Origin of the sequence: Enterobacter quasimori (assembly GCF_018597345.1) — a bacterium.
GTDB lineage: Bacteria > Pseudomonadota > Gammaproteobacteria > Enterobacterales > Enterobacteriaceae > Enterobacter > Enterobacter mori.
The window spans coordinates 344,870-402,540 of sequence record NZ_JAHEVU010000002.1; the positions used below are offsets into that span (position 1 = coordinate 344,870).

General features: G+C 56.1%; 49 protein-coding genes and 2 pseudogenes (2 of these 51 running past the window's edge). 27 read left to right on the plus strand and 24 right to left on the minus strand.

Going from position 1 to position 57,671, the window contains the following annotated elements; genetic code table 11:
* Positions 1–472, minus strand: the start of a protein-coding gene (radD, locus tag KK102_RS10025) for a DNA repair helicase RadD (protein ID WP_216357488.1). It extends 1,289 nt beyond the left edge of the window; only the first 472 of its 1,761 coding nucleotides appear in the window; it begins with the start codon at positions 470–472; the stop codon falls past the left edge of the window.
* A gap of 348 nt (positions 473–820) precedes the next feature.
* On the opposite strand from radD, the gene rsuA reads away from it, so the two are divergent.
* The 3 genes from rsuA (at position 821) to KK102_RS10040 (ending at position 3,365) form a co-directional block, all read left to right on the plus strand.
* The gene (rsuA, locus tag KK102_RS10030) at positions 821–1,528 is read left to right on the plus strand and encodes a 16S rRNA pseudouridine(516) synthase RsuA (RefSeq protein WP_216357489.1); all 708 of its coding nucleotides are present in this window, start codon (positions 821–823) and stop codon (positions 1,526–1,528) included.
* Positions 1,529–1,544: 16 nt separating this feature from the next.
* Complete coding sequence (locus KK102_RS10035; RefSeq protein WP_126544405.1) at positions 1,545–2,741, plus strand: Bcr/CflA family multidrug efflux MFS transporter; 1,197 nt, start codon at positions 1,545–1,547, stop codon at positions 2,739–2,741.
* A gap of 279 nt (positions 2,742–3,020) precedes the next feature.
* Positions 3,021–3,365: a YejG family protein gene (locus KK102_RS10040; protein WP_010433471.1), complete on the plus strand. Its 345-nt coding sequence runs from the start codon at positions 3,021–3,023 to the stop codon at positions 3,363–3,365.
* Between the two features lie 3 nt (positions 3,366–3,368).
* Here the strand turns inward: KK102_RS10040 and yejF are convergent, their stop codons facing one another.
* The 9 genes from yejF to KK102_RS10085 all read right to left on the minus strand — a co-directional run bounded on the left by yejF (position 3,369) and on the right by KK102_RS10085 (position 14,948).
* Positions 3,369–4,958: a microcin C ABC transporter ATP-binding protein YejF gene (gene yejF / locus KK102_RS10045; protein WP_216357490.1), complete on the minus strand. Its 1,590-nt coding sequence runs from the start codon at positions 4,956–4,958 to the stop codon at positions 3,369–3,371.
* Positions 4,959–5,984: an ABC transporter permease gene (locus KK102_RS10050; RefSeq protein WP_126544407.1), complete on the minus strand. Its 1,026-nt coding sequence runs from the start codon at positions 5,982–5,984 to the stop codon at positions 4,959–4,961.
* Positions 5,984–7,078, minus strand: coding sequence for a microcin C ABC transporter permease YejB (locus KK102_RS10055; protein WP_216357491.1), 1,095 nt, complete (start codon positions 7,076–7,078; stop codon positions 5,984–5,986). The genes KK102_RS10050 and KK102_RS10055 overlap by 1 nt, the downstream gene beginning before the upstream one ends.
* Positions 7,079–7,087: 9 nt before the next feature.
* Complete coding sequence (locus tag KK102_RS10060; protein ID WP_126544409.1) at positions 7,088–8,893, minus strand: extracellular solute-binding protein; 1,806 nt, start codon at positions 8,891–8,893, stop codon at positions 7,088–7,090.
* Positions 8,894–8,957: 64 nt separating this feature from the next.
* A complete protein-coding gene (locus KK102_RS10065) occupies positions 8,958–10,511 on the minus strand; it encodes a cyclic di-GMP phosphodiesterase (protein ID WP_126544410.1) in 1,554 nt (517 codons plus the stop codon).
* 127 nt (positions 10,512–10,638) lie between these two features.
* Positions 10,639–11,208: a bifunctional murein DD-endopeptidase/murein LD-carboxypeptidase gene (mepS, locus tag KK102_RS10070; protein ID WP_126544411.1), complete on the minus strand. Its 570-nt coding sequence runs from the start codon at positions 11,206–11,208 to the stop codon at positions 10,639–10,641.
* 430 nt (positions 11,209–11,638) lie between these two features.
* Complete coding sequence (locus KK102_RS10075) at positions 11,639–12,337, minus strand: phosphatase PAP2 family protein (RefSeq protein ID WP_148102928.1); 699 nt, start codon at positions 12,335–12,337, stop codon at positions 11,639–11,641.
* Between the two features lie 33 nt (positions 12,338–12,370).
* Positions 12,371–13,357: a CobW family GTP-binding protein gene (locus KK102_RS10080; protein WP_216357492.1), complete on the minus strand. Its 987-nt coding sequence runs from the start codon at positions 13,355–13,357 to the stop codon at positions 12,371–12,373.
* 124 nt (positions 13,358–13,481) lie between these two features.
* On the minus strand, positions 13,482–14,948 hold the full coding sequence (locus tag KK102_RS10085; protein ID WP_216357493.1) for a mannitol dehydrogenase family protein: 1,467 nt from the start codon (positions 14,946–14,948) through the stop codon (positions 13,482–13,484).
* Positions 14,949–15,153: 205 nt separating this feature from the next.
* Between KK102_RS10085 and uxuA the strand changes: the two genes are divergently transcribed.
* Positions 15,154–16,344 (plus strand): mannonate dehydratase, encoded by a 1,191-nt coding sequence (gene uxuA, locus KK102_RS10090; RefSeq protein WP_216357494.1) that lies wholly within the window; start codon positions 15,154–15,156, stop codon positions 16,342–16,344.
* A gap of 117 nt (positions 16,345–16,461) precedes the next feature.
* Here the strand turns inward: uxuA and yeiP are convergent, their stop codons facing one another.
* Positions 16,462–17,034, minus strand: a complete 573-nt coding sequence (gene yeiP / locus KK102_RS10095) for an elongation factor P-like protein YeiP (protein WP_008500940.1) — start codon at positions 17,032–17,034, stop codon at positions 16,462–16,464.
* Between the two features lie 164 nt (positions 17,035–17,198).
* On the opposite strand from yeiP, the gene KK102_RS10100 reads away from it, so the two are divergent.
* Positions 17,199–17,453: a YkgJ family cysteine cluster protein gene (locus KK102_RS10100; protein ID WP_126544416.1), complete on the plus strand. Its 255-nt coding sequence runs from the start codon at positions 17,199–17,201 to the stop codon at positions 17,451–17,453.
* On the opposite strand, the gene setB is transcribed toward KK102_RS10100, so the two are convergent.
* Complete coding sequence (gene setB, locus KK102_RS10105) at positions 17,450–18,631, minus strand: sugar efflux transporter SetB (RefSeq protein ID WP_216357495.1); 1,182 nt, start codon at positions 18,629–18,631, stop codon at positions 17,450–17,452. The two genes, KK102_RS10100 and setB, sit on opposite strands and share 4 nt — an antisense overlap.
* Before the next feature lie 365 nt (positions 18,632–18,996).
* Between setB and fruB the strand changes: the two genes are divergently transcribed.
* Genes fruB through fruA form a run of 3 tightly spaced genes read left to right on the plus strand, consistent with a single transcriptional unit; the run spans position 18,997 to position 22,767 of the window.
* On the plus strand, positions 18,997–20,127 hold the full coding sequence (gene fruB / locus KK102_RS10110) for a fused PTS fructose transporter subunit IIA/HPr protein (RefSeq protein WP_216357496.1): 1,131 nt from the start codon (positions 18,997–18,999) through the stop codon (positions 20,125–20,127).
* A complete protein-coding gene (gene fruK, locus KK102_RS10115; protein ID WP_126544419.1) occupies positions 20,127–21,065 on the plus strand; it encodes a 1-phosphofructokinase in 939 nt (312 codons plus the stop codon). Before fruB ends, fruK begins: the two co-directional genes overlap by 1 nt.
* 16 nt (positions 21,066–21,081) lie before the next feature.
* A complete protein-coding gene (gene fruA, locus KK102_RS10120) occupies positions 21,082–22,767 on the plus strand; it encodes a PTS fructose transporter subunit IIBC (RefSeq protein ID WP_216357497.1) in 1,686 nt (561 codons plus the stop codon).
* A gap of 47 nt (positions 22,768–22,814) precedes the next feature.
* On the opposite strand, the gene nfo is transcribed toward fruA, so the two are convergent.
* On the minus strand, positions 22,815–23,672 hold the full coding sequence (gene nfo / locus KK102_RS10125; RefSeq protein ID WP_126544421.1) for a deoxyribonuclease IV: 858 nt from the start codon (positions 23,670–23,672) through the stop codon (positions 22,815–22,817).
* Positions 23,673–23,736: 64 nt separating this feature from the next.
* A complete protein-coding gene (locus tag KK102_RS10130; RefSeq protein WP_089597957.1) occupies positions 23,737–24,783 on the minus strand; it encodes a YeiH family protein in 1,047 nt (348 codons plus the stop codon).
* A 98-nt stretch (positions 24,784–24,881) separates the two neighbouring features.
* On the opposite strand from KK102_RS10130, the gene yieE reads away from it, so the two are divergent.
* The 3 genes from yieE (at position 24,882) to cirA (ending at position 29,637) form a co-directional block, all read left to right on the plus strand.
* The gene (gene yieE / locus KK102_RS10135; protein WP_126544422.1) at positions 24,882–25,748 is read left to right on the plus strand and encodes a DNA-binding transcriptional regulator YeiE; all 867 of its coding nucleotides are present in this window, start codon (positions 24,882–24,884) and stop codon (positions 25,746–25,748) included.
* A gap of 223 nt (positions 25,749–25,971) precedes the next feature.
* Positions 25,972–27,441 carry an amino acid permease gene (locus KK102_RS10140; RefSeq protein ID WP_126544423.1) on the plus strand — a complete coding sequence of 490 codons (1,470 nt, stop codon included), beginning with the start codon at positions 25,972–25,974 and terminating at the stop codon, positions 27,439–27,441.
* Positions 27,442–27,666: 225 nt separating this feature from the next.
* Positions 27,667–29,637, plus strand: a complete 1,971-nt coding sequence (gene cirA / locus KK102_RS10145; protein WP_216357498.1) for a catecholate siderophore receptor CirA — start codon at positions 27,667–27,669, stop codon at positions 29,635–29,637.
* 98 nt (positions 29,638–29,735) lie between these two features.
* Here the strand turns inward: cirA and fghA are convergent, their stop codons facing one another.
* Positions 29,736–30,563 (minus strand): S-formylglutathione hydrolase, encoded by an 828-nt coding sequence (gene fghA / locus KK102_RS10150; protein WP_126544425.1) that lies wholly within the window; start codon positions 30,561–30,563, stop codon positions 29,736–29,738.
* A 138-nt stretch (positions 30,564–30,701) separates the two neighbouring features.
* On the opposite strand from fghA, the gene KK102_RS10155 reads away from it, so the two are divergent.
* From KK102_RS10155 to mglC, 7 genes are all read left to right on the plus strand, one after another.
* A complete protein-coding gene (locus KK102_RS10155) occupies positions 30,702–31,850 on the plus strand; it encodes a YbfB/YjiJ family MFS transporter (RefSeq protein WP_126544426.1) in 1,149 nt (382 codons plus the stop codon).
* Between the two features lie 102 nt (positions 31,851–31,952).
* Positions 31,953–32,621, plus strand: a complete 669-nt coding sequence (gene folE, locus KK102_RS10160) for a GTP cyclohydrolase I FolE (RefSeq protein ID WP_108416598.1) — start codon at positions 31,953–31,955, stop codon at positions 32,619–32,621.
* Positions 32,622–32,639: 18 nt separating this feature from the next.
* Positions 32,640–33,797 carry a DUF418 domain-containing protein YeiB gene (yeiB, locus tag KK102_RS10165; protein WP_010433536.1) on the plus strand — a complete coding sequence of 386 codons (1,158 nt, stop codon included), beginning with the start codon at positions 32,640–32,642 and terminating at the stop codon, positions 33,795–33,797.
* A 155-nt stretch (positions 33,798–33,952) separates the two neighbouring features.
* Complete coding sequence (gene galS, locus KK102_RS10170; protein WP_216357499.1) at positions 33,953–34,975, plus strand: HTH-type transcriptional regulator GalS; 1,023 nt, start codon at positions 33,953–33,955, stop codon at positions 34,973–34,975.
* A gap of 295 nt (positions 34,976–35,270) precedes the next feature.
* The gene (gene mglB, locus KK102_RS10175; RefSeq protein WP_216357500.1) at positions 35,271–36,269 is read left to right on the plus strand and encodes a galactose/glucose ABC transporter substrate-binding protein MglB; all 999 of its coding nucleotides are present in this window, start codon (positions 35,271–35,273) and stop codon (positions 36,267–36,269) included.
* Positions 36,270–36,348: 79 nt separating this feature from the next.
* Positions 36,349–37,869: a galactose/methyl galactoside ABC transporter ATP-binding protein MglA gene (gene mglA / locus KK102_RS10180; RefSeq protein WP_010433543.1), complete on the plus strand. Its 1,521-nt coding sequence runs from the start codon at positions 36,349–36,351 to the stop codon at positions 37,867–37,869.
* A 15-nt stretch (positions 37,870–37,884) separates the two neighbouring features.
* On the plus strand, positions 37,885–38,895 hold the full coding sequence (gene mglC, locus KK102_RS10185; protein WP_010433547.1) for a galactose/methyl galactoside ABC transporter permease MglC: 1,011 nt from the start codon (positions 37,885–37,887) through the stop codon (positions 38,893–38,895).
* 50 nt (positions 38,896–38,945) lie between these two features.
* Here mglC and KK102_RS10190 read toward each other — a convergent pair.
* The 5 genes and pseudogenes from KK102_RS10190 to KK102_RS10210 all read right to left on the minus strand — a co-directional run bounded on the left by KK102_RS10190 (position 38,946) and on the right by KK102_RS10210 (position 43,403).
* Positions 38,946–40,334, minus strand: a pseudogene (locus tag KK102_RS10190) (glutamine synthetase family protein).
* Positions 40,335–40,458: 124 nt separating this feature from the next.
* Entirely contained in the window at positions 40,459–41,175 is a 717-nt protein-coding gene (sanA, locus tag KK102_RS10195) for an outer membrane permeability protein SanA (RefSeq protein WP_008500918.1), read from the minus strand.
* 126 nt (positions 41,176–41,301) lie between these two features.
* Positions 41,302–42,186: a cytidine deaminase gene (gene cdd / locus KK102_RS10200; RefSeq protein WP_216357501.1), complete on the minus strand. Its 885-nt coding sequence runs from the start codon at positions 42,184–42,186 to the stop codon at positions 41,302–41,304.
* Positions 42,187–42,315: 129 nt separating this feature from the next.
* Entirely contained in the window at positions 42,316–43,011 is a 696-nt protein-coding gene (locus KK102_RS10205) for a CidB/LrgB family autolysis modulator (protein ID WP_042715955.1), read from the minus strand.
* Positions 43,008–43,403, minus strand: coding sequence for a CidA/LrgA family protein (locus KK102_RS10210; RefSeq protein WP_042715956.1), 396 nt, complete (start codon positions 43,401–43,403; stop codon positions 43,008–43,010). Before KK102_RS10210 ends, KK102_RS10205 begins: the two co-directional genes overlap by 4 nt.
* Positions 43,404–43,570: 167 nt before the next feature.
* On the opposite strand from KK102_RS10210, the gene dusC reads away from it, so the two are divergent.
* From dusC to KK102_RS10235, 5 genes and pseudogenes are all read left to right on the plus strand, one after another.
* Entirely contained in the window at positions 43,571–44,503 is a 933-nt protein-coding gene (gene dusC / locus KK102_RS10215) for a tRNA dihydrouridine(16) synthase DusC (protein ID WP_216357502.1), read from the plus strand.
* A gap of 341 nt (positions 44,504–44,844) precedes the next feature.
* Positions 44,845–46,152: a carbohydrate porin gene (locus tag KK102_RS10220; protein ID WP_420842093.1), complete on the plus strand. Its 1,308-nt coding sequence runs from the start codon at positions 44,845–44,847 to the stop codon at positions 46,150–46,152.
* Positions 46,153–46,307: 155 nt separating this feature from the next.
* On the plus strand, positions 46,308–47,141 hold the full coding sequence (bglG, locus tag KK102_RS10225; RefSeq protein ID WP_042715959.1) for a transcriptional antiterminator BglG: 834 nt from the start codon (positions 46,308–46,310) through the stop codon (positions 47,139–47,141).
* Positions 47,142–47,165: 24 nt separating this feature from the next.
* A pseudogene (gene bglF, locus KK102_RS10230) lies at positions 47,166–49,132 on the plus strand (PTS beta-glucoside transporter subunit IIABC).
* A gap of 12 nt (positions 49,133–49,144) precedes the next feature.
* Positions 49,145–50,539, plus strand: coding sequence for a glycoside hydrolase family 1 protein (locus KK102_RS10235; protein WP_216357505.1), 1,395 nt, complete (start codon positions 49,145–49,147; stop codon positions 50,537–50,539).
* Between the two features lie 39 nt (positions 50,540–50,578).
* Here the strand turns inward: KK102_RS10235 and yohP are convergent, their stop codons facing one another.
* Positions 50,579–50,662: a small membrane protein YohP gene (gene yohP, locus KK102_RS22445; protein ID WP_015572324.1), complete on the minus strand. Its 84-nt coding sequence runs from the start codon at positions 50,660–50,662 to the stop codon at positions 50,579–50,581.
* Positions 50,663–50,866: 204 nt separating this feature from the next.
* Between yohP and mdtQ the strand changes: the two genes are divergently transcribed.
* Both mdtQ and KK102_RS10245 read left to right on the plus strand, forming a co-directional pair.
* The gene (mdtQ, locus tag KK102_RS10240; RefSeq protein WP_126544434.1) at positions 50,867–52,285 is read left to right on the plus strand and encodes a multidrug resistance outer membrane protein MdtQ; all 1,419 of its coding nucleotides are present in this window, start codon (positions 50,867–50,869) and stop codon (positions 52,283–52,285) included.
* A gap of 50 nt (positions 52,286–52,335) precedes the next feature.
* Positions 52,336–53,100 (plus strand): SDR family oxidoreductase, encoded by a 765-nt coding sequence (locus KK102_RS10245; protein ID WP_089597971.1) that lies wholly within the window; start codon positions 52,336–52,338, stop codon positions 53,098–53,100.
* Between the two features lie 56 nt (positions 53,101–53,156).
* On the opposite strand, the gene KK102_RS10250 is transcribed toward KK102_RS10245, so the two are convergent.
* Positions 53,157–53,729 (minus strand): DedA family protein, encoded by a 573-nt coding sequence (locus KK102_RS10250; RefSeq protein WP_126544435.1) that lies wholly within the window; start codon positions 53,727–53,729, stop codon positions 53,157–53,159.
* A gap of 157 nt (positions 53,730–53,886) precedes the next feature.
* Here KK102_RS10250 and KK102_RS10255 point away from each other — a divergent pair, with 157 nt between their 5' ends.
* Together KK102_RS10255 and pbpG are read left to right on the plus strand one after the other, a co-directional pair.
* Positions 53,887–54,474, plus strand: coding sequence for a Yip1 family protein (locus tag KK102_RS10255; RefSeq protein WP_010433589.1), 588 nt, complete (start codon positions 53,887–53,889; stop codon positions 54,472–54,474).
* Between the two features lie 167 nt (positions 54,475–54,641).
* Positions 54,642–55,565, plus strand: coding sequence for a D-alanyl-D-alanine endopeptidase (gene pbpG, locus KK102_RS10260; RefSeq protein ID WP_216357506.1), 924 nt, complete (start codon positions 54,642–54,644; stop codon positions 55,563–55,565).
* A gap of 94 nt (positions 55,566–55,659) precedes the next feature.
* Here pbpG and KK102_RS10265 read toward each other — a convergent pair whose 3' ends face one another.
* Both KK102_RS10265 and dld read right to left on the minus strand, forming a co-directional pair.
* Entirely contained in the window at positions 55,660–56,214 is a 555-nt protein-coding gene (locus KK102_RS10265; protein WP_216357507.1) for a GNAT family N-acetyltransferase, read from the minus strand.
* A 112-nt stretch (positions 56,215–56,326) separates the two neighbouring features.
* A protein-coding gene (dld, locus tag KK102_RS10270; protein ID WP_126544437.1) for a D-lactate dehydrogenase crosses the window boundary here: on the minus strand, positions 56,327–57,671 show its 3' portion. Its footprint extends 404 nt past the window's final position; 1,345 of the gene's 1,749 nt are visible here — the last part of the coding sequence; its start codon lies off the right edge, out of view; the stop codon is at positions 56,327–56,329.

A 57,671-nucleotide genomic window follows, 5' to 3' on the forward strand; every position in this document is an offset into this window, starting at 1 on the left:
TCCCCAGACGAAACGGCGTGGCCGTCAGGCCAAGAAGCCGTATGTGAGGGTTCACCTCTTTGAGATGCGTCAGGATTTGCTGATACTGGCTGTCGTCGTCATCGCTGATGCGGTGACACTCATCGACAATCAGCAGGGAAAACTCGCTGCGAAACAGATCCAGATTACGGGCAACCGACTGCACGCTGCCAAACACCACTTTGCCGTGACTCTCTTTGCGTTTTAGCCCGGCGGCGAAAATATCGGCCTCGAGTCCAAGCGCACAATATTTTTCATGGTTTTGCGCCACCAGCTCCTTAACGTGCGCCAGCACCAGCACGCGCCCGCGAGCCAGACGCGCCAGCTCGGCGATGACAAGGCTTTTGCCTGCACCTGTCGGGAGCACGATGGCTGCCGGTTCCCGATGTTTGCGGAACCAGGCGAGGGTGGCGTCGACGGCTTCTTGCTGATAGGGGCGAAGTGTAAAAGTCATAGGGTCTCGGTTTCGTTATTCCGCACATATACCCGTCATACTTCAAGTTGCCTGTGCGTTGGCTGCACTCGTTCACCCCGGTCACTTACTTATGTAAGCTCCCGGGGATTCACTCCTTTGCCACGTGACTCGGCCTGTGGCCTCGCCCCTACGGGGCCAGCGCAAGCGCTGTTCAAAACGCTATAGGCGTTTTGTCATGCAACCCGAATTATTTAGGGTATAGATAGTATGCCACGAAACTTTTTCCCTTGAGTGGCGCAACCAGACCATTATACTGAACCGTTCTTGACTGCTTCTTTTTCGGGCGCGTTGTCCGACTTCCAGCACCATTAAGGCTAAAAAGATTTCATGCGACTTGATAAGTTTATCGCTCAGCAACTCGGCGTAAGCCGCGCTATTGCCGGGCGCGAAATTCGCGCCAGCCGCGTTACCGTGGATGGCGACATTGTGAAAGACACCGCTTTCAAACTCCAGCCTGAACATCAGGTGGAGTATGACGGCAATCCGCTGACCCAGCAGCACGGTCCGCGCTATTTCATGCTCAACAAACCGGAAGGCTACGTCTGTTCAACGGACGATCCGGATCACCCGACGGTGCTCTATTTCCTCGATGAGCCAGTGGCGCACAAGCTGCATGCCGCGGGCCGTCTGGATATCGATACTACCGGTCTGGTGCTGATGACCGATGACGGTCAGTGGTCTCACCGCATCACCTCTCCGCGCCATCACTGCGAGAAAACCTATCTGGTCACGCTGGAGTCGCCGGTATCGGATGACACGGCAGAGCAATTCACCAAAGGCGTTCAGCTGCATAATGAAAAAGATCTGACCAAACCGGCGGTGCTTGAAGTCATCACTCCGACGGAAGTGCGTCTGACTATCAGCGAAGGTCGCTATCACCAGGTGAAACGGATGTTCGCCGCAGTGGGCAACCACGTTGTGGGCCTGCACCGTGAACGTATTGGTGCGATTGAGCTTGACCCGGATCTCGAGCCAGGCGAATACCGCCCGTTAACGGAAGAAGAGATCGCCAGCGTCGGTCTGCCTTCACGCTAAATTTCAGGAGAACTCTGTGACCACCAGGCCACACTCGTCTTTCAAGATCGTTTTCATCCTTGGCCTGCTGGCGATGCTGATGCCGCTCTCCATCGATATGTATCTGCCCGCGCTGCCGGTGATTTCCGCGCAGTTTGGCGTACCGGCGGGCAGCGCGCAGATGACGCTCAGTACCTATATTCTCGGTTTTGCTATCGGTCAGCTTCTTTATGGGCCGATGGCGGATAGCCTCGGGCGCAAGCCTGTTATCCTGGGGGGAACGCTGGTCTTTGCGGGCGCAGCCGTCGCCTGTGCGCTGGCGCAGAGTATCGATCAGCTGATCATCATGCGCTTTTTCCACGGTCTGGCCGCCGCCGCCGCGAGCGTGGTGATCAACGCCCTGATGCGCGATGTCTACCCGAAAGAAGAGTTCTCCCGCATGATGTCGTTCGTCATGCTGGTCACCACCATTGCGCCGCTGGTGGCCCCGATGGTTGGTGGTGCCGTGCTGGTGTGGTTCAGCTGGCACGCCATTTTCTGGATCCTGGCGGTTGCCGCGCTGCTGGCCTCGGCGATGATTTTCTTCTTCATTGATGAAACGCTGCCCGTCGAGCGTCGGCAGAAGTTCCACATTCGTACCACAATGGGGAATTTCGCCTCGCTGTTTCGCCATAAGCGCGTGCTGAGCTACATGCTGGCGAGCGGCTTCAGCTTTGCCGGAATGTTCTCCTTCCTGAGCGCCGGGCCGTTTGTTTATATCGAGCTGAACCACGTTTCACCGCAGCACTTTGGCTATTACTTTGCGCTGAACATCGTGTTCCTGTTTGTCATGACCATCATCAACAGCCGCTTTGTAAGGCGCGTAGGGGCGATCAATATGTTCCGCGCCGGGCTGTGGATCCAGTTCGTTATGGCTATCTGGATGGTGGTGAGCGCGTTCCTGGGGATTGGCTTCTGGGCGCTGGTGGTGGGCGTGGCGGCGTTTGTCGGCTGCGTGTCGATGGTCTCTTCCAACGCGATGGCGGTTATCCTTGACGAATTCCCGCATATGGCAGGCACGGCGTCGTCACTGGCGGGGACGTTCCGCTTTGGGATCGGCGCTGTCGTTGGGGCGCTGCTCTCGATGGCCACGTTTAACACCGCATGGCCGATGCTGTGGGCAATCGCTTTCTGCGCAACCAGCTCCATTCTCTTCTATCTGTATGCCAGTCGGCCGCGTAAAGCCGTTCACTAAAGCACGCTGAGGGCCCGAATCGGGCCTTTTTGTTGATGCATATCAACCAAAGCGCTGTTCGTTTACCCCGTGTTTGTTTCTTTTATGTAAAATCTATTTGTGTAAAAAGTCACATCATTGTATTTAAAAAGGTTGAGTTAGATCGCAGAAACGGGTACATATAGCGCCCACGCGAGCCTGCAATGCCTATAAAAACCGCTAATTAGTGCAGGTTTGCAATCATGTGATACTATAAATGTAAATAAATTGTGAAGTAATTTTTGCTTCCGGGGAACGAACGTGAATACATTACAACTCTCCATTGTCCATCGCTTGCCCCAGAGCTATCGCTGGTCGGCGGGCTTTGCAGGTTCGAAAGTTGAACCGATTCCGCAAAGCGGCGCAGGGTGCGAGAATTGTCTGGTTGCGCTCAAACTGCTGAGTCCGAGCGACGAAAATGCATGGCCGGTCATGGAGCGCCTCAGTCAGGCGCTGACGGATATCGAAGTGGATAGCTCGGTGCTGGAATGCGAAGGCGAGCCTTGCCTGTTTGTGAACAGCCAGGATGAATTCGCTGCCACCTGCCGTCTGAAAAACTTCGGCGTGGCGATTGCCGAGCCTTTCTCTGGCCAATATCCTTTCTGAGCGCTAGTCTGCTGACAGCAGCTGGCGCGTGTAGCTCTGCGTCGGTGCAGTGAATACGCGCTGGCACTCTCCCTGTTCGACGACTTCTCCCTGCCGCAACACAATCACCTGATGGCACAACGCCCGCACCACCTGTAAATCGTGGCTGATGAAGATATAGGCCAGCCGATGCTTCTCCTGTAACCCTTTTAACAGCGTCAGGATCTGCGCCTGTACGGTTCTGTCGAGTGAAGAGGTGGGTTCATCAAGAATGATCAACTCAGGTTTCAGGATCAGCGCGCGGGCAATGGCGATGCGCTGGCGCTGGCCGCCGGAAAATTCCGCGGGATAGCGGTGGCGCGTGGCGGGATCTAATCCCACTTCAGCCATGACGAGCATCACCTCTTCTTCACGTTGCTGAGCGCTCAGCGTGGGACGATGGACGCGTAACCCCTCTTCAACAATCTGCAAAATACTCAGTCTTGGGTTAAGCGAGGAGTTGGGATCCTGAAAAACAACCTGCATGCGTGGACGCACGGGCAACATCTGGTGAAGGTTCCGGGCGTGCAGCGGAATGCCGTCAAAGAGGATCTCACCCTGCGAGGCGATCAAGCGCAGCAGCGCCAGACCGGTTGTGCTTTTGCCAGAACCCGACTCACCAACCAGCCCCAGCGATTCACCGGGACGCAGAGAAAAGCGGATATCTTTCAGAACCGGGTTCCGATCGACAACGCGCCGTAAAATGCCTTTACGAACGGGAAATGAAACGCCCAGCCCCTCAACGCGCAGCAGCGGCTCGCTGTCGGCATCCAGGGGAACGGGGTCGCCGGAGGGTTCGCTGTTGAGCAGGCGCTGCGTATAGGGGTGTTGAGGCGCCGTCAGCAGCGAGGTTGCCGTATTTTGCTCGACGCATCGCCCGTTTTGCATCACCGCCACGCTGTCAGCGAGCTTTCTCACTATGCCCAGGTTGTGCGTAATAAACAGCAGGCTCATGTTCAGCTCGTCACGCAGTTCCCGCAGCAGCGTCAATATTTGCGCCTGAACCGTCACGTCCAGTGCCGTCGTCGGTTCATCGGCGATCAGCAGTTCAGGACGCGTCAGCAGCGCCATGGCGATCATCACGCGCTGACGCTCTCCGCCGGAGAGCTGGTGCGGAAAATCGGTCAGCCGTTTGGCGGCATTGCGAATGCCCGTGCGTTCAAGGCAATCGAGAATTTCACCCCGCGCCGCCTCTTTGCGCATGCCCCGGTGAAGTGACAGCACTTCGTAGAGCTGTTTTTCCAGCGTATGCAGCGGGTTGAGCGAGACCATCGGCTCCTGAAAAATCATGGCAATCTTATTGCCGCGGATCCCGCGCAGGGTTTGCTCATCCGCGTGCAGCAGCGAACTGCCATGGAACAGAATGTCACCCTGCGGATAGCTAACCGGCGGGGAAGGGAGCAGACGCAGGATGGAGAGGGCCGAGACGCTCTTACCGGAACCCGATTCCCCCACCAGCGCCAGCGTTTCGCCTCGCTGGATCTTCAGTGACAGGTCATCCACCACCGTGCGGGTCTCGCCCTGCTTCGAAAAGGCAATAGACAGGTTTTCAATGCTCAGAAGAGGTTGCGTCATCTATACCGCCTTGTCGGGATCAAAGGCATCGCGCACGGCTTCGCCAATAAAGATCAGCAGCGAAAGCAGCACGGCCACTGAGAGAAACGCAGTGATGCCAAGCCACGGCGCCTGAAGATTGTTCTTGCCTTGCAGCAACAGTTCGCCGAGCGATGGCGAGCCGAGCGGCAGCCCAAAACCAAGGAAATCAAGCGAGGTGAGGGTGGTGATGGAACTGCACAAAATAAAGGGCAGAAACGTCAGGGTTGCGACCACGGCGTTGGGGAGCATATGGCGGAAAATAATCGCCCGATCGCTGACGCCCAGCGCCTGTGCGGCGCGGATATAGTCAAAGTTTCGCGTGCGCAGGAATTCCGCGCGCACTACGCCCACCAGCGCCATCCAGCCAAACAGGACGGTGATCCCCAGCAGCCACCAGAAGCCAGGCTGCACTACGCTGGAAAGGAGGATGATCAGAAACAGCGTTGGCATACCCGACCAGACTTCTATGATGCGTTGCCCCCAGAGATCGAGCCTACCGCCGTAATAGCCCTGAACGGCCCCCGCGACGACGCCCATCACGCTGGAAAAGAGCGTCAGCATCAGCCCGAAGAGCAGGGAGATCCGCGTGCCGTAGAGAATGCGCGCCAGCACGTCACCGCCGTTCGCGTCGGTTCCCAGCCAGTTCTGCGCGGAGGGAGGCGAAGGGAAGGGGGTTGAGGTAGCAAAGTTGATGCTGTTTGCGCCAAAGCGAATGGGGGCCCAGAGCGCCCAGCCGTGCCTGTCGATTTGATCGCGAAGCCACGGATCCTGATATTCAGCCGGGGTCGCAAACGGGCCGCCAAAATCACTCTCGCTGTAGTTGTTCAACACAGGCACATACCAGCGGTCGTTAAAATGCACCAGCAGCGGCTTATCGTTCGCAATCAGCTCGGCGCACATGCTTAAGATAAACAGCACGGCGAAGATCCACAGCGACCAGTAGCCGCGGCGGTTATGGCGAAAGCGTGCCCAGCGGGCCTGGTTGACGGGGCTTAAACGCGGCATCAGCGGCCCTCAAAATCGATTCGGGGATCGACCAGCGTATGGCTGATATCACTGATGATATTCAGCAGCAGGCCAATCAGGGTGAAAATATAGAGTGTGCCAAACATGACCGGGTAATCGCGCGAGACGGTGGCCTCATAGCCCAGCAGTCCCAGGCCGTTCAGGGAGAACATCACCTCAATCAGCAGCGAGCCGGTAAAAAACATGCTGATGAAGGTGGCCGGGAATCCGGCAATCACCAGCAGCATCGCGTTGCGGAAAACGTGCTTCCACATGATCTGTTTTTCACCCACACCCTTTGCGCGCGCGGTGACGACATACTGTTTGCGGATTTCATCAAGGAAGGCATTTTTGGTCAGCATCGTCAGGGCGGCAAAACCGCCAATGACCGTCGCGAGGACCGGCAGCGTGATGTGCCAGAAATAATCGGTGATTTTTTGATACCACGGCAGGGTGCTGAAATCAGCTGACACCAATCCCCTGAGCGGGAAAATATCGAAATAACTCCCCCCGGCGAAAAAGACGATAAGCAGAACCGCAAACAGAAACGCCGGAATCGCATAGCCGATGATGATGAAGGTACTGCTCCAGATATCAAAGCGGCTGCCGTTGTGGACCGCTTTTCGAATGCCCAACGGAATGGAGACCAGATAGATAATCAGCGTCCCCCACAGGCCAAGCGTGACGGAAACCGGCAGGCTTTGCTTAATTAACGTCAGCACGGACGCGCTGCGAAACAGGCTATCGCCAAAATCAAAGCGCACGTAATCCCAGAGCATCTTGAAATAACGTTCATGCAGCGGTTTATCAAAGCCGTAGCGATGGGTGATCTCGGCGATCACCTCGGGATCCAACCCGCGCCCGCCGCGGTAGTGGCTCTCGCTGATATTGCCCACGCCGGTCCTTGCGTGACTCGCGCCCATCCCTTCACCCCCGCCGCCGGGCATCCCCCCGCTGTGGCCAAATTCCACGGCGGCGATAGCCTGATCCACCGGCCCGCCAGGGGCAATCTGGACGATGAAAAAGTTAATCGTGATGATGGCCCACAGCGTCGGGATAACCAGCAGCAAGCGGCGGATCAGATAAGCACCCATTGTTATTCCTTAACGCCGCTCTGCGGGCAGTTTGGCGGCTTTGTTCACGTCATACCACCAGGTATCGAAACCCAGCGTATAGACAGGGCGCACAGCGGGCAGCGAGAATTTGTCCCAACGGGCAAGGCGATCTTCGCCCATGTACCACATTGGCAGCATGTAGTAGTTCCAGGTTAACACCCTGTCGAGCGCGCGGCCAAGCGGAAGCAATTTATCTTTATCGCCCTGCGCGGCCACGATTTTCTCAATCAGCGCGTCGATTGCCGGGCTCTTAACGCCGGGGGCATTGTAGGAGGAGTTGATATAGCTGGAGGCCCATGAAATTTGCAAATCGCCGCTGGGCCACGGCTGAGCGGCCCACAGGCTCTGCATCATATCGTAATCCCGGCTGCGCTTGCGGTTGGTGAGCTGAGCGATATCCACCTGGCGGATATTCAGAGTAATCCCCAGCCGGGCGAGATTCTGCTTAAACGGCAGTACCCACTGGTCATTTGCCCCTGAAGCGAGCAGGAGCTCGAAACTCAGCGGTTTGCCCGTTTGCACGTTCACCCGTTTTTGATTTTTCAGGTGCCATCCCGCCTCATCCAGCAGCGCGCTGGCTTTCAGAAGGTTGTCACGGTCAAAGCCCTTACCGTCGGATTTAGGCGGTTCAAACACGCTCGTAAAGACCTCTGGCGGGAGTTCCGCCTTCAGCGGAGCCAGCAAGACCAGCTCATCGGCATCAGGATAGTCGCGAGCGGCATACTCAGTGTTCTGGAAATAGCTGTTAGCGCGGCTGTAGGCACCGTAAAACAGCGCCTTGTTCATCCACTCGAAATCGAACGCCAGGGTAATCGCCTCGCGCACCCGACGGTCGCTGAATACCGGGCGCTGGATGTTAAACGCCAGCCAGCGGGTATCCTGGGCAGATTCATTTTTATGCTCGTCTTTAACGATGTAACCGTTGGCAAAGTTTTTCCCGATATAGCGCGTAGCCCAGTTTTTGGCACTGCTCTCCACGCGCAAATCAAACGCACCCGCTTTAAACGCCTCAAACGCCACGTTATCGTCAAGGTAATAATCATAGCGAAGGGTGTCAAAGTTCCAGCGGCCACGGTTTACCGGAAGATTAGCAGCCCAGTAATCTTTGACGCGGGAATAGACCACATACTGCCCCATTCGCCAGTCGGTAATGCGATACGGGCCACCCGCCAGCGGCGGCGTGGAGAGCGGGTCGCTCAGCTTGTGGTTTTTCCAGAAGGACTCGGGCATGACGGGCAAGGAGAACAGGCTCAGCATATTCTCCTTGTTTGGTTCGCTCAGTTCGATACGCACGGTCAGCGGGGCGATAGCTTTCACGGTGGTGCCTTTGTACACCAGACGGAACTGCGGAACCCCTTCGGTCATAAACTTGTGAAACGTGAAGGCCACGTCGCGGGCGCTAACCGGCGTGCCATCATGAAAACGCGCCTGCGGGTTAAGTGAAATGTCGGCCCACGCGAAGTTATCCGCGTAACGTACGTTTTCCGCCACCAGCGGGTAGTAGCTGCCCGGCTCATCGTCTGACGTCACAAACAGCGTGTCATAGAGGGACTCCGTTCGCGCCGCCGCCACGCCGCGCAGGGCAAAGCGGTTAAAGTTATCGAAGGTGCCCGTGGCGGAGAGCGTCACGTTTCCGCCTTTAGGCGCGGCGGGGTTGACGTAATCGTAGTGGGTAAAATTAACCGCGTATTTAGGTTCGCCAATCACCGCGAATGCCGTGCTCTCTTTGATGGTTTGCGCCTGGCTGGACAGGCTCACCACCGCCATTAACATCACTACGACGCGCATAAACATCTCGTGGCGGATCCTTCGTTCACATTAAAACTGAATAATAAGTGACGTCGCCGCCATTGTGAAATTATTCACCGGACATCATATCGGGTTGCCATGTGCGAAACTGCGCCAGCGGCATAGGGCGACTGATCCAGTATCCCTGCAGGAAGTTAACGCCATGCTCGCGCAGCCAGGCCGCCTGCTCGGGCGTTTCCACTCCTTCGGCGACGGTGGACATGTTCAGTCGCCTTGCGAGGGTCAATACGGCATCAAGTACGGGCGATGTAACGGTTTCGGTTCCAATGGCATTGACAAAACCCCGGTCGATTTTGATGTAGTCCATTGTGAAATGCTCGAGATAAATCAGGGCACTGTGGCCGGTCCCGAAATCATCAATCGCGATTTCAAAGCCTTCATTGTGCAGCCATTCAAAAAGCGGGTTGGCCTCGCGCTGATTAATCATGTCGCGCTCGGTGATTTCCAGTACCGTCTGGAAATGATCGGGCGGCAGCGAGGCGTTGAAGCGTTGCATATCCTCTTTAAAACTCTCCGCATGCAAATGTCCAGGCGCGATGTTTATCCCGAGCTTGGCTCCCGCAGGCAATACGCTTTGTAGTACCGGTGCGTCACGAATAATGAGATCAAAAAGATGCAGCGTCAGCGGAACAATCAGCTTTTGTGCTTCAGCAAAGTTAATAAACGCATCCGGCGGGATTTCGCCCATCGTCGGGTGCTTCCAGCGCATCAGCACTTCCACACCGCGCATTTTCAGCTCTTTAGCATCGACCACGGGCTGATACACCACATAGAACTGATTGTGCTTAATCGCGGTTAAAATTTCCTTACCCGGATTCAGACGTATGGTCAGAATATAAAAATTGAGCGTTCCGGCGGCTATGCCGCACACCAGCCCGAAGAAGAGGGCGAAGAGGATTTCCTCGCTGGTCCAGGCTTCAGCATAGATCTTGATGGTCAGAGGAATGTCTTTCAGCGTGGCGGTGCGGGCGGCGTTTTCATGGAGATCTTTCGCCTTAACCAGCGTGCTGGACATCGTCGACAACGCGTTGTCGCCAATGATGATGGCAATACCCGCGAACTCGTCCTGACGCGCGGCATAGAGCAGGTACGGTGTCAGATTGAGATTCACCGAGGTAAAGACGCCGCCGTCCTTAACCAGGGGATTACGATACCAGATGGCAATGGCCGGTTTATTCGGCAGCATGGGCGTGCCGGACAACAGCGCAATATCGATCGGCTTGTTGATGTGCAGCTCGGGTATAAGCGCTTCCATCGGGGAACTCATCGGCCCTGTGGCGGAAGAGCAGAACGCTATTTTGTCTCTGACCAGCAGGAAGGCGCGCACATTAATACTGAAGGCAGCGCGTGAAGTCAGTTCAGCGTTAACCTCATGGCAACTGTTCAGCGTAAGCGGCTGGAGTATATCGATAGACTCTTTTAGCTCCCCGAAGTAGCTCTCCATGTAGATGCTCACATCTTCAATCAGGGTATCGAACCTGACTTCCCGCTTGTGGTAACTCCAGAAAAACTGCAATGTGCCCAGGAGCAGGGCGACAAACAGCCCTGTGACAATACTGAGAAACAGTATCTTGCGATGACTGGAAAAGTAGCGGGTGAACATAGAGATCGTGATTCCTGAGTAGCCGCTGAATGTATTCAGTGTAACGGGCAAAAAAAAACACCGCCGAAGCAGTGCTTTTTTTTATTATATCGCCAGCCAAGGGATAACCAACGATACAATCATCATATTAACTGCGGGTCAATACACGGCGCGCTTCGTTGTAGCGCTTCTTCCAGTACGGTTCATTCATGCTGGAAATGGTCACACCGCTGCTGGTGGAAGCATGAACGAACTGGTCGTTGCCAATGTAGATGCCAACATGTCGACCCGTAGAACCCGCACGGAACAGAACTAAATCACCGGTACGCAGTTTGGAACGCGAAATCGACTTGCCTGTCTCCTGCTGTTCATAAGTTGAACGCGGAAGATCTAACCCAAATTGTTCGCGGAAGGTTCGTTGTACGAAACTGGAACAATCAATGCCTTTTTTCGTGCTGCCGCCAAGACGATAACGCACGCCTTTCCAGTCAGCATACTGGTCCATAATACGGGACTTCACGTCCAGATTACGCACCATATTCTCAAATTCATCCTGAGAGGCTTGCAGTGACGAGGAATCTTCTGTTCCCACAACACGCGTCTCAGGATGCATATTCTTAGCGGTGTTCGATGTACTACATGCCGAAAGCAGAACCGCTACTGCTATCGCCGGGAGCCCCCGCATGAAATATCTCAAAATCGGTTGAGATTTGACCATTTTGTTTATTTTCCCTTGAAGTCCTTAACGATAAATATCGTTATAAAAATGCCAAACGTGACGAGACTAATTAGCTGTTCACATTGAGACAATTCTTTCTGGTCAGATTTGTGGCGCAGTGCACAAATTTATTCACCATGATAATAATTATCTCAGTGGGGCAAAACGAGTTCGAGATTACCCGATCGCAAAGGGCATTGCGAGCAAAAAAGTCCTATTTTTTATAAGAAATTGTGATACAGAAAGTAAAAAATCGTAAATGCACAAAATGGCGTCAGAAACGGTCTTTTTTCATGCAATTGCTTCATTTCAAACATGAAAAAGATGACGAGAAGATGACAGCGAGGGAAAGGTGAGCGCTAAGGACTATCAGGGAACGTGATGTTCCCTGACCGTTTGCGTTAATTATAGTGGATTATTTGTTAGTGATTTATTGCTTTTTGCCGGGAAGATAGCGATCAAATACGGCAATTAAGCGATCGCTTAACGGCGTCATCAGCACCCACGGCAAACCAATCAGCACCGCAGAGAGCGAACCCACGACAATATCTGTCAGCCAGTGAGCGCCAATCATGACGCGCGGGAAAGCAAATACCACCACAATTACCAGCGCCGTCGCAAAGGCTTTCTTGCCAAAATAGCGCAACATGAATGCTGAAAAAATAAGCAGCATCATACCGTGATCGCCTGGGAAACTGTCCTTAGACGCATCTTTAGTCGGGATATGCAGTAATTCGCTGACGCGGTGAATATCCGGGAAATAGAGCGAAGGACTTGCGCGTTTTACCGGCATCAAATGTTGCGCCAGCTGGTTAATCACTACCGCAGTCAGCAGCATGACCAGGCCTGTGAGCACTATGCGGCGACGTCCTGTTGTATCTTCCTTCAGCCAGAAAGAGAGCATCAGGCAGCCCATGGCCAGCAGTGAACAGCCGTCGAAGGCGCGATTGTTGGTAATTGCGACCAGCCACAGGAAGGTTTCACTCTTCACCAGCGCCTGGTTGAAGAAGTGGAAAATACTGGAATCCAGCGGGAACCAGAAACCATGGTTCACCGGCAGATACCAGGATAAAAAGAGTGCCAGGCCGGCAGCATTCAGCAGCAATATTAAGGGAAATCGAGTCGTCATAGCGTTCAGCATCGTTTGAAATCTGGGGCAACGTTAGCCGTCGGAACTTAAACGAAGCTTCAACAGGTTGGTCTGCAGCGTGTTCCAGTCGGCGTTAACCGCACTAATTAACTCTATCCGGCTGTCCGGGGGGGCAACATTTTGCGTTTCGATAAAGAAATCTGCGCCCTGGCGATTGATGCGTACCAGCCCGTCCGGGGTTCGCATAATGCCTTTGACGCGATCGACCGGAGCAAGTCTGGCCCATTCCAGAATACCGATGGTGTCAAAAACCGTATCGGCATCGAAGATCCATCCGCAGGCCTGGTAGCCCTGACCGCTGTTGAGATTACGACGCCAGCGCTGATGTTCCGGCAGGCTCAGGGCAGCCAGACCCTGTTTCACCGCGTGGCTGTGCGCGTGTTCGGCGCTGACGGGCAGTTCCGCCAGGTTCAGACGGGGGAGATCGAGCAGGGCATTATCAATTTTGCCCTGAGTGGTGTGAACCCGTTGACGATCGCCGCCGAAATGTTGCCACCAGGCATCTAACGCCGCCCGGCTTTCAGCCGTTGCGCGATCCTCTTTATTCGCCACGATGATATCTGCCGCGGCGAGCTGATCGCGGAAGTTTTCATTGGCCACGGCCTTCTCGTCCAGAAGCAGGCGCGGATCCAGAAGACACAGCGTGGCGCGCAGGTCGATCCATGGCTCGTAAACCGGGGCGGTCAGCAAATCGAGGATCTGCTTAGGGTGGCCCAGCCCGGTCGGCTCTATCAGCAGACGGTCCGGTTTACCCTGGCGCAGCAGCGTGTTCAGCCCAACCTGCATGGGTAAACCATTCACGCAACACATACAGCCGCCCGGGATCTCTTTGATCGTTGCCCCGCTGTCAGACAGCAATGCGCCATCGATGCCCACTTCGCCAAATTCGTTGACCAGTACGGCCCACTTTTCTGCCGGGTCTTTATTCGCGAGCAGGTGCAAAATTGAGGTGGTTTTTCCGCTGCCGAGAAAACCGGTGATGAGGTTGGTTTTGGTCACATGCGCTCCCATGACTTACCGTGATGCTATAACAATTAGCCATCATCCTGGCGAAAAAAAAGCGTCATGAGAAGGGGGAAGGGCGAACGGAGAGGTTTTCCGTTCGCCTTAAGGGCAAGAATGGTTAAATATTTAACGTTTCAATAACAGCCTGACGCGCACCGCAGCGGGTGAGGCGCTGATATGCCTCGTTTACCGCATCTACAAAGACGCTGTTATGAGGCAGATCCTGTCCAAAGACTTCGCTCAGCGTCAGCAGGGCATTCACGCGCTCCGCTTCACTGCTGGCCTTGACGAGTGACTGGATTTTATCACTAAGCGGGTCGCGAACATCAATCGCGTCTCCGCGCTCATCCGTGCCGCTGACGTAGCGGATCCAGCCTGCAACCCCCAGCGCCAGCAGCGGCCACGCGCTGTTACGTTCGAGGTGAACGCGGATCCCGTCCAGCATGCGCTGAGGCAGCTTCTGGCTGCCGTCCATCGCGATTTGCCAGGTTCGATGCTGCAGTGCGGGATTCGCAAAACGGTCGATAAGGCTGTCGGCATAGGCCGTGAGATCCACGTCTGTGATGCGCAAAGTGGGAGCCTGCTCGTTCAGCATTACGCGGCGGGCGGCTTCGCGGAAGCTCGCGTCCTCCATGCATTCATTGATATGCGCGTATCCGGCGAGGTATCCCAGATAAGCCAGAAACGAGTGGCTGCCGTTGAGCATCCGCAACTTCATTTGTTCCCAGGGTAGAACATCCTTCACCATCTGCACGCCCGCAGCTTCCCACTCAGGGCGTCCGGCGACAAAGTTATCTTCGACCACCCACTGAATAAACGGCTCGCAGCTGATGGCGCAGGGATCGTTAACGCCAAGTTCCTGCGTGATTTCCGCAAGCGAGGTTTCGGTTGCGGCGGGGACAATTCTGTCGACCATCGTGCCCGGGAAACTCACGTGAGCATCAATCCACCCGGCCAGCTCAGCGGAACGTTTTTGCGCCATCCCGAGCACGGCGTTTTTTACGACATGGCCGTTGTCCGGGATATTGTCGCAGGAGAGAACGGTAAACGGCGGCAGGCCGCGTTCGCGACGGCGGTGAAGGGCTTCGACCAGGATCCCCGGTGCGGAATGCGGCTCGGTCGGGTTTTCCAGATCGTGCAGAATGCGGGTATTGTGCATATCCAGCTTGCCGGTCGCCGGATCGATGCAATAGCCTTTTTCCGTGATGGTGAGGGAGACAATCGCAACCTGCGGTTCGCAAAATTTCTCAATAATGGCCGCCAGCGAATCGAGTTTGGCATTCAGACATTCATGTACCGCGCCGACAACAATAGCCTGGTTCCCCTCCGCACCTTTCTCCAGCACGGTAAAGAGATGATCCTGCGCGCGCAGCTGGCTCATCAGCACATCACCGCTGAAGAGGCTAATTTCACAAATACCCCAGTCGCCTCCTTTCTCATTCAGCACCCGGTTTGTTAACAACGCCTGATGCGCGCGGTGAAATGCGCCGAAGCCAAAATGGACAATGCGCGAGCGTAATTGCTGGCGATCGTAGCGAGGCTGCTGCACGCGGGCAGGAAGCGTGGTGGAGGCAATTGTCTTCATCAAATACACACCTGATTAACCATTAATTAACAATGGCAGTGTAAAGTTATATGACAACAAATTGAATTGGTAAGCCGTAAATATCCCCGTTCTGTGAGTTTGATCAATCAATGTGTGGCGCTGTGTTGACCCTTTGCGGTAAACATGTATGGTAGTCGTCATCGCAGTAACCCATATTGGTATAACAACTTGAGAGGATGAGGCAATGGAACAAACCTGGCGTTGGTACGGGCCGAACGATCCGGTTTCTCTTGATGATGTGCGTCAGGCAGGCGCGACAGGCGTTGTCACGGCACTGCATCATATTCCTAACGGTCAGGTATGGCCGGTTGAGGAAATTCAACAGCGTCAGGCGTTGCTGGCGGAGAAGGGGTTAACCTGGTCAGTTGTGGAAAGTATTCCGGTCCATGAGGATATCAAAACCCATTCGGGTGAATACCAGACCTGGATTGCCAACTATCAGCAAAGCATCCGTAATCTGGCGGCCTGCGGCATTGATACGGTCTGCTATAACTTTATGCCTATCCTGGACTGGACGCGTACCGATCTTGAATACCAGATGGCGGATGGTTCTAAAGCGCTGCGTTTCGACCAGATCGCGTTTGCGGCGTTTGAGCTGCACATTCTGAAGCGCCCAGGTGCTGAAGCGGATTACACCGCAGAAGAGCAGCAGCAGGCGCTTGCGTGGTTCCACGCGGCAAGTGAAGCGGATATTGAAAAGCTGACCCGCAACATCATTGCCGGGCTGCCGGGGGCGGAAGAGGGGTACACGCTGGACCAGTTCCGCGCGCGTCTGGCGGAATACGGTGATATCGATAAAAACCAGCTGCGCGAAAACATGGCGTACTTCCTGCGCGCCATCGTGCCGGTCGCGGAAGAGTCCGGCGTTCGTCTTGCTGTTCACCCGGACGATCCTCCGCGTCCAATCCTCGGCCTGCCGCGTATCGTCTCGACGATTGAAGATATGCAGTGGCTGAAAGAGACGGTAGACAGTATCTATAACGGCTTTACGATGTGTACCGGTTCTTACGGCGTGCGTGCGGATAACGACCTGGTAAGGATGATTGAAACCTTTGGCGATCGTATTCACTTCACGCATTTGCGTGCAACCTGCCGCGAAGAGAACCCGAAAACCTTCCACGAAGCCGCGCACCTGAACGGTGACGTGAATATGGTAGCGGTGGTGGACGCCATTCTGGCGGAAGAAGTGCGCCGCAAGCACGCGGGCGATGTGCGTCCTATTCCGTTCCGTCCGGATCACGGACACCAGATGCTGGACGATCTGCGTAAGAAAACCAACCCGGGCTATTCGGCGATTGGTCGCCTGAAAGGGATGGCAGAAGTGCGCGGCGTTGAGCTGGCGCTGAAGATGACGAAGTATCCGGAGCTTATGTAAGCTCTGTTGCCCGGTGGCGCTGCGCTTACCGGGCCTACAATAAAAAACCGGCCTGAGAGCCGGTTTTTGTGTTTTTGTAGGTCGGGTAAGCGTAGCGCCACCCGACAAATGCCGCAATCAGTCAGCGCGACCCATATAGCGTTTTTCTTCGATATGGATGCGGATCTTCTCACCAGCAGACAGGTATTCTGGCACCTGCACAACCAGGCCGGTGGTCAGGGTAGCCGGTTTGTTACGCGCGCTGGCTGACGCGCCTTTGATGCCCGGTGCGGTTTCCACGATTTCCAGATCCACGGTCTGAGGCAGCTCCAGCGCCAGCAGCACGCCGTCCCAGGTCAGCACCTGCATATCCGGCATACCGCCTTCAGGGATAAACAGCAGCTCTTCTTCGATCTGATCTTTGGTGAAGATGTACGGGGTGTAATCTTCTTTGTCCATGAATACATATTCGTTGCCGTCGATGTAGGAGAAATCAACGTAGCGACGGGTCAGGGTCACGGTATCAACGATATCGTCACCTTTAAAGCGTTCTTCCACTTTCAGGCCGGTACGCACATCGGCGAAACGCATTTTGTACAGCGTCGCTGCACCACGGGCGCTAGGTGCCTGAATGTCGATATCTTTCACAATCAGCAGTTTGCCGTTGTAATTCAGTACCATACCTTTCTTAATTTCGTTCGCTCTTGGCATTGCAGTAATCCTGTTTACGGGAGGTAAAAAATATCGCGCCAAATTACTCGCGCGCGGCCTTTCAGGCAAGCGGAATTCGTGGCTTTTGCTATCAATACAAAAAAGGTGTTACTGTGCGCCCGATGCCCGACTGCGCGGGCGTTCAATACTGACTGAGAGCATTTATGGATTGTCGTCCAGATTGTGGCGCGTGCTGTACTGCACCGTCCATTTCAAGCCCCATTCCAGGAATGCCGGAGGGCAAGCCTGCCAATACCCGCTGCGTTCAGCTTTCTGACGCTAATCTCTGTATGATCTTTGGGTCGCCCCTGCGCCCGAAGGTGTGCTCCGGGCTTCAGCCTTCCGCGGACATGTGCGGCAGTACGCGAGCGCAGGCGATGACGTACCTGCTTGAGCTGGAAGCGCTCACCGCGCCCTAAACGTCTTTGATCCGCGTCAGACAGGTTATCGTCAGGACACACATTACCAGGGCAATCCAGAATACCGTGTGGTAGTTCCAGATCTCCGCCACGACACCGGCCATCGAGCCCGCAATAATCCAGCCCACGCGGGTGGTATTAGTATAAAGGGTGGTGGCAGAGCCTGCCTGACCCGGCATTAAATCCTGGAAGTAGAGCATGCCAATCCCGGCGAGAATGCCGATATAGATGGCGTTCAGCAGCTGTAAAGCCAGCAGCAGCGCGGGCGTATGCACCGTCAGCATCCCGACATAGAACAGCAGCCCGGCGACCGCCGCGATGCGCATTAAAAAACGTTTCCCAAAGCGCTTTGCGTAATAGCCAGCAATCAGCATGGTCGGGATCTCAAGGCCAGCGGCCGTCCCCATCATGATGCCCGCCAGCTTCTCCGGCAGGTGCAGTTCATCAATAATAAACAGCGGCATGTTGATGATATAAAGGCTGTTGGTGCCCCACATCAGCGTACAGATGATGAAGAGGAGCAAGGCATCGCGGCGGTTACGACGCGGTGCTTCCAGCGCGCCTGTCGCCAGTTTCGGCTCTTTACGCATTGAGGGCAGGAAGAACCACACCATGGTGCCGCACACGACAAAGGCCACCGCCGCACTCAGGTACATCACCGTAAAGCCAAAGCCCATCGCCAGCGCGTAAGCCAGCGGTGGACCAATAACCCATGCCAGCGATACCTGAGCGCGCAGAATCGAGCTGAACATCACCGCCTCGCGTCCGGTCTGGTCGGCATGCTCGCGGGCCAGGGCAAACATCTGCGGGTTGGCGGTAGAGCCAAAGCTGCTCAGAAACACCCCAACGAACAGCAAAATGAAATAGTTACGGTTCCAGGCAAACAGCACGCAGGCGAATACCCCCAGCAGGCAACAAAAGACAATCAGGCTTTTGCGATCGCCTTTTCTGTCGGAACGTCCTGCCAGAAACTGGCTGACCAGGATGCCGATGATGGCGCTGCCGGTAAAGAAGAAGCCTACCATCGCCGGACGGACGTGGACTTCATTGGTCAGAAATAAACTCAGCGTGGGCGTTTGTAAGGCCCCGGCGATCCCGGTAAGGAAAGCAACGATCAAAAACGCCGTTGACGTCAAATCAATGGGCTTTGGTGAGGCGGCAGCGGGGGTGTTATGCATGTTTTCGTATCAGGATCAGCGTGGGTCAGAAAGACGCGGAGTTTACGCCGCCAGTCATTAAATAAACAGAGGGTGCGGTCACTTTTGCTACAAAAAATCAAAATAGCATTTCAATTTGAAAATGGTGGCTGAAATTAGCTGAAACTGACGTGCTGAACGTCAGCAATATTCAGCTGAAGAAAGGAGAAATGTGCTGTAACTCTAAATTCTGAACAGCCAAATGTAACTTTCCTTGCAACGCTTTACAGAAAGAGCAAGACTTTTTGAAACGTTTCAGCGCTATCTTGTTTTAACTGACGGAGCAGGTTAGCGCATTTTTTCTCATTAAGGCTGAAACGATTCAAGTTCAGCAGGAGAGGAGAACCATGTTCCAGTTATCTGTTCAGGATATTCACCCGGGCGCACAGGCCGGGACGAAAGAAGAGGCTATTCGCCAGGTTGCCGCTGCCCTCGTACAGGCAGGTAACGTGGCAGAGGGCTACGTTAACGGCATGCTGGCCCGCGAGCAGCAGACCTCAACGTTCCTCGGCAATGGCATCGCTATTCCACACGGCACCACCGACACCCGCGACCAGGTGCTGAAAACGGGCGTGCAGGTTTATCAGTTCCCGCAGGGCGTGCTCTGGGGTGACGGTCAGGTGGCTTATGTGGCTATCGGTATCGCCGCCAGCAGCGACGAACACCTGGGCCTGCTGCGCCAGCTGACGCACGTGCTGAGCGATGACTCGGTGGCGGAACAGCTGAAGTCTGTCACCACGGCCGAAGAGCTGCGCGCCTTGCTGATGGGTGAAAAACAGAGCGAAGCGCTGAAACTGGATAATGAAACCCTGACGCTGGATGTTGCAGCCTCTGATCTTGTGACCCTGCAAGCGCTGAACGCGGGTCGCCTGAAGGAAGCCGGTGCGGCCGATGCGGCATTCGTTACGCGCGCTATCAATGATAAGCCGCTGAACCTGGGCCAGGGCGTCTGGCTGAACGACAGTGCTGAAGGCAACCTGCGCAGCGCAGTCGCCGTCAGCCGCGCCGCAGCAGCGTTTGACGTAGACGGCGATCGCGCCGCGATGCTGGTCACCGTCGCAATGGCCGACGACCAGCCGGTTGCGGTACTGAAGCGTCTGAGCGATCTCCTGCTGAACAACAAAGCTGAAAAACTGCTGAACGCTGATGCGGCCACCGTGCTTGCGCTGCTGACCAGCGACGATGCGCTGACCGATGACGTGCTGAACGCAGAGTTCGTGGTGCGTAATGAGCACGGCCTGCACGCCCGTCCGGGCACCATGCTGGTGAACACCATTAAACAATTCGAAAGTGAGATTACCGTGACCAACCTGGATGGCTCAGGCAAACCGGCGAATGGCCGTAGCCTGATGAAAGTAGTCGCGCTGGGCGTGAAAAAAGGCCACCGTCTGCGCTTCACCGCACAGGGTGCCGATGCTGAACAGGCGCTGAAAGCGATTGGCGATGCCATCGCGGCAGGTCTGGGGGAGGGCGCATAATGAGCAGACGTGTTGCGACTATTACGCTGAACCCGGCTTACGACCTGGTGGGCTTTTGCCCGGAAATTGAACGCGGCGAAGTGAACCTCGTGCGTACCACTGGCCTGCATGCGGCAGGTAAAGGGATTAACGTCGCGAAGGTGCTGAAAGATCTCGGTATCGACGTCACCGTCGGCGGCTTCCTCGGAAAAGATAACCAGGACGGTTTCCAGCAGCTGTTCAGCGAGCTGGGCATTGCCAACCGTTTCCAGGTCGTTCAGGGCCGTACCCGCATCAACGTTAAGCTGACGGAGAAAGACGGCGAAGTCACCGATCTCAACTTCTCTGGCTTCGAAGTGACGCCTGCTGACTGGGAACGCTTTGTCACCGACTCCCTGACCTGGCTTGGCCAGTTCGACATGGTGTGCGTCAGCGGCAGTCTGCCGTCCGGCGTGAGCCCGGAAGCCTTCACCGACTGGATGACGCGCCTGCGCAGCCAGTGCCCGTGCATTATTTTTGACAGCAGCCGCGATGCGCTGGTGGCGGGTCTGAAAGCCTCTCCGTGGCTGGTGAAGCCAAATCGTCGCGAACTGGAGATCTGGGCCGGCCGTAAGCTGCCAGAATTAAAGGATGTGATTGACGCTGCCCATGCGCTGCGCGAGCAGGGTATCGCTCACGTGGTGATCTCGCTGGGTGCAGAAGGGGCGTTGTGGGTTAACGCTTCAGGTGAATGGATTGCCAAACCGCCGTCAATGGAAGTTGTGAGTACCGTTGGCGCGGGGGATTCCATGGTCGGCGGGCTGATCTACGGCCTGCTGATGCGTGAATCCAGTGAACATACGTTACGTCTTGCCACCGCCGTTGCTGCCCTGGCCGTGAGCCAGAGCAATGTCGGTATTACCGATCGTACCCAGTTAGCCGCGATGATGGCGCGCGTTGACTTAAAACCGTTTAACTAACAGCAGGAGAGGAATAATGAAAACGCTGCTGATCATTGACTCCGGTCTCGGACAGGCTCGCGCCTACATGGCGAAGACCCTGCTGGGCGCGGCGGCACAAAAAGCACACCTGGACATCATTGATAACCCAGGCGATGCCGAACTGGCGATTGTCCTGGGTGATAAAATCCCCGCAGACAGCGCGCTGAACGGCAAAAAAGTGTGGCTGGGCGATATTAATCGCGCGGTGGCACATCCTGAGCTGTTCCTGAGCGAAGCGAAAGGTCACGCCACGGTGTACAGTGCGCCTGTGGCGGCGGCCCCGGCTGCGGCCTCCGGTCCGAAACGCGTTGTCGCGGTTACGGCCTGTCCGACAGGCGTGGCGCACACCTTTATGGCGGCTGAAGCCATTGAAACTGAAGCGAAAAAACGCGGCTGGTGGGTGAAAGTTGAAACGCGCGGCTCGGTTGGCGCGGGCAATGCGATTACCCCTGAAGAAGTGGCGGAAGCCGATCTGGTGATCGTGGCGGCGGATATCGAAGTGGATCTGGCGAAATTTGCCGGTAAGCCAATGTACCGCACCTCTACCGGTCTGGCGCTGAAAAAGACCGCTCAGGAATTTGATAAGGCGCTGGTGGAAGCCAGGCCGTATCAGGCGACCGGTGCAGCGAAAACCCCGACCGAAGGGAAAAAAGAGTCTGCTGGCGCATACCGCCACCTGCTGACCGGCGTGTCCTACATGCTGCCGATGGTGGTGGCTGGGGGTCTGTGTATCGCGCTCTCCTTCGCGTTTGGTATTACCGCGTTTAAAGAAGAAGGCACCCTGGCGGCAGCGTTAATGCAGATCGGCGGCGGTTCCGCGTTCGCATTGATGGTACCGGTACTGGCTGGCTTTATCGCCTTCTCCATCGCTGACCGTCCTGGCCTGACGCCGGGCCTTATCGGCGGTATGCTGGCGGTGAGCACCGGCTCTGGCTTTATCGGCGGTATCATTGCCGGTTTCCTGGCGGGTTACGTTGCGAAGCTGATTAGCGCGAAGCTGAAGCTGCCGCAGAGTATGGAGGCGCTGAAACCGATTCTGATCATCCCGCTGATTTCCAGCCTGGTGGTCGGTCTGGCGATGATTTACCTGATTGGTAAGCCGGTTGCGGGCATCCTGGCGGGTCTGACCCACTGGCTGCAAACCATGGGCACCGCTAACGCGGTTCTGCTGGGCGCGATCCTCGGCGGCATGATGTGTACCGACATGGGTGGTCCGGTGAACAAAGCGGCGTACGCCTTTGGCGTTGGCCTGCTGAGTACCCAGACCTACGCGCCGATGGCGGCGATCATGGCGGCAGGTATGGTGCCACCGCTGGCGCTCGGTCTGGCAACGATCGTTGCCCGTCGTAAATTCGACAAAGCACAGCAGGAAGGCGGCAAAGCGGCGCTGGTTCTGGGCCTCTGCTTCATTACCGAAGGGGCGATTCCGTTCGCGGCTCGTGACCCAATGCGCGTTCTGCCATGCTGTATCGTCGGTGGCGCGGTAACGGGGGCAATCTCTATGGCGATTGGCGCTAAGCTGATGGCACCACACGGCGGTCTGTTCGTGCTGCTGATCCCTGGCGCCATCACGCCGGTACTGGGCTATCTGCTGGCGATTGTTGCCGGTACGCTGGTGGCGGGGCTGTCTTATGCGGTGCTGAAACGTCCGGAAGCGGAAGTTGTGGCAAAAGCAGCGTAAGCGATAAACAACAAAAAAGCCGGGTTGCATTACGCACCCGGCTTTTTTTATGCCGCCTGTTCAGCGGTTTGCTGCGCCTTCAGCCAGGCAATCTCTTCCGCCCAGATATCCGGGTTAATGGTTTCGAGCACCATCGGAATACCGTCGAAGCGGGCGTCCTGCATGATAAAGCGGAACGCATCATGGCCGATGTTGCCTTCGCCCAGGCTGTGGTGGCGGTCAACGCGGCTGCCGAACGCACTTTTTGCATCGTTCAGGTGCATGCCGCGCAGGTACTGAAAGCCCACGATACGCTCGAACTCTTCGAAGGTGTTTTTCGTTGCCTCGGTGGTGCGCAGGTCATAACCGGCCGCAAACGCGTGGCAGGTATCAATGCACACGCCGACGCGGGATTTATCTTCCACGCCGTCAATAATCGCCGCCAGATGTTCGAACCTAAATCCGAGGTTACTGCCCTGACCGGCGGTGTTCTCAATTACCGCGGTGACGCCCTGGGTCTTGTCCAGCGTGATGTTGATGGATTCGGCAATGCGCGCCAGGCAGGCATCTTCGTCAATCTGCATCAGATGGCTGCCCGGATGGAAGTTCAGCAGCGTCAGCCCCAGCTGCTCGCAGCGCTGTACTTCATCCAGAAACGCCTCGCGTGATTTTTCCAGCGCTTCCTGAACCGGGTGCCCAAGGTTAATCAGGTAGCTGTCGTGCGGGAGAATTTGGCCGGGCCCGTAGCGGTATTTCTCACAGGCGGCTTTGAAGTCATCAATCACGTCTGTAGTGAGCGGCGCGGCGCGCCACTGGCGCTGGTTCTTGGTGAACAGGGCGAAAGCGGTCGCCTCGATTTCGGCGGCGCGTATGGCGGCATTCGCAAGGCCACCGGCGGCGCTAACGTGCGCTCCAACGTATTTCATAAAGGGACTCCTGTTAACCCGAAATGCTTATGATAGCGGGTTAACAGGAGAAGGATGTAGTGGTTTATGCCATCAGGCTGTGCACGGCGAGGTTAATCGCGCCACCGCCGACAATCAGCCAGATGAAGAGCACCAGCGCCATCAGCAGCGGTTTCGCACCGGCTTTTTTCAGCGCGCTGACGTGAGTGGTCACACCCAGCGCCGCCATCGCCATCGCCAGCAGCACGGTGTCCAGCGTCACCAGCATATCCACTACCGCTTTCGGCAGCAGGTGGAAGGAGTTAAAGATTGCCACCACGATGAACAGGATAGCAAACCACGGAATGGTGATTTTGCTCTTCTCGCTACCGCCAGCCGGAGCCAGCTGTTTAACCCGCGCGGCCAGGAAAATCAGGAACGGGGCCAGCATCATCACGCGAAGCATTTTGGCAATCACCGCCGCGTTTTCGGCTTCCGGGTTAATGGCGTGTCCTGCTGCGACTACCTGAGCCACTTCGTGCATGGTCGAACCGATATAGATGCCGTAGGTTTCCGGGCTAAACCAGTGGGCGACCAGGGGGTACATCGCCGGGTAGAGGAAGATCGCCAGCGTACCGAAGATCACCACCGTCGCCACCGCCACGGTTACCTTGCTGGCTTCGGCTTTAACGACGGGTTCTGTTGCCAGCACCGCCGCTGCCCCACAGATACTGCTCCCGGCACCGATCAACCAGCTGGTGTGCTTGTCCAGCCCAAAGACTTTCTGACCGATAAAGCAGGCCAGTAAAAAGGTGCTGGTCAGGGTCAGGACGTCAATGGCAATCCCGCTCACACCCACATCCGCAATCTGCGAAAAGGTGAGGCGAAAGCCGTAAAGAATGATCCCGAGGCGCAGCAGATGCTGCTTGGCGAAAATCACACCGCCGTCGCAGGATTTCCAGATGTGCGGGTATAGGGTATTCCCGACCACCATGCCGAGCAAAATGGCCAGCGTTAAGGCGCTGAAACCTGCGCCCGCAACGGCGGGAATGCTGCCGCCCCATAATGCTGCGCCGGTTATCACGGCGCTGAGCGCAAGACCCGGCACGAAGTGCCACACTGTACGATGATGTTGTAAGGTGAGTTCTGACATAACCTTCTCCTTTGTCTGGCTTAAAGGTTACGGCGCACTGGCTTAAAAATAAAATTGATTATATATTTATAATTAATCTATATAAGTGGTAAACAACCATGCACATTACATTGCGTCAACTGGAAGTCTTCGCTGAAGTGCTGAAGAGTGGATCGACGACCCAGGCCTCGCAGATGCTGGCGCTCTCGCAGTCTGCGGTCAGTGCGGCGCTAACCGATCTCGAAGGGCAGCTGGGCGTGCAGCTGTTCGACAGGGTAGGGAAGCGGCTGGTGGTCAACGAGCATGGCCGTCTGCTTTACCCGCGCGCGCTGGCATTGCTGGAACAGGCCATCGAAATTGAACAGCTTTTCCGCGAAGACAACGGCGCGATCCGCGTGTTTGCCAGCAGCACCATTGGTAACTACATCCTGCCGGAGGTGATTGCCCGCTACCGCCGTGATTTCCCGTCGCTGCCGCTGGAGATGAGCGTGGGCAATAGCCAGGACGTGATTAACGCGGTGATCGATTTCCGCGTCGATATCGGCCTGATTGAAGGGCCGTGCCACAACGTGGATATCATTGCCGAACCCTGGCTGGAGGATGAGCTGGTGGTGTTTGCCTCCCCGGCCTCTTCTTTATTACAGGGCGAGGTGACGCTGGAACGTCTGGCGCAGGCGCAGTGGATCCTGCGCGAGCAGGGTTCCGGCACCCGTGAAATCGTCGATTACCTGCTGCTCTCCCATCTGCCGCAGTTCCAGCTGGGGATGGAGCTGGGCAACTCCGAGGCCATTAAGCACGCGGTCCGTCATGGACTGGGCATCAGCTGTCTTTCGCGGCGCGTGATCGCTGAACAGCTGGAGGTCGGATCGCTGGTCGAAATTCCCATTCCTCTGCCGAAGCTGGTGCGCACGCTGTGGTGCATTCACCATCGCCAGAAACACCTTTCCAGCTCTCTGCAGCGTTTTCTGCGCTATTGCGAGATGTGAAATCGCCCCTCACCCCAGCCCTCTCCCCAAAGGGGAGAGGGTGTTTTAAGTCCCCTCTCCCCTTTGGGGAGAGGGTTAGGGTGAGGGGAAAGACCCTATTTCTGCTTTACTTATAATCCTGGCCGAGTCATGAAGCTCTCTTATAACTGGGTATTTCTGCCGGAAGGAACGGAGATCGTCTGCTACAATCGCGCCTCATTTAATAAATGGACAGCATTTTCACATGGTTTCAGAAACTAAAACCACAGAAGCGCCCGCGCTACGTCGCGAACTCAAGGCGCGTCACCTGACGATGATCGCTATCGGCGGTTCAATCGGTACAGGTCTTTTCGTTGCCTCTGGCGCAACGATTTCGGCAGCTGGCCCGGGTGGGGCTCTCTTCTCTTATATCCTGATTGGCCTGATGGTCTACTTCCTGATGACCAGTCTGGGCGAACTGGCGGCTTACATGCCGGTGTCCGGCTCGTTTTCAACCTACGGGCAAAAATACGTCGAAGAAGGCTTCGGCTTCGCGCTGGGCTGGAACTACTGGTACAACTGGGCGGTGACCATCGCCGTTGACCTCGTCGCCGCACAGCTGGTGATGACCTGGTGGTTCCCGGATACGCCGGGCTGGATCTGGAGCGCTCTGTTCCTGGCCGTCATCTTCCTGCTGAACTACATCTCCGTGCGCGGTTTTGGCGAAGCGGAATACTGGTTCTCTTTGATTAAAGTGGCAACCGTCATCATCTTTATCGTCGTCGGCGTGGCGATGATCGTGGGTATTTTTAAAGGCGCTCAGCCTGCCGGATGGAGTAACTGGACGATAGGCGATGCGCCGTTTGCCGGGGGCTTCTCGGCGATGATTGGCGTGGCGATGATTGTCGGCTTCTCCTTCCAGGGAACCGAGCTTATCGGTATTGCGGCCGGTGAGTCTGAGAACCCGGAGAAGAACATTCCGCGCGCGGTGCGTCAGGTCTTCTGGCGTATCCTGCTGTTCTATGTGTTCGCTATTCTGATTATCAGCCTGATTATTCCGTATACCGACCCGAGCCTGCTGCGTAACGATGTCAAAGACATCAGCGTCAGCCCGTTCACGCTGGTCTTCCAGCACGCGGGTCTGCTCTCGGCGGCGGCGGTGATGAACGCGGTGATCCTGACGGCGGTGTTGTCTGCGGGTAACTCCGGGATGTATGCATCCACCCGTATGCTGTACACCCTGGCCTGCGACGGTAAAGCCCCGCGTATTTTTGCCAAACTGTCACGTGGCGGCGTACCGCGTAATGCGCTGTATGCAACTACGGTGATTGCCGGTCTGTGCTTCCTGACCTCTATGTTTGGCAACCAGACTGTCTACCTGTGGCTGCTGAATACCTCCGGGATGACGGGCTTTATCGCCTGGCTGGGGATTGCCATCAGCCACTACCGCTTCCGTCGCGGCTATGTGATGCAGGGCCATGACCTGAATAACCTGCCGTACCGCTCGGGGTTCTTCCCGCTGGGGCCGATTTTCGCCTTCATTCTGTGCCTGATTATTACCCTGGGGCAGAACTATGAAGCCTTCCTTGCGGATTCCATTGACTGGGGCGCTGTTACGGCCACCTACATCGGTATTCCGCTGTTCCTCATCATCTGGTTTGGCTACAAACTGACGAAAGGAACCCACTTCGTTCGCTACAGTGAAATGGATTTCCCGGAACGATTTAAACAATAACCGCAGTTCCTCTCTTTTAGCCCGCTCACCTGAGCGGGCTTTTTTATCTCCACAGTATGCAGAACGGAAATCATTTTTAACAATTTAATTGATAATGGTTATCGTTTGCTTTATCGTTACGAAATAATAAGCAAAACACCGACCCGCCGAAGATGCGGGCGGCTTCTAAAGCGTTGTGAGCAGTAATGAGTTGATTTAGTTGTATTTACCTCATGGAGATATGGAATGTTTAGGTTGAATCCTTTCGTCAGGGGAGGACTTTGTGCGTCCGCAATGTCCCTGGCACTGCCTGTCATCGCTGCGGAATCTGGCGACACGCTGGTTGTAACGGCCTCCGCGACCGAGCAAAACCTGAAAGACGCGCCGGCAAGCATTAGCGTCATTACTCAGGAAGACCTGAAGCGTAAGCCCGTTCAGAACCTGAAAGATGTGTTACAGGATGTGCCGGGCGTGCAGCTCACAAACGAAGGGGACAACCGCAAAGGAGTCAGTATTCGCGGTCTGGACAGCAGCTACACGCTGATTCTGGTCGACGGCAAACGCGTTAGCTCCCGCAATGCGGTATTCCGCCACAACGATTTTGACCTGAACTGGGTGCCTGTCGACGCCATCGAGCGGATAGAAGTGGTGCGCGGCCCGATGTCCTCCCTCTACGGTTCGGATGCACTGGGTGGCGTGGTCAACATCATCACCAAAAAAATCGGTCAGAAATGGACCGGAACCCTGAGCGCGGATTCAACCATTCAGGAACACCGCGACCGCGGTGACACTAACAACGGTCAGTTCTACACCAGCGGCCCGCTGGTGGACGGCGTGCTGGGGGTGAAAGCCTACGGCAGCGTGTCTAAACGTGAAAAAGACGATCAGCAACGCTCCTCTACCTCCGCGAGCGGTGAAACGCCGCGTATCGAAGGTTTCACCAGCCGCGATGCCAACGTCGAATTCGCCTGGACGCCGACGGAAAATCATGACTTTACCGCGGGATACGGCTTCGACCGCCAGGATCGCGACTCTGACTCCCTCGACAAAAACCGCCTTGAGCGCCAGAACTACTCTCTGAGCCACAACGGCCGCTGGGGCGTGGGCAACAGTGAACTGAAGGTGTACGGCGAGAAGGTCGACAACAAAAACCCGGGCAACAGCAGTCCGATTACCTCCGAGAGCAACGCGGTTGACGGGAAATACGTCCTGCCGCTGGGCGAAATCAATCAGCTGCTGACCTTCGGCGGCGAGTGGCGTCACGACAAGCTGAAGGATCCGGTCAACCTGACGGGGAGCTCCAGCAGCACGACCTCGGCAAGCCAGTACGCGCTGTTCCTTGAAGACGAATGGCGTATCTTCGAGCCGCTGGCGCTGACCACCGGCATCCGTATGGATGACCATGAAACCTACGGCGACCACTGGAGCCCGCGTGCCTATCTGGTCTACAACGCGACCGACACCGTCACGGTGAAAGGCGGCTGGGCCACCGCGTTTAAAGCGCCATCGCTGCTGCAGCTCAGCCCGGACTGGATCACCGGTTCCTGCCGCGGCGCCTGCGAGATTGTCGGTAACCCGGACCTGAAGCCGGAAACCAGCGAAAGCTTCGAGCTTGGACTCTACTACAGTGGGGAAGAGGGCTGGCTAGAAGGCGTGCAGGCCAGCATCACCACCTTCCAGAACGACGTGGACGACCGCATCAGCATCAGCCGTACGGCTAACGTGAACCAGGCGCAAAGCTACCCGAACTATGTTGGGCTGAACGCCGACGGCGAACCCATTTTCCGCTACTACAACGTCAACAAGGCGCGTATTCGTGGGGTGGAAACCGAGCTGAAGTTCCCGATTGCGGAAGACTGGAAAGTCACGCTGAACTACACCTACAACGATGGTCGTGATATCAGCAACGGCGGCAACAAGCCGCTCTCCGAACTGCCGTTCCACACCGCCAACGGAACCCTTGACTGGAAGGCAACGCAGGACTGGTCTTTCTATGTGCAGGGTAACTATAAAGGCGAGAAACGCGCGCTCACCAGTGGTGAACCGACGCCGGGCGGCTACGTTATCTGGAACACCGGTGCGGCATGGCAGGCAACGAAAGCCGTTAAGCTGCGCGCAGGGGTGCAGAACCTGCTGGATAAAGACCTGAGCCGTGACGATTACAGCTATACGGAAGATGGTCGTCGCTACTTTGTGGGCGTGGATTATACGTTCTGATGTAACCCTTATGCCCGGTGGCGCTTCGCTTACCGGGCCTACAAACCCGCGAACGTAGGCCGGGTAAGGCGCAGCCGCCACCCGGCAATCACCCGCTTTTACCCAAACAAATGCTCCGCATGGAAGCGGAGATGATCTTCAATAAAGGACCCGATGAAGTAATAGCTGTGGTCATACCCCGGTTGAATGCGCAGCGTCAGCGGCCAGTCCTTCTGGCGTGCCGCTTCAGCCAGCACCGCAGGCTGTAGCTGACCGGCGAGGAACTGATCCGCATCACCCTGATCGATAAGCGTAGGGATCGCATCCTCTGTCTGGCTTGCCAGCATCAGCGCGCAGCTGTCCCATTCCTGCCAGGTTTCTGCATTATCGCCCAGATAGTGGGTAAAGGCTTTTTGCCCCCAGGGTACCTGCGTTGGGTTCACAATCGGCGCAAACGCCGACACGCTGGTGTATTTCCCGGGGTTTTTCAGCGCCATGATAAGCGCACCGTGACCCCCCATTGAGTGCCCGCTGATGGCGCAACGGTCATTCACAGCAAACTCCGCCTGAATCAGCGCAGGCAGCTCGTCACGCATGTAGTCATACATGCGGTAGTGGCTCGCCCACGGCTGCTCGGTCGCGTTGAGATAAAATCCGGCGCCTTTGCCTAAATCGTATCCGGCATCGTCGGCGACCTCATCCCCACGCGGGCTGGTGTCTGGCATCACCAGCGCAATGCCAAGCTCTGCAGCAATACGCTGCGCACCCGCTTTGGTAGTGAAGTTTTCGTCGTTGCAGGTCAGGCCTGAAAGCCAGAACAGAACCGGCGGTTTTTCCGTCGGCGGCAGGAAAATGCTGAACGTCATCGCACAGTTCAGTACGGTGGAGTCGTGCCGCCAGCGCTGCTGTCGACCTTCAAAACAACGGTGCTCTTCGAGCAGTTCCATGCAAGGCTCCTTAATGATGATACGTATTCATAAAATCCATAATACAGAGTTTTCATTGACCTGTGAGTAACTTTCACTTTCCCCTTACGCTCAGATACTGCATCATAAATTTACTTTTCTTTAACAACTGGAGCGGTCATGGCGCTGCGTATCGCGCTCAGCGGATTTGTGGTTTTGGTGGTGGCAATGGGGATCGGGCGCTTTGCCTTTACGCCTCAGGTACCGCTGATGATTGCCGCCGGGCAACTCACGCTTACCAGTGCGGGTCTGGTGGCGGCGATGAACTATCTGGGCTATCTGGTCGGGGCGTGGGATGCCATGCGCGCCCATCGCTTTGTGGAAACACGCCTCTGGTTGGGCATCACTGGCGCGGTTGCCCTGACGCTGCTCTCGGCTGCGGCGGATAACGCTATGGTTCATGGTTTACTGCGCTTCGTGATTGGCTGCATGAGCGGCTGGTCTATGGTACTGATAGCCGCCTGGACCAACGAACGGCTGGGTCAGTTGGGCAAACCGGGGCTTAGCGCTGCTGTCTTTGCCGGGCCTGGCGCAGGCATTGCCCTGAGCGGGCTGCTCGCGGTCTATATTCAGGCGAAGGCGCTTTCTGCCGGGGCGGCATGGCAGATTTACGGCGTGCTGGCGCTGGTGCTGATTGCGCTGGTAGCGCGCTACCTGCCGCGATCCGGGCAACTCCATCGGCCTGGAACCGCACCGGAGCCGCTGGTGCTGACGGCGGATTTAAAGCGTCTGGTCTGGAGTTACAGCCTCGCGGGGTTTGGCTATATCCTCCCGGCGACCTTCCTGTCGCAAATGGCGGCGGTGCGTTTTCCCGGCAGCCTGTTTGCCCAGTTTGTCTGGCCGATTTTCGGTTTCGCTGCCGTCATCGGCATCGTGCTCAGCATCATACTGCGCCATACATCCACGGCTAACCGCAGGCTGGCGATTGTTCTGTGGTTACAGGGTGCAGGCGTGCTGGCCGCCTGGCTGCTGCCGGGCATTGGCGGTTTGCTGACGGGTGGTCTGCTGGTCGGCGGCGGGTTCTTATGTGCCGTGCAGCTTTCTCTGCTCTACGGTCGCGAGCTGGCACCTAACCACACGCGCTATATGGCAGGACTGCTCACCACCGGCTATGCCATCGGCCAGCTGATTGGCCCTGTGACGTCCGCGCTCTCCACCTGGTTGACGCATCGGCTGGAGCCTGCGCTGGGGCTGGCGGGCATCGCGCTGTTCATCGGCGGGGCACTGGTCTGGAACCGTCAGGCTGAAAGGCAGCAGCAATTGCAATAATTATCGTCGTGAATACTGGATTATGTGCGCCGCCTCACGCACAATGAGCGCACACTTTTGCCACAACGAGGGCAAAAGACGCCACACCTGCAGGAGAAAAGAATGTCATCACTCAGTAAAGAAGCTGCTCTGGTCCATGAAGCCCTGGTCGCGCGCGGTCTTGAAACGCCACTGCGTCCACCGGTTCAGGAACTGGATAATGAAACCCGTAAGCGTCTGATTTCCGGGCATATGACCGAGATCATGCAACTGCTGAATCTCGATCTGAGCGATGACAGCCTGATGGAGACGCCTCAGCGCATCGCGAAAATGTACGTAGACGAGATCTTCTCTGGCCTTGATTACGCCAATTTCCCGAAAATCACCGTCATTGAAAATAAAATGAAGGTCGATGAGATGGTGACGGTGCGCGATATCACGCTCACCAGCACCTGCGAGCACCATTTCGTGACCATCGATGGCAAAGCGACCGTGGCGTATATTCCAAAAGACACGGTAATTGGCCTGTCCAAAATCAACCGTATCGTGCGATTCTTCTCCCAGCGTCCGCAGGTTCAGGAGCGTCTGACGCAGCAGATCCTGACCGCGCTGCAAACGCTGTTGGGCACCAATAACGTGGCGGTCTCCATCGACGCGGTGCACTATTGCGTGAAAGCGCGCGGCGTGCGTGATGCGACCAGCGCAACCACCACCACGTCGCTGGGCGGTCTGTTTAAATCGAGCCAGAACACCCGCCAGGAGTTCCTGCGCGCCGTGCGTCACCACAATTAATCAGACAGGGCAGGGACCATGGAGCGAAACGTCACGCTCGATTTTGTTCGCGGCGTCGCCATTCTCGGTATCCTGCTGCTCAATATTAGCGCCTTCGGTTTGCCGAAGGCCGCTTATCTCAACCCCGCCTGGTACGGCGATATCACCCGAAGCGATGCCTGGACATGGGCGATCCTCGATCTCTTTGCGCAGGTTAAATTCCTGACGCTGTTTGCGCTGCTGTTTGGCGCAGGGTTGCAGCTTCTGCTCAAACGCGGCACGCGCTGGATCCAGTCACGTTTAACGCTGCTGGCCATCCTCGGCTTTATTCACGGCTTGTTTTTCTGGGATGGCGACATTCTGCTCGCCTACGGGTTAGTTGGGCTCATCTGCTGGCGTCTTATCCGCGATGCGCCCAGCGTAAAAAGCCTGTTCAACACCGGCGTGATGCTCTATGTCATGGGGCTTTGCGTATTGTTTCTGCTGGGCGTTATCTCTGGCGATTCAACAAACCGCTCGTGGATACCCGACGCGGCCAACCTGCAGTATGAGCAGTTCTGGAAGCTGAAAGGGGGGGCTGAGGCGATCGGTAATCGGGCCGATATGCTCGGTGATAATCTCCTTGCGCTGGGGGCGCAGTACGGCTGGCAGCTGGCAGGGATGATGCTGATGGGGGCATCCCTGATGCGCACCGGCTGGCTGAAGGGCGAATTCAGCCTGCGCCACTATCGCCGCACGGGCGCGGGTCTGGTCCTGCTCGGCGTGCTGATTAATCTCCCGGCGGTGATAATGCAGTGGCATCTTCACTGGGACTACCGCTGGTGCGCCTTCCTGCTTCAGGTGCCGCGTGAGCTTAGCGCCCCGTTCCAGACCATCGGCTACGCGGCGCTGATCTACGGCTTCTGGCCGCAGCTTTCCCGCCTGTGGATTGTCAGCGCCGTGGCCTGCGTTGGCCGCATGGCGTTAAGCAATTACATCCTGCAAACGCTGATCTGCACCACGCTGTTCTACCGATTTGGCCTGTTTATGAAATTCGACCGACTCACGCTGCTGGCGTTTGTTATTCCGGTCTGGATGGTTAACCTGGCGTTTTCCGTTATCTGGCTGCGTTATTTCCGCCAGGGTCCGCTGGAGTGGGTCTGGCGAAAATTAACCGCACATGCTTCGGGTGTATCATTGCGTAATACATCCGGATAACGATCTGGATCACAATCATTAACAAAACGGATGTAAGCGTTTTCATCTGTGTGAGCTTCTTCACGTAGTCCCCTCTTCCTCGCTGCCAAAATAGCCTCCTTGCTAAACACAGGGGGTGTCTGTGAGTTGCTGCAATCCTATGAAGGATGGTGAATATGATCACCATTCGTGACGTCGCCCGCCTGGCGGGCGTTTCCGTGGCTACCGTCTCTCGCGTGCTGAACAACAGCGCGCTGGTCAGCCCTGAAACCCGTGAAACCGTAATGAAAGCCGTGACCCAGCTTGGGTACCGGCCAAATGCCAACGCGCAGGCGCTGGCGACGCAGGTGAGCGATACCATTGGCGTCGTGGTGATGGATGTGTCGGATGCCTTCTTTGGCGCGCTGGTTAAAGCGGTGGACGTTGTCGCCCAGCAGCACCAGAAATACGTGCTGATTGGCAACAGCTATCACGAGGCGGAAAAAGAGCGTCATGCCATCGAGGTGCTGATACGCCAGCGTTGCAATGCCCTGATTGTGCATTCAAAAGCATTAAGCGACGAAGAGCTGGCCGGGTTTATGGAGCAGATCCCCGGGATGGTGTTAATCAACCGGATTGTGCCAGGCTACGCGCACCGTTGCGTTGGCCTGGATAACGTCAGCGGCGCGATGATGGCGACGCGGATGCTCATCAGCAACGGCCATCAGCGCATCGGGTATCTTGCTTCCAGCCACCAGATTGAAGACGACGGAATGCGTCGGGAAGGGTGGCAGAACGCGTTGAAAGAGCACGGCATTGTCCCGCTGGAAAGCTGGGTAGGAACCAGTACGCCGGATATGCAGGGTGGGGAAGCCGCAATGGTCGAGCTGCTGGGCCGTAATCTGCAACTTTCCGCCGTGTTTGCCTATAACGACAGCATGGCGGCGGGGGCGCTGACTGCGCTGAAAGACAACGGAATTGCGGTGCCACAGCATTTGTCGCTGATTGGCTTCGATGATATCCCGATTGCCCGTTACACCGACCCGCAGTTAACCACCGTGCGTTACCCCATTGCCTCGATGGCAAAACTGGCGACCGAACTGGCGTTACAGGGTGCCGCAGGCCTGCTGGATCCGGATGCAACACACTGTTTCATGCCAACTTTAGTCAGGCGGCATTCTGTCTCTATTCGGCAAACTGTGGCTCCGATCACTAACTAATTATGTGGCGTGATGTAACCGTTTTCAATCTGTGAGTAAATTCACAGTATCTTAACAAGCCGCTGACTATGATGTCAGCGTTTTAGAGGCTGAAACGCTATGTAACGGTGATTAATCATTTTCACCATAACCAGTGAGCCGAAAACAACGAATAAAACGCATTTCTGGAGCGTTACCGAACACGGAAGATAGAAATTTTATAAGTGAACTTCGGCGATCAGTAACGTTTTATTAACACCTGCCCGCCGACCGTTATTCACAAGAACTACCCTGCATAAAAAAAACCGGAGATACCATGAATAAGAAGGTGTTGACTCTGTCTGCTGTAATGGCAAGCATGCTTTTTGGTGCTGCAGCGCACGCTGCGGATACCCGTATTGGCGTGACCATCTATAAATACGACGACAACTTCATGTCCGTTGTGCGTAAAGCGATTGAGAAAGATGCGAAAGCAGCGCCAGACGTTCAGCTGCTGATGAACGACTCCCAGAACGACCAGTCCAAACAGAACGACCAGATCGACGTTCTGCTGGCGAAAGGCGTGAAAGCCCTGGCCATCAACCTGGTTGACCCGGCTGCTGCAGGCACGGTTATTGAGAAAGCGCGCGGCCAGAACGTGCCAATCGTCTTCTTCAACAAAGAACCTTCCCGTAAGGCGCTGGATAGCTACGATAAAGCGTATTACGTCGGTACCGACTCCAAAGAGTCTGGCATTATTCAGGGCGATCTGATCGCGAAACACTGGGCGGCGAACCCGAACTGGGACCTGAACAAAGACGGTCAGATTCAGTTCGTGCTGCTGAAAGGCGAGCCAGGCCACCCGGATGCTGAAGCCCGTACCACCTACGTTGTCAAAGAGCTGAACGACAAGGGCCTGAAAACCCAGCAGCTGGCGTTAGATACCGCGATGTGGGATACCGCTCAGGCGAAAGATAAGATGGACGCGTGGCTGTCTGGCCCGAACGCCAACAAAATCGAAGTGGTTATCGCCAACAACGATGCGATGGCGATGGGTGCCGTTGAAGCCCTGAAAGCGCACAACAAATCCTCCATTCCTGTGTTCGGCGTAGATGCCCTGCCAGAAGCACTGGCGCTGGTTAAATCCGGTGCGATGGCCGGTACCGTTCTGAATGATGCCAACAACCAGGCGAAAGCCACCTTCGACCTGGCGAAAAACCTGGCCGACGGTAAAGGTGCTGCTGACGGCACGACCTGGAAAATTGAAAACAAAATCGTTCGCGTGCCATACGTGGGCGTAGACCAGTCCAACCTGGCTGAGTTTATCGGTAAATAAGTTCTTTGTTTTGTCTTCACTGGGCGCAATTCGTTGCGCCCTTTTATAACGCGATATGCGAGGCCAACAAGGTATAATTATGGTCAGCACAACTACTCAGTCGTCCGGTGAATACTTGTTGGAAATGACCGGTGTTAACAAGTCTTTCCCCGGTGTTAAGGCACTCGATAATGTTAATTTAAAAGTGCGTCCTCACTCTATTCATGCCTTGATGGGGGAGAACGGTGCGGGTAAATCAACATTATTAAAATGTCTTTTTGGGATCTATCAAAAAGATTCTGGCAGCATTCTTTTTCAGGGGAAAGAGATCGATTTCCATTCAGCGAAAGAAGCGCTGGAAAACGGTATCTCGATGGTTCACCAGGAATTAAACCTGGTACTGCAACGTTCGGTAATGGATAACATGTGGTTGGGACGTTACCCAACCAAAGGTGTGTTTGTCGATCAGGATAAAATGTATCGCGACACCAAAGCGATTTTCGACGAGCTGGATATTGATATCGATCCGCGCGCCCGCGTGGGGACATTATCCGTTTCCCAGATGCAGATGATCGAAATTGCGAAAGCGTTCTCCTATGACGCGAAGATCGTCATCATGGATGAACCCACGTCGTCATTAACGGAAAAAGAGGTTAACCACCTTTTTACCATTATTCGCAAACTGAAAGATCGCGGCTGCGGCATTGTGTATATCTCCCACAAAATGGAAGAGATCTTCCAGCTGTGCGATGAAATTACCATCCTGCGCGACGGCCAGTGGATTGCCACCCAGCCGCTGGAAGGGCTGGACATGGACAAGATCATCGCCATGATGGTCGGCCGTTCCCTGAACCAGCGCTTCCCGGACAAAGAAAACAAGCCGGGCGAAGTGATTCTGGAAGTGCGCAATCTTACCTCGCTGCGCCAGCCGTCCATTCGCGATATTTCCTTCGACCTGCACAAAGGCGAAATTCTGGGCATTGCCGGACTGGTGGGAGCCAAACGTACCGATATCGTGGAAACCCTGTTTGGTATCCGTGAAAAATCGGGTGGCACCATTACGCTGCACGGTAAGAAAATTAACAACCATAACGCCAACGAAGCCATTAATAACGGTTTCGCGCTGGTGACGGAAGAACGCCGCTCGACCGGCATTTATGCCTATCTCGATATTAACTTTAACTCGTTAATTTCGAACATTCGTAACTATAAAAGTAAAATCGGTCTGCTGGATAATTCCCGCATGAAGAGCGATACCCAGTGGGTTATTGACTCCATGCGCGTCAAAACGCCAGGCCACCGTACGCAAATTGGTTCGCTTTCGGGTGGGAACCAGCAAAAAGTCATTATTGGCCGCTGGTTATTGACCCAGCCCGAAATTCTGATGCTGGATGAACCGACCCGCGGTATCGATGTGGGTGCAAAATTTGAAATTTATCAGCTGATTGCTGAGCTGGCGAAAAAGAATAAAGGGATCATTATTATTTCTTCCGAAATGCCGGAACTGTTAGGGATCACAGACCGTATTCTGGTTATGAGCAATGGTCTCGTTGCCGGTATTGTTGACACCAAAACGACTACGCAAAACGAAATTTTGCGTCTTGCGTCTTTGCACCTTTAAGATCAGGGGCTCCTCATGAGTGCGTTAAATAAGAAAAGTTTTCTCACTTATCTGAAAGAAGGCGGTATTTACGTTGTTCTTTTAGTATTACTGGCCATTATTATCTTCCAGGACCCTACGTTCTTAAGCCTGCTGAACCTGAGTAACATTCTGACTCAGTCCTCCGTGCGTATCATCATCGCGCTGGGCGTGGCGGGTTTGATTGTCACCCAGGGGACTGACCTGTCAGCCGGACGTCAGGTAGGGCTGGCGGCGGTTATTGCGGCAACCCTGCTGCAGTCGATGGAAAACGCCAACAAGGTGTTCCCGGAAATGGCAACCATGCCGATTTTCGTGGTGATCCTGATTGTCTGCGCCATCGGTGCGGTGATCGGCCTGATCAACGGCATCATCATTGCTTACCTGAACGTGACGCCATTTATCACCACGCTGGGTACGATGATCATCGTTTACGGTATCAACTCCCTGTACTACGACTTCGTGGGCGCGTCGCCAATCTCGGGCTTTGACAGCGGCTTCTCGACCTTTACGCAAGGATTTATCGCGCTGGGCAGCTTCCGCCTTTCATACATTACCTTCTATGCGCTGATTGCCGTGGCCTTCGTTTGGGTGCTGTGGAACAAAACCCGCTTTGGTAAAAATATTTTCGCCATCGGCGGTAACCCGGAAGCGGCGAAAGTATCCGGCGTTAACGTTGCCCTGAACCTGCTGATGATTTATGCGTTGTCCGGCGTGTTCTACGCCTTCGGCGGAATGCTGGAAGCGGGCCGTATCGGCTCTGCCACCAACAACCTTGGCTTCATGTACGAGCTGGATGCGATTGCGGCCTGCGTGGTGGGCGGCGTCTCCTTCAGCGGCGGCGTGGGTACCGTGCTCGGCGTGGTCACCGGTGTGATCATCTTCACCGTCATCAACTACGGGTTGACCTATATCGGCGTGAACCCGTACTGGCAGTACATCATCAAAGGCGCCATCATTATCTTCGCCGTTGCGCTGGATTCACTGAAGTACGCGCGTAAGAAATAATCGTCTTTCGCGATACCCGGCCCGCTCACCGAGCGGGCTTTTTTTATGCCTTATGCCAGCTGAGACTCCTCTCGGGTCACAATGCGTTCAAACCAGTCGAGTTCAGAGAGCTTGCAGGCGATCCACTGTTCGGAAAAGGCGTCGCCCAGGCTGTCGGTGAGGTACTGACAGCGGGCAAAAGCCTCAATCGCCTCCTGCTGAAACAGCGGCAGTTCAGGTTGATCGTGCTGCGGTTCGGGCAACTCCTCCTCGTCGATATTTTCCAGCCCGTACAGCATGCCGGTCAGGATAGTAGCAGCCACCAGATACGGATTGGCGTCCGCCCCGGCCAGCCGGTACTCGATACGACGGTTGTGGTCTTCCGAGCAGGGAATACGCAAAGCGGCGGAGCGGGTGTTATAGCCCCAGGAGTTAAATACGGGTTCCGTCAGGTTTTTACGCAGGCGACGAAACGCGTTGACGCCCGGTGCAAGAATGGCGATAGAGGCGGGCATCAGCGCCAGCTGGCCCGCGATGCACAACCGCACCATGCTGTTCAGCGCGTTCACCGGTGAGGCAAAGACGTTTTCGCCGCGGCTGTCGTTGAGGCTGAAATGAAAGTGCAAGCCGCTGCCGGAAAGTTCGCTGAAGGGCTTGGCCATAAAGTTGGCCTGCAGGCCGTGCTTTTCGGCAACGTATCGGGTCAGGCGACGCAGCGCCAGCACGTTATCGCAGACCTCAACGACGCGATGGCTGTGCTTCAGGTTTAATTCGTACTGACCGGACTCGGCTTCCGCTACGACCCCTGACAGCGGGATGCGCTAAAGGTGCGCCAGCTGCTCCAGCTCGTCAAACAGCGCGGCATGCGCCGACGAGGTATCCATATGAAAACAGCCCTGATTTTGCTGATCCCGATCGTCATGCCCCGTCAGATAGAACTCGATTTCCGGGGCAATCACAGGGAAAAGGCCGTGCTGGTGGAAGCGGGCCAGCACGTTCTGCAGTATCACGCGCGGCTCAAGCGGGCAGGGGCTATTGTCGCTGTCTTTCATCGTCAGCAGGATCTGCGCGTTGTGCTGCGGATCTTGCGGACAGGGACGCAGGGAGCCGGCGACCGGAACGCACAGCCGGTCCGGTTCATCATAAAGCGGGGCGGCGATTTTTCCTTTCTGATCCATCGAGTAGACCGAAAGGGGAAAGTAACAGCCTTTTTCCAGACTCAGCATGCTCTCCACCGACAGACGCTTGCCACGCATCGTGCCGTTGATATCGTTCAGATAAACGTCGACATGCTTCGTCTGCGGGTAACGTTCCAGGTAATCGGCTACTTCCACTGAAATGTTGTGCTGCAGGGCGTCAATTTTTTCATCCAGCCAGAGACCTGAATTGAGTGCGCCAGGGAGTGATAAGCCGGGAAAGTTAAAATACGGACGGAGACTTTTGAGGAAAAACGCATTCATTATCGAGTTCATAGTCATTCTTCAATGAAGCCGTAGCGGCAGTGAACTCAGCTTAAAAGAGCCGACGTAAAGGGGAGATAAAAAGCGTCAGGCCCGGCGTAAAGAAAGTATAAAGGCGGTGCTGTTATTTCTCTTTTTTCTGCATATCGAGCAGCTGCTCGGGCGTGACGGCCGGATAACCCTGCGCATCTTCCGGCACTTCGTGCATCGCCGGGATCGGCACCAGCGGGCCTAAAAAGCGCGGTTCACGTTTGAAGATGTAAAGATCGGCCAATGCGCCAAAGCGGGCACCGAACTCGCGCACGCGCACGCTCAGCATGTCTTTTGGCGACGGCACGGCGTAGCACTGAGCCTGGATACCCATATGCAGCGCGATAAACAGCGCGCGCTCGCAGTGGAAGCGCTGGGTAATGATGATGAAATCGTTAGTGTCGAACACCTTGCGGGTGCGCACGATGGAGTCCAGGGTGCGGAACCCGGCGTAGTCGAGCACGATATCGGCAGGATCGACGCCAGCGGCAATCAGGTCCTTACGCATCGTCACCGGTTCGTTGTAGCTTTGCAGGGCGTTATCGCCGCTGAGCAGCAGGTAATTCACCTTCCCGCTGTTGTAGGCGTTCAGCGCCCCCTGAATGCGGTAGCGGTAATACTGGTTGATCACGCCGGTGCGGTAATATTTGGCGGTGCCGAGCACTACGCCGACCTGACGATAGGGCAGGTCCTGCAGATCGTCAAAAATGTAGGGGGCGGTTTTCCAGCTCATCCAGCGGTCGAGACCGAGCACGATCAACAGCAGTATGCCGACCAGGACAGACAGGCTGTAAAAAACGCGCTTTAACATGAAGATGGCTCGTTCGTGAATGAAAGTTCACTCAGGCTACTGTACCCGCCTGGTTAGCGCAAGAAACGGTGAATCAACTGAGGGCTTTTTCAGCAAACTGGCGGGCATAACTGCCCGCCGGAAGGTTCAGGCAAGCAGCACGCGGTCGATTGTGGTGCAGCCCAGCGCTTTCAGCGTCGCGGCGGTGGCGTCCCACTGAATCAGCGACGCATCGGCAATTTCAGCCAGAATGGCGCGCTGAATGTCCGGATAGTCATAGCCGTTCAGGCTCAGCAGGTTAAGTGCGCCCTGCAGCGGAGGCAGCGTCGGGTTGAACGCGGCGTTTTCCGCATAGCTGCCGGTAAAGATACGCCCATCGCGGCACTGCAGCGCCACGCCGCTCGGGGACTTGCTGTACGGCGTGTGGCTCTTGTTGGCGGCGGTAATCGCCGCCTGGCTCAGGTCATCGCCGGACAGGGCGAAACCGTGGTCCTGCTCGTCCATCAGCAGCGTTTTAATCTCGAGATCTTTCGGACCGAAGGCGTCCGGCAGGTAATCCCCCAGCGTATGCGGCACGCGGCCCGGCAGGTTGATGCGCAGCTGCAGCCCGCTGTTCAGCTCGTTCATAAACTGACGGCAGTGACCGCAGGGGGTGTAGTTAACCGTGATGGCGCTCAACGCTTTTTCACCGCGCAGCCAGGCGTGGCTGATGGCGCTTTGCTCGGCGTGAACGGTCTGCTGCATGGTCGCACCGAGGAACTCCATGTTGCCACCGAAGTACCAGGTTCCGCTTACGCCGCGTGCAATGGCACCGACGTTGAAGTGGGAAAGGTCGGCACGCGCGCAGGCAGCAGCCAGGGGCAGCAGTGCGAAAGCCAGCGCGTCTTCATCCAGTCCCGTTGCCTGTTTCAGCCTCGTGACCTGCTCCGCCGTCAGCAGGGCGGGGAAATGCGTATCCGCCAGAACCGGAGCCAGGGCTGATTGCAAATTCTCTGCAAGCTGGGCGAAAGCAGCTTGAAAACGTGGGTGCATGGCGTTTGCCTCATAAAGGTTGATGGATCGGTAGTGTACGGAGCCGCTGGGGCTTTATATGTGATCCACTTCTCATTATGTGTGCAACTTATGAAAACAAAATGAAAATTGCGCGACGCATCGCAAATTTTAGCCCATCACCGCCAGAATAATCGGGAACACAAAGGGGGCAATCAGGGAGGTGATAATCCCGCAGATCACCAGCGCCAGCGAGCTAAACGCCCCTTCCTGATAGTCCACTTCGGCGCAGCGCGCGGTGCCCAGGGCGTGAGACGCAGTCCCCATCGCCAGACCGCGTGCAGCTTTGGTGCGGATCTTCATCAGATTCAGCAGGGTATGGCCAAACACCGCGCCCAGGATCCCGACGAAAATCACGCACATCGCACTGATGGCCGGAATGCCGCCGATGCTGCCGCCCACGGCCATCGCAATCGGTGTGGTGACGGACTTCGGCAGAATAGAGGCGGCAATCTGCGGAGAGGCCCCCATTAACAGGGCCACCGAGGTGCCGGTGATCATCGCCACCAGGCTACCGATAAAGCAGATGGTGATGATGGACTTCCAGCGGGCGCGGATCTGGTGCAGCTGTTCATATAAAGGAAACGCCAGCGCGACGACGGCAGGCTGCAGCAGATCGTTTAAGATTTTGCTCCCGGCGAAGTAGCGTTCGTAAGGAATGCCGGTAAGCAGCAGGAACGGAATAATCACCACCATCGCCACCAGCAGCGGGTTGAGCAACGGCATTTTGAAGCGTACGGCAAGCTTACGTGCAGCGAAGAACACCGCCAGGGTTAACGGCAGCGACCACCAGATATTGGCCATCATTTTTTTGTTTTCTCCCCGACCACTTTACGTTCGCCATGCACGATGTGCGAACTCCAGCTCACCACCAGGAACACCACCAGCGTACTGACCGCACAGGAGACGACAATCGGGCCGAACTGGGCTTTGAGCACGTCGTAATATTGCATAACGCCTACGCCGATGGGCACGAAAAGCAGCGCCATGTAGCGGATAAGAACGAAGCAGCCAGGATTGACCCACTTCGCGGGCAGCACCTGTAAAGCCAGCAGCACAAACAGGATCAGCATCCCGATAATGCTGCCGGGAATGACGATTGGCAGCAGCGAGGCGATGAAAATCCCGGCGTACAGGCAGGCGTAAATCAGGACGAATGCGCGCAGATACTGCCAGATTGTATTCAGTGATTTGCTCATGGTGAAAGTCCTTGATGAAACGCATTCATCATACAATTAAACCCAGAAATGTGCCACGGATCACATCATGAATTTTGAGCATACCAGACATTCCAGAATGGAACGCCGTGCTTTCCTCAACCATACAGAGCAGATACTATAGCGCGTCTTTTTTCACAGGTACTGCTATGCGTGTTTTACTGGCCCCTATGGAAGGCGTGCTCGACTCCCTCGTGCGCGAGCTTCTGACCGAGGTGAACGATTACGATCTCTGCGTGACGGAGTTTTTGCGCGTGGTCGATATGCTGTTGCCGGTAAAATCCTTCTACCGCCTGTGCCCCGAGCTGCACAACCAGAGCCGGACGACCTCCGGTACGCTGGTGCGTATTCAGCTGCTGGGGCAGTACCCTGAATGGCTGGCGGAGAACGCCGCCCGTGCGGTTGAGCTGGGCTCTTACGGCGTCGATCTCAACTGCGGCTGTCCGTCGAAGATGGTTAACGGCAGCGGGGGCGGGGCGACGTTGCTTAAAGATCCTGAACTCATTTATCGCGGCGCGAAGGCGATGCGTGAGGCCGTGCCGTCGCATCTGCCGGTGACGGTCAAAGTGCGCCTGGGCTGGGACAGCGACGCGCGCCAGTTTGAAATTGCCGATGCGGTGCAGCAGGCCGGTGCCACCGAGCTGGTGGTACACGGGCGTACTAAAGAGGACGGCTACAAAGCAGATCGCATTAACTGGCAGGCAATCGGCGAGATCCGCAAACGCCTCAGCATTCCGGTTATCGCCAACGGCGAAATCTGGGACCACGCGAGCGCGCAGGCCTGCATGAAGGAGACGGGCTGTGATGCGGTGATGATCGGCCGCGGCGCGCTGAACGTGCCGAACCTCAGCCGGGTGGTGAAATATAATGAACCGCGTATGCCGTGGGCAGACGTGGTCACGCTGCTGCAAAAATACAGCCGTCTGGAAAAGCAGGGCGACACCGGTTTGTATCATGTTGCGCGTATTAAGCAGTGGCTCAGTTATTTGCGCAAAGAATATAGCGAAGCGTTAGGTCTATTTCAGGAGATCCGTACGCTGCAGACCTCTGCGGATATTGCGCGCGTGATCCAGTCAAAATAATAAGCGTTAATTTGCTCACACTTTTTTAAAATATAAAACGATGCAGGTTTTCAAGGTGGCGCGACGGTGTTAAGGTGCCACTGTTTTCAACGCAGGATTGTTACTGGTTAACAGGCAAAACCTAAGCGTTTCACAGCAATAACCGCTGTGGAGCGCTTAGGTTTTTTTTTGCCTGTCATTCATGCAGGAGAGACATTTGGCTTAGCGCTTTTTACTGATTTTAAAAAATGAATTATCGACAGGAAATAGAAAAATTTCCTGCGCACGGTTACGCACTCAATACTCAGCTACAGGTTGCTAATATGACAAATAAAAATAATCTCTATGCCCTCGCTTTATTGATGATATCGCCTTTAACAATGGCGCAGGAGTGGAATGGAACGGTATTAGGATTTGAAGCCCCGCCGGAGCCTGTTCTGGGCGAAATGCTCGGCATACGTAAAATCCTTAACGATAACGGTTTTACCTATAACCTCGGATACCTGAATGAAATTGGCTGGAACGGCGGCGGTGGCTATAACCACGACTCCCACGTGGCCTATATTGACCAGTTTGCGCTGACCTTCAACCAGGATCTGGAGCGCTGGACGGGCATCCCGGATGCGCGTATCGAGGGGAACATCGTCAACCGCAACCACAATGACGATCTCACCACCAAACGCGTGCAGGATCCGCGCGTGAACTTCAACGATTTGACCCAGGAGAGCTGGGGCGGGCAATCCATTACCCGTCTGGGCTGGCTGACGTTTGCCCGCAGCTTTGACGACCGACGCCTCACCTGGCGTATCGGCATGATGAACAAGGTGCAGACTTTCGACCAGATCATCCCGTGCGACTTTCAGCTGCTCTCCCAGTGCGGCGGGAAATCGGCCAACTCGCTGACCTGGAACAACTGGAACGTTCACACCTGGGGCACCACGCTGGAGTATAAGCTCACGCCAGCCGTCACCTTAAAGGGCGGCGTGATGGAGCAAAACCCGGACGCCTCCAGCCGCAGCCACGCGTGGAGCTGGTCGACGAAGGGCAGCAAAGGGGTCTTGCTCCCGGTCGAAATCGAAGCGCGTCCGCGGGTTAACGGTATGCCGGGTGCCTATAACCTCGGCGTGGTGTTTACCAACGCGCCGCAAACCGATCTCTACCGCGGAAAATCCGGCGGGGCTGGGGCGAGCGATCCGGACGGTTATGAGAAGCATAGCCGCACGTGGTTCATGTACGCCGGGCTTAACCAGCAGATCACGCAGCACAGGGACGATCCGAATCGCGGGTTGAGCACCTCGGTCAGCATGAGCCTTGCGGATCAGCGCACCAACTATATGCATCAGGTGTATGCCGCCTCGCTGCGCTACCGCGGGCTGTTTGACGCGCGCCCGCAAGACTGGATTGGCTTCGGGCTGACCTGGATTGATATGAGCAGCCAGTACGCCCGCAACCAGCGCTATATGAACAGCCTGAGCGGCGTGTCGGACTATAACGATCCGGCGTATCACCCGGTGCCGGGCCACTCCCTGAACGGTGAGTTTTACTATCGCTTCCGTCCGGTGCCGTGGCTGGAGCTGCAGCCGGGCATTCAGTACTGGCACCATCCGGGCGGCGTATCCCGGACGCAGGATGCCTGGGTGACGGAGCTGAAAACCGTCGTGACGTTCTAGCAATGTCGATCTGCGTCACGTTTTTTACCCGTGATGCATTGAGGCTACGAATGAAACTGATAGAGTGCCAGAACTGGATTGTTACTGCTTCGGCAGGCAAAACCTGATTTTCTGGCTTCTGCCGGAGGTCAGGTTTTTTTGTTTCTGGGGTTCCGATGAAAATCGCCAAGATACTCAATAATAACGTGGTGGTTGTTCAGGATGAGCGCGGGCGTGAACAGGTGGTGATGGGCCGCGGGCTGGCCTTTCAGAAGCGCGTCGGTGAAGCGTTGGATACCGCGCTGATTGAAAAGGTGTTTGCGTTACAAAGCGATGAGCTGGTGCAGCGTCTCGGTGAGCTGCTGAGCCAGATCCCGCTGGAGGTGATGACCACCTGCGACCGCATCATTGGGCTGGCGGCGCAGCGGCTGGGGAAATTGCAGGAAAGTTTGTATATCACCCTGACCGATCACTGCTACTTCGCGATTGAGCGCCAGAAGAAAGGGCTGGCGATCAAAAACGTGCTGCTGTGGGACATCAAGCGCCTCTATCCGAAGGAGTTTGAGCTGGGGCAGGAGGCGAGGGCCATTATCGCCAAACGCCTGAACGTCGAGCTGGCTGAGGACGAAGCGGGGTTTATCGCGCTGCATCTGGTCACCGCGCAGCTGAACAGCGAAATGCCGGAAGTGATGCATGTGACAAGGGTGATGCAGGAGATCCTGCAGCTGGTGAAGTATCAGCTGCAGCTGGAGTACGACGAAGAGTCGCTCAGCTATCAGCGTTTTGTCACGCATCTGAAGTTTTTTGCCCAGCGGATGCTCACCCGCACCGTGGTGGACGATGACGATGTCTCGCTGCATACCGCGGTAAAGGACAACTACGCGAAAGCGTGGAAATGCGCCGAGAAAATCGCGCAGCACCTGAACAAAAGCTATCAGCGCGAGCTGACGACCGAAGAAATTATGTTCCTCGCCATTCATATTGAACGGGTGAGAAAAGAGGGGCGTTAAGCCTCAAATCTGGATTGTTACTGCATAACGCAGGCAAAACCTGAGCGCGGCCTTCGAAAGGAGGACGTTCTCGGGTTTTTTTTATTTTTATACTCAGTCAACAGGTGCCTGCGGGCATCGGATGTAAGGAAATCGAGATGGAATACCAGGCTTTAGCGGCGGATATTCTCGGCCACGTTGGCGGAAAAGAGAACATTGTTAGCCTTGTCCACTGCGCGACCCGGCTTCGCTTTAAACTGAAAGATAACCAGAAAGCGGATGCCGAAGGGCTGAAGAAAAATCCGGGCGTGATTATGGTGGTCGAAAGCGGCGGCCAGTTCCAGGTGGTGATTGGCAACCACGTGCATGACGTCTGGCAGGCGGTGCGCAAAGAGGCCGGGCTCGCTGACGATGCGCCAGCCGTGGAAGAGAAGGGCGACAAGGGCAACCTGCTGGGCCGCCTGATCGACATCGTCTCCGGGATTTTCACCCCGTTTATCGGCATTCTGGCGGCCTCCGGTATTCTGAAAGGGCTGCTGGCGCTGGCGGTGGTCTGCGGCTGGCTCACCCCTGAAAGCGGCACCTATAAAATCTGGTTCGCGGCCAGCGACGCGCTGTTCTTCTTCTTCCCGCTGGTGCTGGGCTATACCGCGGGCAAGAAATTCGGCGGCAACCCCTTTATTACCATGGTGATCGGCGGGGCGCTCACCCACCCGATGATGATTGCGGCGTTTAACGCCAGCCAGCAGCCGGGGGCGGTTTCCGAAGCGTTTCTCGGCATCCCCGTGACCTGGTTCAACTACAGCTCGTCGGTGATCCCCATCATTCTTGCCGCGTGGGTCAGCTGCTGGCTGGAAAAACAGAGCACCAGGCTGCTGCCATCCTCAATGAAAAACTTCTTCGCGCCGCTGATCTGCTTAGGCGTGACCGTGCCGCTGACCTTCCTGGTGATTGGCCCGCTGGCAACCTGGCTCAGCCAGCTGCTGGCCAACGGCTACCAGTGGATTTACGTCCTGGCACCGTGGCTGGCGGGCGCGGCGATGGGCGCGCTGTGGCAGGTCTGCGTCATCTTCGGCCTGCACTGGGGGCTGGTGCCGCTGATGATCAACAACCTGGCGGTGCTGGGGCATGATTCCATGCTGCCGATGCTGCTGCCCGCGGTATTCGGTCAGGTGGGTGCGGCGCTGGGGATCTTCCTGCGCACCCGCGATGCGCGTCAGAAAATGCTGGCCGGGTCGTCCGTGACGGCGGGGATTTTCGGCATCACCGAGCCGGCAGTCTATGGCGTTAACCTGCCGCTGCGCAGACCCTTTATTTTCGGCTGCGTGGCGGGGGCAATCGGCGGCGCGATTGTCGGCTTCAGCGACACCCACGTGTACTCCTTCGGCTTTGCCAACGTCTTTACCATCGCCCAGATGATCCCGCCGGGTGGGGTAGATGCCACGCTGTGGGGCGGCATTATCGGCACCGTGGTGGCGCTGGTGCTGAGCTGCGTCCTGACGCTGGTGGCGGGCATGCCTGCACGCCCAGCGCCCGAGGAGGTTGCGCCAGCGGGTGAAAACGATGTGCTGGCACCGATGACCGGTACCGTGCTGGCGCTCGATCAGGTGCCCGATACCACCTTTGCCAGCGGCCTGCTGGGCAGCGGTGCCGCCATCATCCCCTCCGACAACAGGGTGGTTGCCCCGTTTGCGGGCGTTGTTGCCTCTCTTTTCCAGACCAAACACGCCATCGGCCTGCTCAGCGACAGCGGCATTGAAGTGTTAATCCACGTCGGGATCGACACCGTGAAGCTCGATGGTAAACCGTTTACCGCCCACGTGAAGGTGGGCGACAGGGTGCAGCCGGGCGACCTGCTGCTGGAGTTTGATCGTCAGGCGATTATCGACGCCGGATACGACCTGGCGACGCCGATCATTATCAGTAACAGCGACGAGTATCGCGAGGTGGCGACCGTGGCGGCAACGTCCGTTAATGCCGGTGCACCGCTGCTCAGCGTAAGCCATCAATAACAGGAGAACGTGATGAAGACTTTCCCGGATGAGTTTTTATGGGGCGGCGCGGTTGCCGCGAACCAGGTAGAAGGCGCCTGGCGGGAGGATGGCAAAGGGCTGTCAACGTCTGACGTCCAGCCGCAGGGGGTGTTTGGCCCGGTGGTGGAGCGCGTGGCGGGCGACAGCGGCATCAAGGATGTCGCCATCGATTTCTATCACCGCTACCCGGAAGACATCAAACTCTTTGCCGAAATGGGCTTTAGCTGCCTGCGCGTCTCCATTGCCTGGACGCGTATCTTCCCGAACGGCGACGAGCAGGCGCCAAACGAAGCGGGTCTGTCGTTTTACGACCGGCTGTTTGACGAGCTGGCCGCGCACGACATCACCCCGCTGGTCACGCTGTCGCACTATGAGATGCCGTGGGGGCTGGTGAAGCAGTACGGCGGCTGGGGCAACCGTCAGACGATTACCTTCTTTGAGCGCTACGCCCGCACCCTGTTCGCGCGCTACGGGGAGAAGGTGAAGCTGTGGCTGACCTTCAACGAAATCAATATGTCCCTGCATGCGCCGATGACCGGCGTGGGGCTGCCGGAAACCAGCAGCAAAGGGGAGGTGTATCAGGCGATCCACCATCAGCTGGTGGCCAGCGCGCTGGCGGTGAAAGCCTGCCACGAGATTATCCCGGATGCAAAAATTGGCAACATGCTGCTGGGCGGCCTGATGTACCCGCTGACATGCAGGCCGGAAGACGTGCTGGAAGCGCTGCAGGAGAACCGCGCCTGGCAGTTCTTTGGCGACGTGCAGTGCCGCGGGGCGTACCCGGGCTATATGCTGCGCTTCTTCCGCGACAGCGGCATCCAGATTGATATCACCGACGCCGACCGTGAGGCGCTGAAATCCACCGTCGATTTTATCTCGTTCAGCTATTACATGACTGGCTGCGTGACAACCGATGAAGAGTTGAACCAGCAGGCGCGGGGCAACATCCTGAGCATGGTACCAAACCCGCATCTGGCAAGCTCCGAGTGGGGCTGGCAGATTGACCCGGTGGGCTTGCGCACGCTGCTAAACGTGCTCTGGGATCGCTATCAGAAGCCCTTGTTTATTGTGGAAAACGGCCTTGGCGCGAAGGACAAACCGGACGCCGACGGCGTGGTGCAGGACGACTACCGCATCAGCTACCTCAACGACCACCTGGTGCAGGTGCGTGAGGCCATTGACGACGGCGTTGAGGTGATGGGGTACACCAGCTGGGGGCCGATCGATCTGGTGAGCGCGTCCAAAGCGGAACTGTCCAAACGCTACGGCTTTATTTACGTAGATCGCGACGACAGCGGTAAAGGCACCCTGGCCCGCAGCCGCAAAAAGAGTTTTTACTGGTATAAAGAGGTGATTGCCACGAAGGGGGCATCGCTGAAAGCCTGACAGGAATAACGTCGCCCGGCGCAGTGCCGGGCAAATAAATCAGAAAATCATTTTGAATACGCCGGTAACCACTAACAGCCCTATCAAAAATATAATTAAAATAACCCACAGTAATATTTTCATTCCCTTCTCCTGCCCGTGTATGACAATGAATAAGTGTAGCAGCCAATTCATAATTGGCATGAATACGTTGAATTTATTCATTGTGGTTGGGAATAAATTGCCGAATATGAAAATGTATGACAATTTGCGGATTGACACGCGTTACTAAAAAACAGAACGGCATCAAGCGTAATTTGCGCCTTTCATTTTTTGAGTTATGGCGTCATGAAACGTTCTTTTATTTTATCTCTGAGTGCTCCTCTTGTTTTAATGCTGGCAGCCTGCGCGCCGGAACATGCCAGCGTGTCGCCGATTAAAACGCAAGCCGCTGCGGCGTCGGTAAATACACGGCTCAGTCGAACCAGCTGGCCGAAAAACGAGTGGTGGAAAGACTATAACGATCCGCAGCTTAATTCGCTGATTGCGAAGGCGCTAAATGATGCGCCGGATATGCAAATTGCCCGACAGCGTATTACGCTCGCGGAAGCGCAGGCGAAGGCCACCATGGCGGCAGACGGCCCACAGATTGATTTTTCAGCCGATGCGGAACGGCAAAAAATGTCTGCGGAAGGGTTAATGGGACCCTTCGCCATTACCGATCCGGCCGCGGGTACGACGGGGCCGTGGTACACCAACGGAACATTTGGCCTGACAGCGGGCTGGGATCTCGACTTGTGGGGCAAAAACCGCGCGCAGGTTGAAGCCCGTATCGGCAAGGTCAACGCTCAGAAAGCCGAGATGGAGCAGACGCGTCAGCTGTTGGCCAGCAGCGTGGCGCGGCTTTACTGGGAGTGGCAGACCCAGGCCGCGGTGGGGGAGGTTCTCGCGCAGATTAAACACGAGCAGGAAAATATCATCGGTGCCGACCGCGAGCTGTATCAGCACGGGATCACCTCCTCGGTAGAAGGTGTCGAAACCGATATCAATGCAAGCAAAACCGAAGAGCAGCTTGCCGGGGTAAAAGGCAAAATGAAAGCCGTTGAGGCACGTCTGCAGGCCCTGACCAATACCTCCTCATTGAAGCTGACTCGTCATGCTTTACCGACAGCGGAAGCGGCGTTGCCCGCCACGCTGGGATACGAGCTGCTGGCTCGCCGCCCGGATCTGCAGGAGGCGCACTGGTACATTGAAGCTTCCCTGAGCGAAGTGGATGCCGCCAAAGCCGCCTTCTATCCCGACGTGAACCTGATGGCATTCCTGCAGCAGGATGCCCTGCATCTGAGCGATCTGTTCCGTTCCTCCGCCCAGCAAATGGGCGTCACCGCGGGGCTGACGCTGCCGATCTTCGACAGCGGCAGGCTGAATGCGAATCTGGATATCGCTCAGGCGCAGAACAACCTTTCGGTGGCAAACTACAACAAAGCGGTGGTTGATGCCGTTAACCAGGTCGCGCGCACGGCCAGTGAAGTTGAAACCCTGACCGTCAAAAACCAGCAACAGCAGCAGGTCGAGAAAGATGCTGCGCGCGTGGTGGCACTGGCACAGGCGCGCTTTAGCGCCGGGATTATTGCCGGTTCCCGCGTCAGCGAGGCCAAAATTCCGGCACTCAAGGAACATATCGCTACGCTAACCCTGAAAGGGCAGTTCGTGGATGCCACGCTACAGCTGACGTCCGCGCTGGGCGGTGGCTATCATCACGGCTAAAAAGGGTAATTATCTATACTTACCTCTTTGCACATTTTCAGGAGGTGAGTATGACCCGAGTAGCAATTGTGACGGCATCGGATTCCGGTATCGGTAAAACCACCGCGCTGATGCTTGCAGAGCGAGGCTTTGATGTCGGTGTCACATGGCATTCCGATGAAAGCGGCGCGCGGGAAACCTGTCGCGAGGTTGAGGCGAGGGGGCAACGTGCAGAGGCTATCCAGCTTGATCTGAGCACGTTGCCGGACGGTGCAAAGGCCATTGATACGCTGATTGCGCGTTTCGGTCGGCTTGATGTACTGGTCAACAATGCCGGGGCGATGACGAAAGCGCCATTCCTTGAGATGCCGTTTGACGACTGGCGGAACATTTTCACCGTTGACGTGGACGGCGCGTTTCTCTGTTCGCAGATTGCCGCGCGGCAGATGGTGAAGCAGGGGGAAGGGGGGCGGATTGTGAACATCACCTCGGTGCATGAGCACACGCCGCTGCCTGACGCCAGCGCCTATACCGCGGCAAAACATGCGCTGGGTGGCTTAACCAAATCCATGGCGCTGGAGCTGGTTAAGCACAAGATCCTGGTGAACGCCGTTGCGCCCGGTGCGATTGCCACGCCGATGAATGACATGGATGATAGCGAAGTGAAGGAAGGCTCAATGCCGGAAATCCCGCTGGCAAGGCCGGGGCATACCAAAGAGATCGCCAGCCTGGTGGCGTGGCTGTGCGACAGCGACGCCAGCTACACGACGGGGCAATCCTTTATCGTTGACGGCGGATTTATGCTGGCGAATCCGCAGTTTAAGCCGGAGGGGTAGATACCTTATTCCCTCTCCCCGGGGGAGAGGGTTAGGGTGAGGGCATCAGGCCGCAGCTACTCCTCATCCCGCCTCTTCTCCCTGTACCGCATCCACAGCCTGACTCCAATCACCGCCACAACCACCATAATCAGCCACGCCCAGTGCTTGAGGTGCTGGTCGAGATTATGCAGCCACGGTCCGATCACCTCTCCGCCCACGTAGCCAAGCGTGGTGAAGATCAGCGCCCAGGCAATCGCGCCGACAATATTGAGCGGCAGAAATATTTTGGGCGGTAGACGGCTGGCACCGATCAGAATCGGCCCGATAATGCGAAAGCCGTACATAAAGCGGGTGCCAATGACGAACAGATAGGGATGACGCTGAATGAGGCGCTGAGCGCGGCGGATTTTCTTTTGATGCTTTGCGAAACGCTTAAGCAGCGTCGGCCCGAAGCGCAGCCCCAAAAAGTAGAGCAGCTGATCGCCAATCATCCCGCCCAGGGCGACCGCGGCGACGACCAGCGGGAATTTCAGCAATCCCTGATGCGCCGCAACGCCGCCTAGCAGCGTGATGGTTTCGCCTTCTGCCACGCTACCGATGACCAGCGCGGCATATCCATATTGTTCAATAAGTCCGTTGATATCCATTACGTCTGAGTTATCTCCCTGTTCGTGCCTGCATTAATCATATACCCCCAGAATCAACCGTGCGGCAATCAACGGAATTTTCCAGCTGTACATAAAATAATCTAAAGCCTGCATTATACTTAGAGTATCGCTGACGGGCCGACAACAAGGGGGCGCTATGAACCATGTCTGGGGACTCTTCTCCCATCCCGATCGTGAAATGCACGTGATCAGAAGCGAGAACGAAACGGTCGCGCATCATTACACGCACCATGTGCTGCTGATGGCAGCGGTGCCGGTAATCTGTGCGTTTATAGGCACAACGCAAATCGGCTGGAACTTTGGTGATGGCACCGTGGTTCAGCTCTCCTGGTTTACCGGGCTGTATCTTGCCGTCATCTTTTACGGCCTGATGCTGGCGGGTGTGGCGGTAATGGGGCGCGTTATTCACTGGATGGCGCGAAACTACCCGCAGCGTCCGTCGCTGGCCCACTGTATGGTCTTTGCCGGATACGTCGCGACCCCGCTGTTCTTAAGCGGTATCGTTGCGCTCTATCCACTGGTCTGGCTGTGCGCGCTGATCGGTACTGTTGCCCTCTTTTACACCGGTTATCTGCTGTATGTAGGGGTGCCAACCTTCCTGAATATCAATAAAGAAGAGGGCCTAAGCTTCTCCAGCTCCACGCTTGCCATCGGAGTGCTGGTCCTGGAAGCGTTACTGGCTCTGACGGTTATTCTGTGGGGTTATGGATACCGTCTCTTTTAAGCTCACTGCATTGCTGGCGTAAATGCCAGCAATGCAGCATCTGTTCACGATTCTCCGCTGGCGACAACGCACTGTGACGGCTATGATGCCGATGCCAGCCTGCGTTTATCCGTTGACGCCGGCGGTGTACGTCATTACGTGCGTGAATAATTATCAGAAGTCTCACCATGCTGAAATTCCGAGTTTCATTACTGAGCCTGGCGCTGCTGCTGGGTGCGTCCGCTGCCGCGCCAGCCATCGCCAAAACGCCAGCGGCAACCTCCGCCGCGGCACAACCGCAGATTGCCTCCGGCAGCGCGATGATCGTCGATCTCAACACCAACAAAGTGATCTATGCCAGCCACCCGGATCTGGTGCGTCCGATCGCCTCTATTACCAAATTAATGACCGCGATGGTGGTGCTTGATGCACGACTGCCGCTGGATGAAAAACTGAAGGTCGATATCAGCCACACGCCGGAAATGAAAGGCGTCTACTCCCGCGTGCGTCTGAACAGTGAAATCAGCCGTAAGGATATGCTGCTGCTGGCGCTGATGTCCTCCGAAAACCGCGCGGCAGCCAGCCTGGCGCACCATTATCCGGGCGGCTATGATGCGTTTATTCGCGCGATGAATGCCAAAGCCAAATCGCTGGGGATGACCAACACCCGCTATGTGGAGCCGACCGGGCTGTCGATTCATAACGTCTCAACGGCGCGTGACCTGACGAAGATGCTGATTGCCAGCAAGCAGTACCCGCTGCTCGGCCAGCTCAGCACCACGCGTGAGGACATGGCGACGTTCTCTAACCCGTCCTACACGCTGCCGTTCCGCAACACTAACCATCTGGTGTATCGCGAGAACTGGAATATCCAGTTAACCAAAACCGGGTTTACCAATGCGGCAGGCCACTGCCTGGTGATGCGCACCGTGTTTAACGGCAAGCCGGTTGCGCTGGTGGTGATGGATGCCTTCGGCAAATATACCCACTTCGCGGATGCCAGCCGCCTGCGGACGTGGATTGAGACCGGGAAAGTGCAGCCGGTTCCGGCCGCGGCGCTGACGTATAAAAAGCAGAAAGCGGAACAGATGGCGACGGCGCAGAACGACTGATGCGCCTCTGCGCGCTGATGCCCTCACCCCGACCCTCTCCCACAGGGAGAGGGAGTGAACACTAAAAACGGTAACCCAGGTTACCGTTTTGCTTTTATTCCGGCAGCGTCCAGTCACCGTCGTTGAGCGGGCGCTGCATTATCAACGTATCCCGCCAGTCGCCTTTTTTATACCCAACGCTTCGCAATTGACCCACGACATCAAAACCGTGCTTTTTATGTAAGCGCAGCGAGCCCGAGTTGTTATTCCCGTCACCCACAACGGCAATCATCTGCCGCCACGGGCCCTGCTCGCAGCGTGCGATCAGCGCGCTCAGCAACGTCGAGCCAAATCCACGGCCCGTGGTGCTGGCATCCACGTAGATTGATTCCTCCAGCGTATAGCGATAAGCCTGTCGGGGACGATACGGAGTGGCATAGCAATAGCCGACGACGATACCGCGGTACAGCGCGACCAGCCACGGCAAACCGCTGTCGGTGACGTTTTTCATACGCTTACGCATTTCGTCTACGGTGGGGGGAACTTCTTCGAAGGATGCGCGACCATGGAGTACATGCCATGCATAGATGGCCGAGATGGCATGCGCATCATCTGGCAGGGCATCACGCACCTCCAGTTCGGTTTCGGATAAAATATCTACAGCCGACATGATGTGCCCGCTCCTTATCGTAGAATGCCGGAGAAACGTCTCTCCGGCGACAGATCGCTACTCTAGTACGATTAAGGAGGGCTTAACAATCTCTCAAATATGGCTGTATGAATTAATCAGATGCTTGCGTTATGGGCTGCTCCGCATCTGCCTCTTCTTTCCAGTATTTCTTCCGCGTTGTCTTACCAATGCCGGGATTCATGCTGTTTGTAGGGTCATTCTCGCGATAAAACTGCTTAAGTGCGTCAGGGGCCTTATAAAGATGCCCAACGTTGTGTTCTGCAGGATATTGTGCGCCACGTTCACGCAGAAGGGCGAGCATCTGCTCTTTCAGCGCGTGCGCGTCGACGCCTTTTTTAACGATGTAATCCTGATGGAAGACGTAGCACATAAAGTGGCCGTAATAGAGCTTGTGCACCAGCTTGCTGTCGATCTCCGGCGGCAGGTGCTCAAACCACTCGGTATCGTTGCGTCGCAGGGCGATATCCAGCGCCAGAATATCTTCCACCTCGTCGGAATGCACCGCCTGATAGCGGATGGCGGCACCCGCCGCGGCGAAACGATGCAGGAACGCTTTGCTGCCTTCTTCCGGCGTGCAGGCAAAGAAATCACCCTCAGCCGTCTTGAAGAACTCGGTCAGCCAGCTTTGCGCCTCGGTAATCCCGTCTCCGGCCATCTTCAGCAGCAGGTGGTGCTCATACTTATCGCGCCAGGTTTTCATGCGCTCCGGTAAGTGCGCCGGAAAAACCTTGCCCAGCTTCTGCATAAAGCGGTCGGTGAAGTGCGGTTTGAACAGCGACACTTTCTCGAGCATCGCGTCGGTGCGGCCCTTCATGGTGAAGAAGAACGGCATTTTGTCGGTGCCGAGCTTGTCGATCATCAGGAAGGTGTCTTTGCCGTAGCGCTCGGCGATGTCGTAAATATCCCGGTGCATATATTCGCCCGCCACCGGCAGATGGGTAAACTCCCCCAGAATATGACGACGGATTTCGGTCAACACCTCGGGCTGATTGGTGCCGATGTAAAACACCTGCTGCTTCTTCTCTGCCGGGAAGGTATCAAGGCGTACGGCAAAAACGGCGAGCTTGCCCGCGCAGCCGGAGGATTCAAACAGACGGTCCGGGTCAGCGTTATAGCGCGCCGGGGTGTCGGCGTCGATATCCCGCACGCGGGTGACGTAATCATGATCGTGCGCGTGGCGGCCGTCGTGCTGAACGTCTTCGTCCTTCACGCGGTCATCGTCAAGCTTGCTCAGGATCTGCTCCGGCGTCACGCCGAGATCGATACCCAGATGGTTCACCAGCGTTAGCTTGCCGTTTTCGTCGATGCGGGCATACAGCGACATCTCGGTATACGCCGGGCCGCGCTGCACCAGCGAGCCGCCGGAGTTATTGCAGATCCCGCCGATCACCGACGCGCCAATACAGGAGGAGCCGATCACCGAGTGCGGCTCGCGT

What these genes read in the sequence shown, in the direction of transcription:
- cirA (WP_216357498.1), top strand. Translation starts at nt 27,667, where the DNA reads ATGTTTAGGTTGAATCCTTTCGTCAGGGGAGGACTTTGTGCGTCCGCA.
- bglG (WP_042715959.1), top strand. Translation starts at nt 46,308, where the DNA reads ATGAAAATCGCCAAGATACTCAATAATAACGTGGTGGTTGTTCAGGAT.
- yohP (WP_015572324.1), bottom strand. Translation starts at nt 50,662, where the DNA reads ATGAAAATATTACTGTGGGTTATTTTAATTATATTTTTGATAGGGCTG.
- rsuA (WP_216357489.1), top strand. Translation starts at nt 821, where the DNA reads ATGCGACTTGATAAGTTTATCGCTCAGCAACTCGGCGTAAGCCGCGCT.
- folE (WP_108416598.1), top strand. Translation starts at nt 31,953, where the DNA reads ATGTCATCACTCAGTAAAGAAGCTGCTCTGGTCCATGAAGCCCTGGTC.
- fruA (WP_216357497.1), top strand. Translation starts at nt 21,082, where the DNA reads ATGAAAACGCTGCTGATCATTGACTCCGGTCTCGGACAGGCTCGCGCC.
- dusC (WP_216357502.1), top strand. Translation starts at nt 43,571, where the DNA reads ATGCGTGTTTTACTGGCCCCTATGGAAGGCGTGCTCGACTCCCTCGTG.
- KK102_RS10055 (WP_216357491.1), bottom strand. Translation starts at nt 7,078, where the DNA reads ATGGGTGCTTATCTGATCCGCCGCTTGCTGCTGGTTATCCCGACGCTG.
- yeiB (WP_010433536.1), top strand. Translation starts at nt 32,640, where the DNA reads ATGGAGCGAAACGTCACGCTCGATTTTGTTCGCGGCGTCGCCATTCTC.
- cdd (WP_216357501.1), bottom strand. Translation starts at nt 42,186, where the DNA reads ATGCACCCACGTTTTCAAGCTGCTTTCGCCCAGCTTGCAGAGAATTTG.
- KK102_RS10210 (WP_042715956.1), bottom strand. Translation starts at nt 43,403, where the DNA reads ATGAGCAAATCACTGAATACAATCTGGCAGTATCTGCGCGCATTCGTC.
- yeiP (WP_008500940.1), bottom strand. Translation starts at nt 17,034, where the DNA reads ATGCCAAGAGCGAACGAAATTAAGAAAGGTATGGTACTGAATTACAAC.
- yieE (WP_126544422.1), top strand. Translation starts at nt 24,882, where the DNA reads ATGCACATTACATTGCGTCAACTGGAAGTCTTCGCTGAAGTGCTGAAG.
- mglB (WP_216357500.1), top strand. Translation starts at nt 35,271, where the DNA reads ATGAATAAGAAGGTGTTGACTCTGTCTGCTGTAATGGCAAGCATGCTT.
- KK102_RS10155 (WP_126544426.1), top strand. Translation starts at nt 30,702, where the DNA reads ATGGCGCTGCGTATCGCGCTCAGCGGATTTGTGGTTTTGGTGGTGGCA.
- KK102_RS10255 (WP_010433589.1), top strand. Translation starts at nt 53,887, where the DNA reads ATGAACCATGTCTGGGGACTCTTCTCCCATCCCGATCGTGAAATGCAC.
- mdtQ (WP_126544434.1), top strand. Translation starts at nt 50,867, where the DNA reads ATGAAACGTTCTTTTATTTTATCTCTGAGTGCTCCTCTTGTTTTAATG.
- KK102_RS10075 (WP_148102928.1), bottom strand. Translation starts at nt 12,337, where the DNA reads ATGACGACTCGATTTCCCTTAATATTGCTGCTGAATGCTGCCGGCCTG.
- KK102_RS10265 (WP_216357507.1), bottom strand. Translation starts at nt 56,214, where the DNA reads ATGTCGGCTGTAGATATTTTATCCGAAACCGAACTGGAGGTGCGTGAT.
- setB (WP_216357495.1), bottom strand. Translation starts at nt 18,631, where the DNA reads ATGCATAACACCCCCGCTGCCGCCTCACCAAAGCCCATTGATTTGACG.
- fruB (WP_216357496.1), top strand. Translation starts at nt 18,997, where the DNA reads ATGTTCCAGTTATCTGTTCAGGATATTCACCCGGGCGCACAGGCCGGG.
- KK102_RS10085 (WP_216357493.1), bottom strand. Translation starts at nt 14,948, where the DNA reads ATGAAGACAATTGCCTCCACCACGCTTCCTGCCCGCGTGCAGCAGCCT.
- pbpG (WP_216357506.1), top strand. Translation starts at nt 54,642, where the DNA reads ATGCTGAAATTCCGAGTTTCATTACTGAGCCTGGCGCTGCTGCTGGGT.
- galS (WP_216357499.1), top strand. Translation starts at nt 33,953, where the DNA reads ATGATCACCATTCGTGACGTCGCCCGCCTGGCGGGCGTTTCCGTGGCT.
- KK102_RS10130 (WP_089597957.1), bottom strand. Translation starts at nt 24,783, where the DNA reads ATGTCAGAACTCACCTTACAACATCATCGTACAGTGTGGCACTTCGTG.
- yejF (WP_216357490.1), bottom strand. Translation starts at nt 4,958, where the DNA reads ATGACGCAACCTCTTCTGAGCATTGAAAACCTGTCTATTGCCTTTTCG.
- KK102_RS10140 (WP_126544423.1), top strand. Translation starts at nt 25,972, where the DNA reads ATGGTTTCAGAAACTAAAACCACAGAAGCGCCCGCGCTACGTCGCGAA.
- KK102_RS10050 (WP_126544407.1), bottom strand. Translation starts at nt 5,984, where the DNA reads ATGCCGCGTTTAAGCCCCGTCAACCAGGCCCGCTGGGCACGCTTTCGC.
- mglA (WP_010433543.1), top strand. Translation starts at nt 36,349, where the DNA reads ATGGTCAGCACAACTACTCAGTCGTCCGGTGAATACTTGTTGGAAATG.
- nfo (WP_126544421.1), bottom strand. Translation starts at nt 23,672, where the DNA reads ATGAAATACGTTGGAGCGCACGTTAGCGCCGCCGGTGGCCTTGCGAAT.
- KK102_RS10060 (WP_126544409.1), bottom strand. Translation starts at nt 8,893, where the DNA reads ATGTTTATGCGCGTCGTAGTGATGTTAATGGCGGTGGTGAGCCTGTCC.
- uxuA (WP_216357494.1), top strand. Translation starts at nt 15,154, where the DNA reads ATGGAACAAACCTGGCGTTGGTACGGGCCGAACGATCCGGTTTCTCTT.
- KK102_RS10245 (WP_089597971.1), top strand. Translation starts at nt 52,336, where the DNA reads ATGACCCGAGTAGCAATTGTGACGGCATCGGATTCCGGTATCGGTAAA.
- mepS (WP_126544411.1), bottom strand. Translation starts at nt 11,208, where the DNA reads ATGGTCAAATCTCAACCGATTTTGAGATATTTCATGCGGGGGCTCCCG.
- KK102_RS10250 (WP_126544435.1), bottom strand. Translation starts at nt 53,729, where the DNA reads ATGGATATCAACGGACTTATTGAACAATATGGATATGCCGCGCTGGTC.
- sanA (WP_008500918.1), bottom strand. Translation starts at nt 41,175, where the DNA reads ATGTTAAAGCGCGTTTTTTACAGCCTGTCTGTCCTGGTCGGCATACTG.
- KK102_RS10205 (WP_042715955.1), bottom strand. Translation starts at nt 43,011, where the DNA reads ATGATGGCCAATATCTGGTGGTCGCTGCCGTTAACCCTGGCGGTGTTC.
- KK102_RS10235 (WP_216357505.1), top strand. Translation starts at nt 49,145, where the DNA reads ATGAAGACTTTCCCGGATGAGTTTTTATGGGGCGGCGCGGTTGCCGCG.
- KK102_RS10220 (WP_420842093.1), top strand. Translation starts at nt 44,845, where the DNA reads ATGATATCGCCTTTAACAATGGCGCAGGAGTGGAATGGAACGGTATTA.
- KK102_RS10100 (WP_126544416.1), top strand. Translation starts at nt 17,199, where the DNA reads ATGGATTGTCGTCCAGATTGTGGCGCGTGCTGTACTGCACCGTCCATT.
- fruK (WP_126544419.1), top strand. Translation starts at nt 20,127, where the DNA reads ATGAGCAGACGTGTTGCGACTATTACGCTGAACCCGGCTTACGACCTG.
- fghA (WP_126544425.1), bottom strand. Translation starts at nt 30,563, where the DNA reads ATGGAACTGCTCGAAGAGCACCGTTGTTTTGAAGGTCGACAGCAGCGC.
- KK102_RS10065 (WP_126544410.1), bottom strand. Translation starts at nt 10,511, where the DNA reads ATGTTCACCCGCTACTTTTCCAGTCATCGCAAGATACTGTTTCTCAGT.
- mglC (WP_010433547.1), top strand. Translation starts at nt 37,885, where the DNA reads ATGAGTGCGTTAAATAAGAAAAGTTTTCTCACTTATCTGAAAGAAGGC.